This window comes from Fodinicola feengrottensis (assembly GCF_039530045.1).
GTDB classification, from domain to species: domain Bacteria; phylum Actinomycetota; class Actinomycetes; order Mycobacteriales; family HKI-0501; genus Fodinicola; species Fodinicola feengrottensis.
In genome coordinates, this window is sequence record NZ_BAAANY010000021.1 from 54,405 (window position 1) to 112,075 (window position 57,671).

50 protein-coding genes (2 of these 50 cut by a window edge) are annotated in these 57,671 nt (G+C 66.5%); 30 read left to right on the forward strand and 20 right to left on the reverse strand.

Going from position 1 to position 57,671, the window contains the following annotated elements; all coding sequences use genetic code 11:
• Positions 1-160, reverse strand: the 5' portion of a protein-coding gene (locus ABD301_RS27405) for a hypothetical protein (protein WP_344313294.1). The gene continues 1,310 nt to the left of window position 1, outside the view; only the first 160 of its 1,470 coding nucleotides appear in the window; its start codon is at positions 158-160; the stop codon falls past the left edge of the window.
• 271 nt (positions 161-431) lie between these two features.
• Here ABD301_RS27405 and ABD301_RS27410 point away from each other — a divergent pair, with 271 nt between their 5' ends.
• The 7 genes from ABD301_RS27410 to ABD301_RS27440 all read left to right on the forward strand — a co-directional run bounded on the left by ABD301_RS27410 (position 432) and on the right by ABD301_RS27440 (position 7,371).
• Complete coding sequence (locus ABD301_RS27410) at positions 432-1,142, forward strand: winged helix-turn-helix transcriptional regulator (protein ID WP_344313295.1); 711 nt, start codon at positions 432-434, stop codon at positions 1,140-1,142.
• Between the two features lie 34 nt (positions 1,143-1,176).
• The gene (gene mshD, locus ABD301_RS27415) at positions 1,177-2,034 is read left to right on the forward strand and encodes a mycothiol synthase (RefSeq protein ID WP_163571472.1); all 858 of its coding nucleotides are present in this window, start codon (positions 1,177-1,179) and stop codon (positions 2,032-2,034) included.
• Positions 2,035-2,463: 429 nt separating this feature from the next.
• Entirely contained in the window at positions 2,464-3,531 is a 1,068-nt protein-coding gene (gene pstS / locus ABD301_RS27420; RefSeq protein WP_344313297.1) for a phosphate ABC transporter substrate-binding protein PstS, read from the forward strand.
• 108 nt (positions 3,532-3,639) lie between these two features.
• Positions 3,640-4,791 carry a phosphate ABC transporter permease subunit PstC gene (pstC, locus tag ABD301_RS27425; protein ID WP_344313298.1) on the forward strand — a complete coding sequence of 384 codons (1,152 nt, stop codon included), beginning with the start codon at positions 3,640-3,642 and terminating at the stop codon, positions 4,789-4,791.
• Positions 4,792-4,795: 4 nt separating this feature from the next.
• Positions 4,796-5,875, forward strand: coding sequence for a phosphate ABC transporter permease PstA (pstA, locus tag ABD301_RS27430; protein WP_344313299.1), 1,080 nt, complete (start codon positions 4,796-4,798; stop codon positions 5,873-5,875).
• Positions 5,876-5,898: 23 nt separating this feature from the next.
• Positions 5,899-6,675, forward strand: a complete 777-nt coding sequence (gene pstB / locus ABD301_RS27435; protein WP_163571470.1) for a phosphate ABC transporter ATP-binding protein PstB — start codon at positions 5,899-5,901, stop codon at positions 6,673-6,675.
• Between the two features lie 9 nt (positions 6,676-6,684).
• Positions 6,685-7,371, forward strand: coding sequence for a phosphate signaling complex PhoU family protein (locus tag ABD301_RS27440; RefSeq protein ID WP_279581931.1), 687 nt, complete (start codon positions 6,685-6,687; stop codon positions 7,369-7,371).
• A gap of 716 nt (positions 7,372-8,087) precedes the next feature.
• Here the strand turns inward: ABD301_RS27440 and ABD301_RS27445 are convergent.
• Positions 8,088-8,306 (reverse strand): hypothetical protein, encoded by a 219-nt coding sequence (locus ABD301_RS27445; RefSeq protein WP_163571466.1) that lies wholly within the window; start codon positions 8,304-8,306, stop codon positions 8,088-8,090.
• A gap of 4 nt (positions 8,307-8,310) precedes the next feature.
• Positions 8,311-8,907 carry a TetR/AcrR family transcriptional regulator gene (locus tag ABD301_RS27450; RefSeq protein ID WP_163571464.1) on the reverse strand — a complete coding sequence of 199 codons (597 nt, stop codon included), beginning with the start codon at positions 8,905-8,907 and terminating at the stop codon, positions 8,311-8,313.
• An 83-nt stretch (positions 8,908-8,990) separates the two neighbouring features.
• Between ABD301_RS27450 and ABD301_RS27455 the strand changes: the two genes are divergently transcribed.
• The 3 genes from ABD301_RS27455 to ABD301_RS27465 all read left to right on the forward strand — a co-directional run bounded on the left by ABD301_RS27455 (position 8,991) and on the right by ABD301_RS27465 (position 12,312).
• Positions 8,991-10,238 (forward strand): MDR family MFS transporter, encoded by a 1,248-nt coding sequence (locus ABD301_RS27455; RefSeq protein ID WP_344313300.1) that lies wholly within the window; start codon positions 8,991-8,993, stop codon positions 10,236-10,238.
• A 795-nt stretch (positions 10,239-11,033) separates the two neighbouring features.
• On the forward strand, positions 11,034-11,402 hold the full coding sequence (locus ABD301_RS27460; RefSeq protein WP_344313301.1) for a hypothetical protein: 369 nt from the start codon (positions 11,034-11,036) through the stop codon (positions 11,400-11,402).
• Between the two features lie 97 nt (positions 11,403-11,499).
• Complete coding sequence (locus ABD301_RS27465) at positions 11,500-12,312, forward strand: alpha/beta fold hydrolase (RefSeq protein ID WP_344313302.1); 813 nt, start codon at positions 11,500-11,502, stop codon at positions 12,310-12,312.
• Here the strand turns inward: ABD301_RS27465 and ABD301_RS27470 are convergent.
• Together ABD301_RS27470 and ABD301_RS27475 are read right to left on the reverse strand one after the other, a co-directional pair.
• Positions 12,285-13,274 (reverse strand): inorganic phosphate transporter, encoded by a 990-nt coding sequence (locus tag ABD301_RS27470; RefSeq protein ID WP_425551988.1) that lies wholly within the window; start codon positions 13,272-13,274, stop codon positions 12,285-12,287. The two genes, ABD301_RS27465 and ABD301_RS27470, sit on opposite strands and share 28 nt — an antisense overlap.
• A gap of 4 nt (positions 13,275-13,278) precedes the next feature.
• Positions 13,279-13,905 carry a DUF47 domain-containing protein gene (locus tag ABD301_RS27475; protein ID WP_344313303.1) on the reverse strand — a complete coding sequence of 209 codons (627 nt, stop codon included), beginning with the start codon at positions 13,903-13,905 and terminating at the stop codon, positions 13,279-13,281.
• A 66-nt stretch (positions 13,906-13,971) separates the two neighbouring features.
• On the opposite strand from ABD301_RS27475, the gene ABD301_RS27480 reads away from it, so the two are divergent.
• The 4 genes from ABD301_RS27480 (at position 13,972) to ABD301_RS27495 (ending at position 18,916) form a co-directional block, all read left to right on the forward strand.
• Positions 13,972-14,361: a VanZ family protein gene (locus tag ABD301_RS27480; protein ID WP_163571456.1), complete on the forward strand. Its 390-nt coding sequence runs from the start codon at positions 13,972-13,974 to the stop codon at positions 14,359-14,361.
• A gap of 245 nt (positions 14,362-14,606) precedes the next feature.
• The gene (locus tag ABD301_RS27485) at positions 14,607-15,524 is read left to right on the forward strand and encodes a sigma-70 family RNA polymerase sigma factor (RefSeq protein WP_344313304.1); all 918 of its coding nucleotides are present in this window, start codon (positions 14,607-14,609) and stop codon (positions 15,522-15,524) included.
• Between the two features lie 236 nt (positions 15,525-15,760).
• Complete coding sequence (locus ABD301_RS27490) at positions 15,761-16,768, forward strand: sodium:calcium antiporter (protein ID WP_344313305.1); 1,008 nt, start codon at positions 15,761-15,763, stop codon at positions 16,766-16,768.
• 90 nt (positions 16,769-16,858) lie between these two features.
• Positions 16,859-18,916: an ATP-dependent DNA helicase gene (locus ABD301_RS27495; RefSeq protein ID WP_344313306.1), complete on the forward strand. Its 2,058-nt coding sequence runs from the start codon at positions 16,859-16,861 to the stop codon at positions 18,914-18,916.
• Between the two features lie 15 nt (positions 18,917-18,931).
• Here ABD301_RS27495 and ABD301_RS27500 read toward each other — a convergent pair whose 3' ends face one another.
• Positions 18,932-20,161: an AI-2E family transporter gene (locus tag ABD301_RS27500; protein WP_344313307.1), complete on the reverse strand. Its 1,230-nt coding sequence runs from the start codon at positions 20,159-20,161 to the stop codon at positions 18,932-18,934.
• A gap of 95 nt (positions 20,162-20,256) precedes the next feature.
• Between ABD301_RS27500 and ABD301_RS27505 the strand changes: the two genes are divergently transcribed.
• On the forward strand, positions 20,257-20,598 hold the full coding sequence (locus ABD301_RS27505) for a GroES family chaperonin (RefSeq protein WP_279581918.1): 342 nt from the start codon (positions 20,257-20,259) through the stop codon (positions 20,596-20,598).
• Between the two features lie 387 nt (positions 20,599-20,985).
• Here ABD301_RS27505 and ABD301_RS27510 read toward each other — a convergent pair whose 3' ends face one another.
• From ABD301_RS27510 to ligD (ABD301_RS27520), 3 genes are all read right to left on the reverse strand, one after another.
• Positions 20,986-22,791, reverse strand: a complete 1,806-nt coding sequence (locus ABD301_RS27510; protein WP_344313308.1) for a PrsW family intramembrane metalloprotease — start codon at positions 22,789-22,791, stop codon at positions 20,986-20,988.
• Between the two features lie 88 nt (positions 22,792-22,879).
• Complete coding sequence (gene ligD, locus ABD301_RS27515) at positions 22,880-23,785, reverse strand: non-homologous end-joining DNA ligase (protein WP_344313309.1); 906 nt, start codon at positions 23,783-23,785, stop codon at positions 22,880-22,882.
• A complete protein-coding gene (gene ligD, locus ABD301_RS27520; RefSeq protein WP_163571509.1) occupies positions 23,778-24,698 on the reverse strand; it encodes a non-homologous end-joining DNA ligase in 921 nt (306 codons plus the stop codon). The genes ligD (ABD301_RS27515) and ligD (ABD301_RS27520) overlap by 8 nt, the downstream gene beginning before the upstream one ends.
• Before the next feature lie 148 nt (positions 24,699-24,846).
• On the opposite strand from ligD (ABD301_RS27520), the gene ku reads away from it, so the two are divergent.
• The 5 genes from ku to ABD301_RS27545 all read left to right on the forward strand — a co-directional run bounded on the left by ku (position 24,847) and on the right by ABD301_RS27545 (position 30,414).
• A complete protein-coding gene (ku, locus tag ABD301_RS27525; protein ID WP_344313310.1) occupies positions 24,847-25,755 on the forward strand; it encodes a non-homologous end joining protein Ku in 909 nt (302 codons plus the stop codon).
• A 104-nt stretch (positions 25,756-25,859) separates the two neighbouring features.
• Positions 25,860-26,714 carry a serine hydrolase gene (locus ABD301_RS27530; RefSeq protein WP_344313311.1) on the forward strand — a complete coding sequence of 285 codons (855 nt, stop codon included), beginning with the start codon at positions 25,860-25,862 and terminating at the stop codon, positions 26,712-26,714.
• A gap of 14 nt (positions 26,715-26,728) precedes the next feature.
• Positions 26,729-27,472: a C40 family peptidase gene (locus ABD301_RS27535; protein ID WP_344313313.1), complete on the forward strand. Its 744-nt coding sequence runs from the start codon at positions 26,729-26,731 to the stop codon at positions 27,470-27,472.
• Positions 27,473-27,769: 297 nt separating this feature from the next.
• Positions 27,770-29,152 (forward strand): FAD-binding oxidoreductase, encoded by a 1,383-nt coding sequence (locus ABD301_RS27540; protein ID WP_344313314.1) that lies wholly within the window; start codon positions 27,770-27,772, stop codon positions 29,150-29,152.
• The gene (locus tag ABD301_RS27545; RefSeq protein ID WP_163571507.1) at positions 29,152-30,414 is read left to right on the forward strand and encodes a class I SAM-dependent methyltransferase; all 1,263 of its coding nucleotides are present in this window, start codon (positions 29,152-29,154) and stop codon (positions 30,412-30,414) included. The genes ABD301_RS27540 and ABD301_RS27545 overlap by 1 nt, the downstream gene beginning before the upstream one ends.
• A 280-nt stretch (positions 30,415-30,694) precedes the next feature.
• Here ABD301_RS27545 and ABD301_RS27550 read toward each other — a convergent pair whose 3' ends face one another.
• The 4 genes from ABD301_RS27550 to ABD301_RS27565 all read right to left on the reverse strand — a co-directional run bounded on the left by ABD301_RS27550 (position 30,695) and on the right by ABD301_RS27565 (position 35,720).
• Positions 30,695-31,309: a class II aldolase/adducin family protein gene (locus tag ABD301_RS27550; RefSeq protein WP_163571440.1), complete on the reverse strand. Its 615-nt coding sequence runs from the start codon at positions 31,307-31,309 to the stop codon at positions 30,695-30,697.
• Positions 31,306-31,878 carry a hypothetical protein gene (locus ABD301_RS27555; protein WP_344313316.1) on the reverse strand — a complete coding sequence of 191 codons (573 nt, stop codon included), beginning with the start codon at positions 31,876-31,878 and terminating at the stop codon, positions 31,306-31,308. Before ABD301_RS27555 ends, ABD301_RS27550 begins: the two co-directional genes overlap by 4 nt.
• Positions 31,879-32,084: 206 nt before the next feature.
• Positions 32,085-33,797, reverse strand: coding sequence for an ABC transporter substrate-binding protein (locus ABD301_RS27560; protein WP_344313318.1), 1,713 nt, complete (start codon positions 33,795-33,797; stop codon positions 32,085-32,087).
• A gap of 237 nt (positions 33,798-34,034) precedes the next feature.
• Positions 34,035-35,720 carry an ABC transporter substrate-binding protein gene (locus ABD301_RS27565; protein WP_163571432.1) on the reverse strand — a complete coding sequence of 562 codons (1,686 nt, stop codon included), beginning with the start codon at positions 35,718-35,720 and terminating at the stop codon, positions 34,035-34,037.
• 362 nt (positions 35,721-36,082) lie between these two features.
• Here ABD301_RS27565 and ABD301_RS27570 point away from each other — a divergent pair, with 362 nt between their 5' ends.
• Positions 36,083-38,137 carry a TIM-barrel domain-containing protein gene (locus ABD301_RS27570; protein WP_344313319.1) on the forward strand — a complete coding sequence of 685 codons (2,055 nt, stop codon included), beginning with the start codon at positions 36,083-36,085 and terminating at the stop codon, positions 38,135-38,137.
• A 283-nt stretch (positions 38,138-38,420) separates the two neighbouring features.
• Here ABD301_RS27570 and ABD301_RS27575 read toward each other — a convergent pair whose 3' ends face one another.
• The 3 genes from ABD301_RS27575 to ABD301_RS27585 form a co-directional block, all read right to left on the reverse strand.
• Positions 38,421-39,206, reverse strand: a complete 786-nt coding sequence (locus ABD301_RS27575; protein WP_344313320.1) for a DeoR/GlpR family DNA-binding transcription regulator — start codon at positions 39,204-39,206, stop codon at positions 38,421-38,423.
• A gap of 139 nt (positions 39,207-39,345) precedes the next feature.
• On the reverse strand, positions 39,346-40,704 hold the full coding sequence (locus ABD301_RS27580) for an MFS transporter (RefSeq protein ID WP_344313321.1): 1,359 nt from the start codon (positions 40,702-40,704) through the stop codon (positions 39,346-39,348).
• A 231-nt stretch (positions 40,705-40,935) separates the two neighbouring features.
• Complete coding sequence (locus ABD301_RS27585) at positions 40,936-41,376, reverse strand: RbsD/FucU family protein (protein ID WP_344313322.1); 441 nt, start codon at positions 41,374-41,376, stop codon at positions 40,936-40,938.
• Between the two features lie 209 nt (positions 41,377-41,585).
• On the opposite strand from ABD301_RS27585, the gene ABD301_RS27590 reads away from it, so the two are divergent.
• The 5 genes from ABD301_RS27590 (at position 41,586) to ABD301_RS27610 (ending at position 48,331) form a co-directional block, all read left to right on the forward strand.
• Positions 41,586-44,462, forward strand: a complete 2,877-nt coding sequence (locus tag ABD301_RS27590; RefSeq protein WP_344313323.1) for a beta-N-acetylglucosaminidase domain-containing protein — start codon at positions 41,586-41,588, stop codon at positions 44,460-44,462.
• An 85-nt stretch (positions 44,463-44,547) separates the two neighbouring features.
• Positions 44,548-45,525 (forward strand): helix-turn-helix transcriptional regulator, encoded by a 978-nt coding sequence (locus tag ABD301_RS27595; RefSeq protein WP_344313324.1) that lies wholly within the window; start codon positions 44,548-44,550, stop codon positions 45,523-45,525.
• 19 nt (positions 45,526-45,544) lie between these two features.
• On the forward strand, positions 45,545-45,946 hold the full coding sequence (locus tag ABD301_RS27600) for a RidA family protein (RefSeq protein WP_163571419.1): 402 nt from the start codon (positions 45,545-45,547) through the stop codon (positions 45,944-45,946).
• A gap of 43 nt (positions 45,947-45,989) precedes the next feature.
• Positions 45,990-47,696 carry an arginine--tRNA ligase gene (gene argS, locus ABD301_RS27605; protein ID WP_344313325.1) on the forward strand — a complete coding sequence of 569 codons (1,707 nt, stop codon included), beginning with the start codon at positions 45,990-45,992 and terminating at the stop codon, positions 47,694-47,696.
• A gap of 65 nt (positions 47,697-47,761) precedes the next feature.
• Positions 47,762-48,331: a hypothetical protein gene (locus ABD301_RS27610; protein ID WP_344313326.1), complete on the forward strand. Its 570-nt coding sequence runs from the start codon at positions 47,762-47,764 to the stop codon at positions 48,329-48,331.
• Between the two features lie 87 nt (positions 48,332-48,418).
• Here the strand turns inward: ABD301_RS27610 and ABD301_RS27615 are convergent, their stop codons facing one another.
• The 3 genes from ABD301_RS27615 to ABD301_RS27625 form a co-directional block, all read right to left on the reverse strand.
• The gene (locus ABD301_RS27615) at positions 48,419-49,693 is read right to left on the reverse strand and encodes an alpha/beta hydrolase family protein (protein WP_344313327.1); all 1,275 of its coding nucleotides are present in this window, start codon (positions 49,691-49,693) and stop codon (positions 48,419-48,421) included.
• Positions 49,694-49,749: 56 nt separating this feature from the next.
• Entirely contained in the window at positions 49,750-50,067 is a 318-nt protein-coding gene (locus ABD301_RS27620; protein ID WP_344313328.1) for a cupin domain-containing protein, read from the reverse strand.
• 127 nt (positions 50,068-50,194) lie between these two features.
• On the reverse strand, positions 50,195-51,343 hold the full coding sequence (locus ABD301_RS27625) for an FAD-dependent monooxygenase (protein ID WP_344313329.1): 1,149 nt from the start codon (positions 51,341-51,343) through the stop codon (positions 50,195-50,197).
• Between the two features lie 75 nt (positions 51,344-51,418).
• Here ABD301_RS27625 and ABD301_RS27630 point away from each other — a divergent pair, with 75 nt between their 5' ends.
• Complete coding sequence (locus ABD301_RS27630; protein ID WP_344313330.1) at positions 51,419-52,045, forward strand: TetR/AcrR family transcriptional regulator; 627 nt, start codon at positions 51,419-51,421, stop codon at positions 52,043-52,045.
• 359 nt (positions 52,046-52,404) lie between these two features.
• Positions 52,405-54,858, forward strand: coding sequence for a M15 family metallopeptidase domain-containing protein (locus tag ABD301_RS27635; RefSeq protein ID WP_344313331.1), 2,454 nt, complete (start codon positions 52,405-52,407; stop codon positions 54,856-54,858).
• On the opposite strand, the gene ABD301_RS27640 is transcribed toward ABD301_RS27635, so the two are convergent.
• On the reverse strand, positions 54,848-56,263 hold the full coding sequence (locus tag ABD301_RS27640) for a S28 family serine protease (RefSeq protein ID WP_344313332.1): 1,416 nt from the start codon (positions 56,261-56,263) through the stop codon (positions 54,848-54,850). The genes ABD301_RS27635 and ABD301_RS27640 overlap by 11 nt on opposite strands.
• A gap of 240 nt (positions 56,264-56,503) precedes the next feature.
• Between ABD301_RS27640 and ABD301_RS27645 the strand changes: the two genes are divergently transcribed.
• Entirely contained in the window at positions 56,504-56,713 is a 210-nt protein-coding gene (locus ABD301_RS27645) for a DDE-type integrase/transposase/recombinase (RefSeq protein WP_163571407.1), read from the forward strand.
• Positions 56,714-57,022: 309 nt separating this feature from the next.
• Positions 57,023-57,671, forward strand: partial view of an HNH endonuclease gene (locus tag ABD301_RS27650; protein WP_344313333.1) — the 5' portion only. 593 nt of this gene lie beyond the right edge of the window; only the first 649 of its 1,242 coding nucleotides appear in the window; its start codon is at positions 57,023-57,025; its stop codon lies beyond the right edge, outside the window.

The following is a 57,671-nucleotide window of genomic DNA, read 5'->3' on the forward strand; positions in this document are numbered from 1 at the left end:
CCGCCGCGGCGGCGGAGACCGCTGGAGCCGCCGACACGCTGGCCGTCTCGATCCCGCCGTCCATCCCGGCACCGACGCCGTCGGCACTGGCACCACCAGCGGGCCCGCCAGCAGACACTGCCTGGCCGGCCGGTGGGTAGGTCCCCGGGTCCGTACTCATCCCCACGATCGTGCCATGCCAACGGCCCCTCTCCGCCCCCGAGACTTGCCCTTGATGGCCCATCACGGGCAAACCCGGTGGCCTGGATGTCTCATTAAGGACATTGGATGCCTTAACGGACCATCGGTGCCAGAGCTGACGGCAGCACAGGTACCCGGCTACCAGCGGAGAAAACCCTCCGTGATCAACCTCTCGACCACTCGCACGGCCCCATTCGGCCAGATCTCCGATATTCTGCATCGCTACAGGAGAATGTAGGGAGGGGCGAAAAATGGACATTCTCGTCATGTCCGACGACGCACCCGCTGCCGTACTGCCGGCACTGGACCTGCTTGGACACACCACTCGATCGGCTCCGCGTGACGTTCGGTCACTCCTCCACACCACCAGTCCGGACGTGGTCATGGTGGACGCCCGTACGGACATTGCCGGCGCCCGCGCCACCTGTCGGGTGCTCCGGGCCACCGGTCTCAACGTGCCGCTGCTCGCCGTGCTCACCGAAGGCGGCCTGGTCGCGCTCACCGCGGAATGGGGCATCGACGACCTGATCCTGGCCACCACCGGCCCAGCCGAGGTCGAGGCGCGGCTACGGATGGTGACCGGCCGACAGGCCGAGGACACCACCGGCGACAAGGTGGGCGTCATCCGAGCCGGTGACCTGGTGATCGACACCGCCACCTACGCCGCCAAGATCAAGGGCCGACCGCTCGACCTCACTTACAAGGAGTTCGAGCTGCTCCGCTTCCTGGCCCAGCACCCCGGCCGGGTCTTCACCCGGGACCAGCTGTTGCGCGAGGTCTGGGGTTACGACTACTTCGGCGGCACCCGTACGGTCGACGTGCACGTCCGGCGGCTGCGGGCCAAGCTCGGCCTGGAGTTCGAGACGATGATCGGCACGGTCCGCCAGGTCGGCTACAAGTTCGTCGGCCCGTCCGCACGCGCGCTCCCCGAAGAAGCACCCGCACCGGTCGTTCGTCTCTAGGAATGCAGACCCGCCCGCGATCATTGCAACGGATATGACAACCGTCGAACGCCCGCCAGCGCTGACCGAAAGCGATGCGTCGGCCGTACTGAACCTGATCGCGGCGGCCACCGAGACGGACCGGTCCGGTCCGCTGTCCGAGGCCGGTCGACTGCGGTTGACCAGTGTCGACGTGGTGCATTTGGTGGTACGCGGCGAGCCCGGCGGCATCGTCGGCTATGCGCAGGTCGACGCGGACGAGTCGGCTGAGCTGGTCGTGCATCCGTCCGTACGACGTGCGGGCATCGGGCGGCGGCTGCTGGTCGCGGCGATCCAAGCCGGAGCGCGGCGGGTATGGGCGCACAACGAGCATCCCGGTGCGCTCGCGTTGGCGGCTTCGCTCGGGATGGAGCGCGCGCGGGTGCTGTGGCAACTGCGCCGGCCGTTGTCTTTGCCATTGCCGGAGCCAAAACTGCCGGCGGACGTACGCGTACGCACCTTCGCCGTCGGCGACGACGACAGTGCCTGGCTGAAACTCAACGCGGCCGCTTTCTCCCATCACCCCGAGCAGGGCGGCTGGACTGAGCAGGATCTGACCGCCAGGTTCGCCGAGCCGTGGTTCGACCCGGCCGGTTTCTTTCTGGCCGAGTCAGCCGCCGGACTCCTGGGTTTCCATTGGACGAAGGCACATTCGCGTACGCTGGGCGAGATCTATGTCCTCGGCGTCAGCCCGCAGGCGCAGGGCATCGGGCTCGCGAAGGCGTTGTCGATCATCGGGCTGGCCTATCTGCGGGACACCGGTCACACCGACGCGATGCTTTACGTCGAAGAGGACAACGAACCGGCCGTTGGTCTTTATCGTCGGCTGGGCTTCGAAAACGCCACCAGCGACGTGATGTTCCAGGTCCGCTGAGCGACTGGATGAACATCGTTGTAAAAGCAGGAGAACTGCTGTCCACTGATTCGTGAATTCCGGCCCAAGATCGTTTTCGAGCGTATTTTTTTCCTCAAACCCACCCCCCACCCGAGCAAAGGGTGGGGGCCCATTATTACCCGATCGGACGGGCTAATTCCGTCGAAAGGCCGGTTATCCACAGGGGCATTTTTCGGTGGGGCCGGTTCACCCAGGCGCAATGTCCCGTTTTCCGTGATGACCTTCAACACATCGGGTGAAGTTCACTCTCCGTTTACCCTCAGCCGCACCTCGCGCAACCTGGCCTCCCTAACTTTGCGACGACCGGCGGATTCCGCCGGTTCCCGGCAACGCTGCCGGGAACAGCTGCTCTCGGAGGACAAGAACGTGAAGTTGCAGCGGCACGGCGTCTCAGCCTGCCTTCTGGCAGTGACCGCAGCGAGCGCCGTTGCGCTCGCCGGTTGTGGATCGGACAACACCCCCACCGCCAACGCGTCCGGCAGCGCCAGCGCCGGCAGCTCCGACTGCGCCACCGGCCAGATCAGCGCGGAGGGCTCGACGGCCCAGGGCAACGCGATGGACGCCTGGACGCAGGGGTACGGCAAGAAGTGCGGCGCGAGCGTCACCTACAACAAGACCGGCTCGGGCGCCGGCGTCACCTCGTTCACCGCCGGGAAGGTCGCCTTCGCCGGCTCCGACTCGTCCCTGAAGGACACCAACCAGCCGGCCGCCGACAAGCGCTGCGGGGCCGGCAACAAGGCGGTCGACCTGCCGATGGTCGTCAGCCCGATCGCGGTGGCCTTCAACCTGAAGAACGTCAGCAAGCTGACGCTGACGCCGGATGCGGTCGCCAGCATCTTCGCCGGCAAGATCACCAAGTGGAACGACCCGGCCATCGCCAAGTCGAACCCGGGCGTGACGCTGCCGGCGACCACCATCACCACGGTGCACCGGTCGAAGGACTCCGGCACCACCGACAACTTCGCCAAGTTCCTGGACGCGCAGTCCAAGAGCATCTGGACGTTCGGCACCGGCCAGGCCTGGAAGGCCCCGGGCGGCAAGGGCGTACCCGGCTCGGCCGACGTGGTCTCCGCGATCAAGTCCACTGACGCTTCCATCGCGTACGTGGATGGCGCCGACGCCAAGAAGAACAGCCTCGTCATCGCCGCGCTGGACTTCGGCCAGGGCGCGGTGGAGCTGTCCACCGACACCATCGGCACCGCGGTCGCGGCCGCCAAGGTGACGCAGACCGGCAGCGACATCAAACTCACCCTGAACTACGGCCTGAAGCAGGCCGGCGCGTACCCGCTGGGCCTCGTGACGTACGAGATCACCTGCCAGAAGGGTCTGCCGGCGGCGCAGTCGAAGCTGGTCAAGTCGTTCCTGACCTACACCTCCAGCGACGAGGGCCAGGACGCGGCGGCCGCGGCCGGTCACGCCAAGCTCCCCAAGGATCTGCAGACCAAGGTCCAGGCCGCGGTGGCGACGATCAGCTAGTGGTCACAAATCCGACAAACAGCACCGAGTGGTCGTCGCTGACGCGGCGGCCACTCGGTCGTACGAGCTCCAGTCATGGAGCCCCCGGAGCCCAAGGCAGGTACGGCAATGCCGGATGACAGTCAGCAACCCGGGCGCGCGCCGCTGTCGGTACGGGTCGAGGTGACCGAGTCGGCGGCCGAACGCCGAGAGGTGGCCCGCGACATCGCCGGCGAGAGCGGCGTCCTGCCGGTGACCGAGCACGCGCCCGCCGACGCCGCCGAGCTGGCGCCGGCCTCCGCCGTCAAAGTCGCCGATGAGCCCGTACGCACCAGGCTTTCGGACGCCAGGTCGACCAAGCTCGGCGACTCGGTCTTCCGCGGCGTTTCCACCGGTGCCGGCACGCTGATCCTGATCATCATGGCCGCGATCGCGGCTTTCCTGGTCTACAAGGCGATCCCAGCGCTGGGCAAGGACACCGCCAACTTCTTCACCTCGACCGACTGGTTCCCAGACGCGAACGGCCCGACCTCAAAGCCGGCCTTCGGCATCGCCGCGCTGACTTTCCACACGGTTCTCACGTCGATCATCGCGATGGTGGTGGCCGTGCCGATCGCGATCGGTATCGCGCTTTTCATCACCTTCTACGCACCCCGCCGGATCGCCTCGGCGCTGGGCTACCTGGTCGACCTGCTGGCCGCCGTACCGTCGGTCGTCTTTGGCCTGTGGGGCCTGTTCTTCCTGGCACCGAACCTGGTCGAGGTCAACCAGTTCCTGTCCCACTGGCTCGGCTGGACGGTGATTTTCAACTATCGCCAGGACAGCATTCCGGCGAACCGGTCGGACTTCACCGCCGGACTGGTGCTGGCGATCATGATCCTGCCGATCGTCTCAGCCATCGCCCGGGAGATTTTCCGCCAAGTGCCCACCACGCACATCGAGGGCGCGCTGGCGCTGGGCGCCACCCGCTGGGAAATGATCCGGCTCTCGGTGCTGCCCTTCGGCCGCGCCGGCCTGGTTTCGGCCGCGATGCTGGGTCTGGGCCGTGCGCTCGGCGAGACGCTCGCGGTCGCGACGATCCTTTCCGCCGCGTACAACCTGAACATCCACATCCTGGAGGACGGCGGCATCACGTTCGCGTCGAACATCGCCTTGAAATACAACGAAGCCGGCGACGTGGGCACCGGTGCGTTGATCGCGTCCGGCCTCTGCCTGTTCGTGATCACCCTGCTGGTCAACTCGGTGTCGCAGCTGATCCTGCGCCGGCAGCAGAAGGGCTGAACCCGTGACCACTGTTCCCTCTGAGCTCCGGGATTCATTGCGTGGCAACAAATTGCCACGCTGGTCGCCGTGGGCGATCGCCGGCGGCGCGATCGTGTTGGTGGCGATCCTGTTCGCCCTCACCGGCAACCGCAGCGCACTCGGTTTCAGCGTACTGGCCGGCGTGATCTTCGCGCTCGCGCTGACCGTCGCGAGCTTCGCGGTGGAAGGCTCCCGGCAGGCTCGGGACCGGCTTTGTACGACCGCCGTCTACACCGCTTTCGTGTTGGCCGTCGCGCCGCTGCTGTCGATCGCGGTTTTCACCGTCCTACGCGGATACCGTGAGTTGACGCCGACCTTCCTGACCCACTCGATGTTTCTCATCGACCCGGCCAAAGACGGCGGCGGCATTTACCACGCGATCATCGGGACGCTGCTGATCAGCCTGATCACCGCGGTGATCGCGGTGCCCATTGGCATTCTGACCGCGGTCTATTTGGTCGAATACGGGCAGGGCAAACGGCTGGCCCGGGCGATCAGCTTCTTCGTCGACCTGATGATGGGCGTACCGTCCATTGTGGCCGGTCTGTTCATCTACGCTTTCTGGTTGCTGGCACTGGGATTCCAGTTCTCCGGTTTCGCCGGCGCGCTGGCGCTGGTAATCCTGATGTTGCCGGTGGTCGTACGCAACAGCGAGGAAATGCTGAAGCTGGTCCCGTCCGAGCTGCGCGAGGCCTCGTACGCGCTCGGCGTACCGAAATGGCGGACTATTACCAAGGTGGTGCTGCCGACCGCCTTCTCCGGCATCGTCACCGGCATTGTGCTGGGCATCGCCCGCGCGATGGGCGAAACCGCCCCGCTGCTGTTGCTGGTCGGGACAAACCCGAAGATCAACTTCGATCCGTTCAGTCTTTCGCTGACCGACCCGAACCCGATGACGACGTTGCCGACGTACATTTTCGAGCAGCTGACCACGGCGGCCGGCAGCACCACCGCGCCGGCGTTCTACCGGGCGTGGGCGGCGGCTCTCGTACTGATCATCATCATCATGTTGTTGAACGCGCTGGCGCGGTTCGCCGCCCGGTTCACCAAGGCCCGCGGCTAGCTACCAGAAGGACAAGAATCGCGATGGCAAAAAGCATCGACGTATCCGATCTGAACGTCTACTACGGCAAGTTCCTTGCCGTTGAAGGCGTTTCGATGACCGTGGAACCGCGGAGCGTGACCGCGTTCATCGGCCCGTCCGGCTGCGGGAAGTCGACTTTCCTGCGGACGCTGAACCGGATGCACGAGGTGATTCCGGGTGCCAGGGTCGAGGGCAAGGTGCTGCTGGACGGCGAGGACATCTATCACAGCTCGGTCGACCCGGTGAACGTACGCCGGACAATCGGGATGGTTTTCCAGCGTCCCAACCCTTTCCCCACCATGTCGATCTATGACAACGTGGTCGCGGGGTTGAAACTTCAGGGCCGGCAACCAAAAAAGAAGCTCGACGAGATCGTGGAGAAAGCGCTCAAGGGTGCCAACCTCTGGAACGAGGTCTCGGACCGGCTGAGCAAGCCCGGCGCTGGCCTGTCCGGCGGCCAGCAACAGCGGCTGTGCATCGCCCGCGCGATCGCGGTCGAGCCGCAGGTGCTGCTGATGGACGAGCCGTGCTCGGCGCTGGACCCGATCTCCACGCTCGCGATCGAGGACCTGATCAGCGAGCTGAAAGAGCGCTACACGATCGTCATCGTCACACACAACATGCAGCAGGCGGCGCGGGTCAGCGATCGTACGGCGTTTTTCAACCTCGCCGCGGTCGGCAAGCCCGGCAAGCTGATCGAGATGGCCGACACCCAGAAGATCTTCACCAACCCTTCCCAAAAAGGCACTGAGGACTACATCACCGGGCGCTTCGGATAAAGTGCGCAGGTGGTCCAGCGCAGTGAGTTTCTGGTTCAGATCGCGGACGTCCGGTCCACTCTCGTACGCATGACGGGACTGACCCGGGACGCGATCTCGGACGCCAGTGCCGCGCTGCTGACCGTGTCGATCGACCCGGTCCCGCGAGTGCGCGACCTCCGCACGGAGATCAGCGCGCTCGCGGCCGCGGTCGAGCACGACGTTTATGTCGTGTTGGCCATGCAGCAGCCGGTCGCGAGCGACTTGCGTACGGTGCTGGCGGCTCTGCGGTCGGCCGCGAATCTGCATCGGATGGGCGTGCTGTCGTCGCACCTCGCCACCATTGCCGAGCGCCGATATCCGGCGCCGGCCGTCCCGGCCGAACTGCTCTCGGTCATCACCGACATGGCCGACGTGGCCGAGCGGCTCATCCTCAAGGCCGGCTCGGTGGTCGCCCGACTGGACGCCACCCTGGCCGCCGAACTCGTCGCGGACGACGACGCGATGGACGCGTTGCACCGCAAACTTTTCCTGATACTGCTCAACAACTGGTCCCATGGCGTGGCGGCGGCCATCGACACGACCCTGATCAGCCGCTATTACGAACGCTTCGCCGACCACGCCGCCTCCATCGGCGAGGAGGTCCGCTACCTGGTCAGCGGCGAACGCCCGCCGCTGGATTCCGGCGACGACCCGTGGTTCGACACCGTCAGCTAGTGTCGTGCGCCCCGACACGCTGGCTCAGGCGCCCCCGGCAAAGTCGGATGTTCGGTGGTGGGTGCTCGGCCGAGGACTTGTCCACCTTTTGGCGGTGGGAGACGGGTTTCTCCGTCCCCCGCGCGGGCGGCCCCTGCGAACCGCGGTGGCGGCTCGCCGAGTGACACAACATTGGTGGCGCTCGGCGAGTGACGCAGTGATGCGCCACTGGGCACCGAACGCTTTGGGGTGGCGTTCGGCGAATGCCACACTTTTCGTGCCGCTGGACGGCCACCAGCTCATCGACCGCAGCACAATGTCCCGCACTCGACGTCGACTGCGGGATATTGTGCCGCACTCGACACCGAGCGCCGCGAACTTGACGCTGCTGTCGTCGTCTTAGCAGCGAAACGCCGAGACCGGCCACGACCGTGTCGGAGCCCAACACGCCGAGTGGGGCGCGAAATTGTCGTACGTGTCTGTTTTTCTTTCCCCCTCCCTTTGAACGGGCGGGGGGGTGGGTCGAGAGGTGGACCTTAATTTTTCGTTGAACATTGGTCCTCGAACCCGCCCCCCACCCGTCACTGGGTGGGGGCAAATCTGTCGGAGGGGTACGACAGTTTTAAGCCGCACCCTATGTAAAGGAGTCGGGTGGTAGGTGGTGGCTGCTCGAGCGGGGGTCGCCTCCCGTACGCCGCCCTGGGGGAACTCGACGTTGTCGTGCGAGTTCGCCAGGGTCAGTCAGGGTGCAGGGGATCGTCGGGAGTCCGCATCGGCACCATGCGTTCCTCGTAGGCCTCGGTCTCGAACCGGAACTCCCGGATGGCCGGGTGCCAGATTTCCTCGATCGGGCTGAGCACGCTGCTGCCGACGCCGCGTCGCCGGACGCGGCGGGCCAGCCAGACGAGGCCTCCCATCATGACCGCGAGGAAAACACTCCAGACCGCGATCGCCACCACGTCACCCATCAGTGCCGGCCGGCGGGAAAATCGCCCGTACGACACCGGCCGTGATAGCGGCCGCGTCGACGGACGGGTCGATCGCCCGCCGCAGGGCGAGGCTGCCGGCGAGGCCGGCCAGCATGGCGACTACCTGCGGCAACGGCATGACCGGGCGTACGTCCAGACGTACGCACAACTGGGTCAACGACTCGACGATCAGTGCTTCGCGTTCGCGTTGCGCGCCGACGATCGCGGCGGCGATTTCCGGCCGGCCGGCGGCCGCGGCCAGGAACTCGGCGGACACCTGGATCCACTGCACCGCCACCCCGTCGAGCGGACTCAGCGCCGCGACCAGTTCCTCGCGGCTGGACACTCCGTCGAGCAGCTCCCGCAGGCCGGCGAGCTGCGCGTCGGCCTGACCGTCGACGATCGCCTGCCACAAGCCCTCCTTACCGCCGAAATGCTTGTAGACAGCGCCACGCGTGTAGCCGGCCTCAGCGGCGATCTCCTCGACAGTGGTGGCCAGGAACCCGCACCGCAGGAAAACGGCCAGACCGACGTCCAGCAGGGCCTGATGGGTCCGCCGCTGTTGCTCAACACGGGTTAGTCTGGACACTCAGTAACACTCCGTTTCTAGAAACAAGACGTTACCAGGAAATCGGGTTGGTGGATGCGACCAGGTCCGGAAGGCTCGTACGGGTGACCGACCTCCGCCCGCCGCCAGGACGCTTTCGCCAGGTCCTTGCCGGCGCGTACGGCGGACTGCCGCGGGCGTTCTGGGTGCAGTGGACCGGCATGCTGGCCAACCGGCTCGGCACCTTCGTACAACCGTTTCTGGCTCTCTACCTGACGGTCGCGCGCGGCCTGACCATTGCGCAGGCCGGCGTCATCCTGGTGATTTATGGCGTCGGCAGCTTGATTGGGCCGCTGTTGGGCGGGCTGCTCGCCGACCACCTGAACCGCCGGGTCGCTCTCGGCGGCTCCATGGTCGTCTCCGCGGCCACACTTATGGCACTGGGAGCGGCCTCGACGACGCCCACCATCGCGATCACCGCCTTCGCCGCCGGGATGGCCGCCGATCTCTATCGGCCGGCTTCGGGCGCGCTGATCGCCGACATCGTGCCCGTCAGCCAGCGCGCGCGGGCGTACGGGCTGCTGTTCTGGGCCAACAACCTCGGTTTCGCGGTCGGCGCGATGGCTGGCGGGTGGCTCGCCGAGCGCGGCTACGGCCTGCTCTTCGTTCTCGACGCGGCCACCTGCCTGGTCTTCGGAGCATTGATTTTCTTCGCTACCAAGACAAACACCCGCCCGAAGCCGGCGGCACACGAGCCTGCGGTCGGCTATCGGACAGCCCTGCGTGATCCACTTCTGCTCGGCATGCTCGGGTTGACGGCCCTGTACGCGACCATCTACACGCAGGCGGACGTGACGCTGCCGCTGACCATGCACGGCGCTGGACTCTCGGCGGCCTCGTACGGCATCGCCCTCGCCGTCAACGGCGTGCTGATCGTCGTGCTGCAGCCGTTCGCGACGGCGTGGCTGAGCCGCTTCAACCAGATGCGCGTGCAGGCCGCGTCCGGCGCGCTGCTGGGCGTTGGCTTCGGGCTGACCGCGCTCGCGCACTCCCAATGGGCCTTCGTCGGCTCGGTGGTGGTGTGGACGATCGGCGAGCTGGGTACCGCCGGCTTCGCGCAGTCCCTGATAGCCGATCTCGCCCCGACCACCGCGCAAGGCCGCTACCAGGCGCTTTTCAACCTCAGCCGAAGCTCGGCGTACATTCTCGCGCCGGCCGCCGGCACCACTGCTTTGAGCGTCTTCGGGCCGGCCGGCCCGTGGATTGGCTGCCTGGTCAGTGGCCTGGTGCTGGCCGCCGGCTACCTCGTACTGGCCCGCCCAGTCCTGCACCGGCGAGCAGCCGCCACCCGGACGACCGCGGCCATCGCCTGACCACAGATCTATCCGCTACGGCGCGAAACTGTCGTACCCACACTGTTTTCTTGCCCCCACCCAGTGATCGGGTTGTTATCTCGCAGGACATCGGTGACAGTTCTGCATCAGGACATCGGTGACAGTTTCGTGGTGGTTGGTGGTGACACTTGGCCCCGGTTGAACGGCCCCAAAGTCGATCCCCGACGGCCCAAACCCGACCGTCCCAGACCCCACGACCAGCCCGCCTACAAGCTCGCAGCCCCGGCCTACGACGCCCGAGGACACCCGCGTGATGCGGGCTGTGTAGAACGGGCAGCGTCCGGCTGCGCAAGGTCACCTACCTGGTCGACGGCCGCCGCGCCGGCCGGGACGTCATCGTCGTCCAGGACGCCACCGCCATCACCGACATGCAGGGCACCACCCGCATCCAACACAGCCCAGCAGCACCCGGTCGCACCTACGTCGGCAACGGACAACTCCACGACCGACGCCCAAAACGATCGAACCGTCACCAATGTCCTGACACACCGATCGTCACCGATGTCCTGATGCAAAACCGTCACCGATGTCCTGAGACATCACACCCAGTGATCGGGTGGGGGGTGGGTTTGAGGACGCGCGCGAGACATTTTTTCGCGAGTGAGGCCGAGTGCCGTTCGCCGCTCCCCAGCCCCGCTGGCAACAGGCCCCACTCACCTGACCGAGGCTGCGGCGTACGCAAATCTACGTACGAACAGTGTCGCCGCTGCTCGGATGGCGCGGCCCGGTCTCGCGTCGAGTATGGAGGGCACCTCGACCCAAGGAGTCACGATCGTGCCCGCTTACCTGTCCCCCACTCGCATCACCCTCATCACCGCCCTGGTCGCCATGGCGATCGCCGTCCCGCTCGAAGTCGCCGGCGGCGTGCCGGGCTTCCCGACGATCCCGCCGGCCATCCCGATCTCGCTGGTCGCAGCGCTTCTGATCGGAGTCCTGCGATGGAAGTGGGCGCCAATTCTGGGCCTCTTCGTTGGCCTTTTCATGTTGGTTGGTTTCACCCTCAGCGGCGGCTACGTCCGACTGCCGACCGCCGGAACCCTGCTGGGGACCAGCGGAGTGTGGCTTTACGTCCTTGGTTTCGTGGTGACGATCCTGGCCTCCATCGCCGCCCTCAACCAGGCTTTTCGTCGGAAGACCACCTGACGGCGTACGAGAGGTCGTCCGCGAGCCGGACGATTCCTCCCGATGCCCAGGAGCAGCATGAACCTGAAGGCCAAGCCATCTCCGGAGAGGGCATCTCATGTCGACGTTGGACGTTCCCGGTGCGCGCCTGCACTACGAGATCCGCGGGTCGGGTCCGCTGCTGGTGATGATCGGGGCGCCGATGGACAGCAGCGGCTTCGCGGCGCTGGCGCCGCTGATGTCCGGTGACCACACGGTCGTCACGTACGATCCGCGCGGCACCGGCCGGAGCGCCCGCGAAGACCCGACCTCGGACGTCACCGCCGACCTGCTGGCCGATGACGTACACCGGCTGCTGACGGCGCTCGGCGACGAACCCGTCGACGTACTGGGCAGCAGCGGCGGAGCGGTCACCGGGCTGGCGCTGGCGACGCGGCACCCGGACCAGGTGCGTACGCTCGTCGCGCACGAGCCGCCGGTGGTGGACGTGCTGCCCGACCGCAAGGAGGTGCGGGCGGCGATCTTCGACCTGGTCGAGCTTTACCACCACAAGGGACCGGCGGCGGCGACGCGCGAATTCATGGCGCTGACCGGCATAGACATGGGCCCGGCGGGCGACGTCACCGCGGACGCGCCAGATGACGGCGAGGATCTCTTCTTCGCGCACATGCTTCGTACGATCACTGGCTACGCTGTCGATATCGCCGCTCTGAAGGCGATCCCGACGCAGGTCGTCGTGGGTGTTGGGGCAACGTCGAAAGGACAGCTCGCCAACCGTACGGGCGCGGCCCTTGCCGCGGCGCTGGGCAACGCGCCGGTGGAGTTCGCGGGTGACCACGTCGGTTTCGCGCTGGAGGCGGAGGAATTCGTCCGTACGCTCCGGGGCCTGCTCGCCGCTCGCACTCAGACGAAGAGGGCCGACACCCCGTAAGCGGCAGCAGCTACCGCGCCGGCGGCGGGAAACGTGAGCACCCAGGCGGTGATGATGTTGCCGGCGACGCCCCAGCGGACAGCCGAGATCCGCTTGGTGGCGCCGACGCCCATGATCGCGGAGGTGATGGTGTGGGTGGTGGAGATCGGCGCGCCGAAGCCGATCGCGGCCACGTAGAGGATCACCGAAGCGGTCACCTCGGCGGCGAAACCCTGCGGCGGACCGAGCTCGATCACCTTGCGACCAAGCGTACGCATGATCCGCCAGCCACCGGCGTACGTACCGGCCGACAACACCGCGGCGCAGACGAAGAAGACCCACAGCGGAATCGAGCTCCCAGTCTGCAGGCCACCGACCTGCAGGGCGAGCACGACGATGCCCATGGTCTTCGCGGCGTCCTGCATGCCGTGCCCGAAAGCCATCCCGGCCGCCGAGCAGGTCTGTGCCCAGCGGAAGCCGCGGTTGAGTTTGCCGGGGTTCTTATGGCGGAAGATCCAGTAGATCGCCAGCATCACGAAGTAGCCGGCGATCACCCCGACGATCGGCGAGATGACCATCGGTATGACGACCTTGTCGATCACGCCGGCCCACAACACCGTTGAGCTGGCCGCGATCGCGGCGCCGACCATGCCGCCGATAAGCGCATGCGATGAGGATGACGGCAGACCGAAATACCAGGTGATCAGGTTCCAGGCGATCGCGCCGATCAGCGCCGCGAAGACCACCAACAGACCGGCACCGCCGGTGTGCAGGCCGATGATGCCGCTGCCGACGGTCGCGGCCACCTTTGCTCCGAGGAATGACCCGAGCAGATTGCCCACCGCGGCCAGCACCAGGGCGGCTCGCGGGGTAAGCGCCCGGGTGGACACCGAGGTGGCGATCGCGTTCGCCGCATCGTGGAACCCGTTCGTGTAGTTGAACGCCATCGCGACCAGGATCACGCCTATCACCGGGATGACCACCGGTTCAGGACTCCTTGACAGCGATGGTTTCGACCGTGTTCGCCACGTGCTCGAAAGCGTCCGCGGCGGCCTCCAGCTCGTCGGCGACTTCCTTGAGCTTCATGACCGTCAGCGCGTCGTACTCGCCGGAGAAGAGGCGTACCAGCAGCATCCGGTATGCCCGGTCGCCCTCGTTTTCCAGCCGGTTGACCTCGATCCAGTACGGCTCGAGGTCACGCATGCTCTTGAGCCGGCTCATCGCCTGCAGCGTCTGGTCCGCGCTGGCGATGAGCACCTCGATCAGCTCGTGCATCTCCCGCGGCAGAGACGGCAGTTTGGACAGGCCGTAGAGGTAGATCAGGTTGCCGACCGCCTCCATGTGGTCCATCACGTCGTCCAGCTGCGACCCGAGCTGGTAGATGTCCTCGCGATCGAAGGGCGTCACGAAAGTCGAGTTGAGCGTCCGCAACATCCGGTGCGTGACGTCGTCGTTGGCGTGCTCGGTGTCGACCAGCCGGTCCGAGATCGACTGGTGGTCGGCGTCCGGCAGGCTCAGCTCGGACAGGATCGCCGCGCCTTTGACCAGGTTGTCGGCGGCCTCCTTGAAGAAGTCGTAGAACTCGTCCGCTCTGGGCCGCAGGTTGAAGCGCACGCAATTCCCCTCGCCGACGTCTGTTCGTAACCGATCATTAGTCCGTTTGGCATAGTAGGAACAACTATGAGACCCGACGCCACCGGCACCCCAACCCGTCCCGCCACGTCGCGTTGGCGTCCTGGTTCGTCCCTATCTCGGGCCACTTTCGCGCTGGCGGTCCTGATCACGATGGTGATGCTCTTCTCGCCGGCCTCGGATGTGCCGAGCGGCCCGGCCGGCAGCGACAAGGTCGTGCACATCATGATGTTCGTCGTCCTGCTGTTGGTCGGCGCGTACGCCCGCATCCCGCTGCGCTTCCTGGCGCCGATCCTGGTCGCGTACGGCGGCATCGCCGAGGTCATCCAGGGCCAGATCGGCCGCGACGAGGACTTCTGGGACTGGTTCTGCGACTCGGTGGGCGTCGTGCTCGCGGTGCTCGTCGTTCTCTACGCCCGTACACGCCGCCGTCCCTGAGAACACCCGGTGCGGCGCGAAATTGTCGTACGTGTCTGTTTTTCTTTCCCCCTCCCTTTGAACGGGCGGGGGGTGGGTCGAGAGGTGGACTCTAATTTTTAGTTGAACATTGGTCCTCAAACCCACCCCCCACCCGTCACTGGGTGGGGGCGATTTTTCGGGGTGGGTACGACAGTTTCGCGCCGCACCTGGTTTTAGTGGACACAGAGGGCGATTCGACCGGTGGGGTGGGGGACGATGAGGGTGTGCCGGTCATCGCAGCGACGGAGTTCGAGTCCCACCGCCGACACCTGTTCGGGGTCGCCTACCGGATGCTGGGCAGCGCCGCGGACGCCGAGGATGCCGTGCAGGAGACCTGGCTGCGGCTGCGGCGTGGCGACCAGGCCGAGATCCTCGACCTGCGGGCCTGGCTCACCACCGTCGTCAGCCGGATCTGCCTCGACCAGCTGCGGTCGGCGCGGGTACGGCGAGAGGCCTATGTCGGGCCGTGGCTGCCTGAGCCGATTGTCACCGCGGCGCCGGACGACGGCCTGCACCCGGTGGGCGGGCCGGATCCGGCGTCCGCGATCGAGCTGACCGAGTCCGTACGGATGGCCCTGCTGGTCGTGCTCGAAGAGCTGTCCCCAGAGCAGCGGGTCGCTTTCGTGCTGCACGACATCTTCACGGTGCCCTACGACAACGTTGCCGAAACGCTCGGTTGCAGCGTGCCGGCGGCCCGCCAGCTGGCGTCCCGGGCGCGCCGGATCGTGGCCGACGCCAAGCCGCCCGAACGGGCCCCGCAGCACCAGCAGCGGCGGGTGGCGGAGGAGTTCCTTCGCGCGTGCGCGACTGGTGATCTGCGTACGCTCACCGAGCTGCTGCATCCGGACGTGATCGCGCACGGCGACGGCGGCGGTCTCGCGCCGGCCGGCCGGCGGCCGGTGGTGGGGGCGGAGAAGGTGGCGCGGCTGCTGGTAGGGCTTTTCAAGAAATACACCGAGGGGGCGACCATCAAACCCATCGGCGTCAACGGCGACCTCGGCATGCTGGTCTTCGGCCCGTCCGTACCCACCGATGTGACCACCTTCGCACTCGACGAGTCCGGCCGGATCATCGGGATTTTCAACCAGGTGAACCCAAACAAGCTGCGAGGCGCCGGAGTGGTCGAGCAGCTGCGCGGCTGAGTGGGCGACCACACATGCTCGTCTTCGCATCCAGGCGCTATAGTTGACAGCCGAAGGGGAGTAGTCCCCCGTCGGTCGTCGACATGATCCGGACCCCGCGGTCCGGCGGTGGCCGGGCCCCGTGATCGGGGTGGACGAGACCTTCGACCACAGGTGAAGTGCATCGCCTGGTCGGTCGAGGTCTCGATGTCGCGGACCTTGGGCGCGGCCGCCGCGATGCGGGGAGGACACCCTGCGTGTTGCATCTCGTCGCGCTCGCCGCCTGCGCGGTGGCGGTCTATCTGGCGTGCGAATGGTTCGTCAACGCAGTCGAATGGCTCGGCCCGCGGCTGCGACTGGGCCCGCTGGCAGTCGGCACCGTACTAGCCGCTTTCGGTACGGCCCTGCCAGAAAGCGCGGTCACGTTCGTGGCCGCGGTGCTGGGCGGATCACCCGCCCAGAAGGACATCGGCGTCGGAGCCGCGATGGGCGGCCCACTGGCGCTCGCGACGGTCGCCTACGCGGTCACCGGGTGGATGCTTTTCACCAAGCCGCGCAATGCCAGCCAAGTCGATGCCGGCCACATCGACACCGTCAAGCTGGCCCGGGACCAGACCTGGTTTCTCGTTATCTTCGTGGTAAAAGTCGTCCTCGGACTGGTGACTTTCGCTTTCAAGCCGTGGCTCGGCATCGCGATGTTCGCCGCTTATGCGGTCTATTTCATTTCCGAGATCCGTTCCTCACGCGACGACAAGAGCGTCGTACAAGAGGACCCCTCGCCCCTGCTGCTGCAGCGTCGGCGCGCCCGACCGGCCACGTGGGCGATCCTCGTACAAGCCATCGGTACGCTCGTGATCATCCTGGTCGCGTCACAGTTTTTCGTACGCCAGCTGGAATCCGCCGCCACCCTGCTGGGCCTGCCAGCCGCGGTCACCGCGCTGCTGCTGTCCCCGGTCGCCACCGAACTGCCGGAGATCATGAACGCGATCATCTGGGTACGGGCCGGGAAATCGCAGCTCGCGCTGGCGAACATCTCGGGCGCGATGATGATCCAGGCGACCGTCCCGAGCGGCATCGGCCTGCTCTTCACCCCTTGGCGACTGGACGCGCCGCTGCTGGTGTCAGGACTGATGACGATGGCCGCGATTGGCTATCTGTTGGTGGTGCTGCGGCGCGGCCGCCTCTCTCCAGCCACCCTGTCCGTCGCTGGCGTCTTCTACCTCGCCTTCGCCGCGCTGCTCATCCCCGCGTTGGCGGCTTCCTGAGCGACTCAGAGAACGGACAAAATGGCGAATGAGGGTCACCAGTGGATAACTGTCGAGGACCGTCGGGCGGCAGCGGTAGCGTCTGTTGTCGTGTCCAAGGCCGCTGAGTCCCAGTCCACCCCGCTCCGAGCCGACGTTCCCGATCCGGATGTCGCCCGGGTGCTCGATGCCGCCGTCTCGGCGGTGCCGGGCGGGGTCGCCCGGCCGGGGCAGCAACGGATGGCCGCGGCGATCGCGACGGCCATCGAATCGGGCGAGCACCTGCTGATCCAGGCCGGCACCGGGACCGGGAAGTCGCTCGGATACCTCGCGCCGGCGCTGGCCTCCCACCGGCGGACGGTCGTGTCGACGGCGACCTTGGCATTGCAGGCCCAACTGGTCAGCGAGGACCTGCCCAGGCTCGCCGACGCGGTCGCGCCAGTGCTCGGCCGGCGCCCCAGCTACGCGGTGCTGAAGGGCCGGCATCATTACCTGTGCCTTGCCCGGCTGGAGGCGTCCCGGGTCGAAGAGCAACAGGAACAGGACGGGCTGTTCGACGACGGCCCGAAGTGGGTGGCCGCGGCGGGCCGGCTGGCGGCGCAGATCACTCGGGTACGGGACTGGGCCGACCAGACCGAGACCGGTGACCGGTCGGAGCTGGATCCAGGCGTGGACGACATGGTCTGGCGGACCGTCTCCACCCCGGCCCGGGAGTGCGTCGGCGCGATGCGCTGCCCGTTCGGCGCCGAATGCCACGCCGAGGCGGCCCGCCAGCGGGCCCGCGACTCGGACATCGTGGTCACCAACCACGCGCTGCTGGCGGTGGACATGGCGATGACCTTCGACGGCGAGCGGCGCATCCTGCCCGAGCACGAGCTGCTGATCATTGACGAGGCGCACGATTTGACCGACCGGGTCACCTCCGCGGCGCAAGCCGAGTTCTCCGCGGACGCGCTGGCCCGGGCCGCCAAGCGGGCTGGCCACTACTTTGGGTCCCGCGAGGTGGAGCGGCTGGACGACGCCGCCGAGGCGCTGCGTACGTCTCTGGACGCCCATCTGCCCGGCCGGATGCCAGCGGTCCCCGAGGGCGTCAGAGCGGCCGTGCTGCTCGCCGAGGAAGCCTGCCAGTCCGGGCTCCGCGGCATTGGCAAGGTCGGCGCCGATGACGCCGACCTGGCCGGCAAGCACCAGGCCAAAGCGAGCCTGCAAGTGCTGGTGGAGACCGCCCAGCGGCTGCTGCTGGAGTCCGATCAGGACGTGATCTGGCTGTCGACCGACGACCGCGGCAAGCGGTCCCTGGTGGTGGCTCCGCTGAGCGTGGCCGGACTGCTCGGCCGCGAGCTGTTCCGGGACCGGGTGGTGGTGGCCACCTCGGCCACCCTCGCGCTGGGCGGCCAGTTCGAGACGGTCGGCCGGTCGCTTGGGCTGCCCCGACAGCAGGACGCGCCAGCCGCGCCAACCAAGGACGACAACGAGGACGGGCCGCCGCGCTGGCACGGCGAGGACGTTGGTTCCCCGTTCGACTACCCACGGCAGGGCATCCTCTACGTCGCCGCGCACCTGCCGCGGCCCGGCATGTCCGGGCTGTCCGACGGCGCGGCCGAAGAGCTGGTGAAGCTGGTCCAAGCCGCCGGCGGTCGTACGCTCGGGCTGTTCTCGTCCCGCAAGGCGGCCGCGGCCGCCGCCGAGATCCTGTCCGACCGGACCGATCTGCCGATCCTGCTGCAGGGCGAGGATTCATTGCCGTTGCTGGTCCGCAAGTTCAAGGAGGACCCGGCCACCTGCCTGCTCGGCGTGATGTCGCTCTGGCAGGGCGTCGACGTGCCCGGCCCGGCCTGCCAGCTGGTGGTCATCGACCGGCTGCCCTTCCCGCGCCCGGACGACCCGCTCACGTCCGCCCGAGCGGCCGCGGTGGACTCCGCCGGCGGCTCCGGCTTCTCGGCTGTGTCGGTGCCGATCGCGGCGATCCGGCTCGCCCAGGGCGCCGGCCGGCTGGTGCGTACGAGCGACGACCGCGGCGTGGTCGCCGTGCTGGACCCGCGGCTCGCGACCCAGCGTTACGGGACGTATTTGCGCCGCTCGGTCCCACCGTTTTGGTATACGACGAAACAGGAGACCGTGCTCGCCGCCCTCCAGCGGCTGAGCGTCGACGCGGCCGCCTCCTCCTGACGTAAGGGGGACGGGCTACGCGGCGCTCTCGCCGATCGCGAGGTCTTTGGTGCCTGGCGGCGGCTGGGCTTTACGCGCCTTCCTGGACGCCAGGCTTCGTACGGCCGTGTTGGCCACCGCGAGCAGCGGCACCGCGACCAGGGCACCGATGATGCCGGAGATCACCAGGCCGGCGGCGATCGCCAGGATGACCGCGAGCGGATGCAGTGAGACCGCCCGGCCGAGCAGGAACGGCTGCAGGATGTGGCTTTCCAGCTGTTGCACGCCGACCAGGATCGCCAGCACGATGAGCGCCGCGATCGGGCCCTTCGCGACCAGTGCGACGACCACGGCGACCGAACCAGAGATGAAGGCGCCGACCACCGGCACGAACGCGCCAATGAAGATCACCGCGGCCAGCGGCAGGGCCAACGGCACGCCAAGAATGCCGACACCAACACCGATAAAGAACGCGTCGACGAAGGCCACCAGAACAGTCGCTCTTACGTACGCGTGCAAGGTCTTCCAGGACTGCACACCGGCTTCGCGGACCGGCTCGATCGCCTTGCGAGGCAGCAAGTGAGTCAGGAATCGCCAGATGTCGGCGCCGTCGCGGAGCAGGAAGAAGGTCGTGAACAGCACGATGAACAGGCCGCTGACCAGCTCGGTGACCGTCGTGGTGGCGGTCAGCGCGCCGCTGGCGATGGTGGCCTGGTTCTCGGTGAGGGTCTTGCCGATGTTGTTCACGACCGCGTTGATCTGCGACTGCGACATGTTCAGCGGCGGGCTGACCAGCCAGTGCTTGGCCTCGCTGATGCCGGTAGTCACGTTTTCGGTGAGGCCTGGAAGGCCATTCAGGAAGGCCTGCACCACCCCGTAGATCACCGCCGAGACTCCAGCCACCCCACCGACCATGACCACGGCGGTAGCCAGCGACTTGGGCAGGCCGTGCCGGCGGAGCCAGGCCACCGGGCCGTGCAACAACGCGGCCAGCAACAGCGAGATCGCGAACGGGATGACAACGACCGACAGGATGCCGATCAACTGGAGCAGCACGAAGATGGCCGCTCCGATGACCAGCAGCCGCCAAGACCAGGCCCCGGCGATCCGTACGCCCAACGGCAGCTCGAGCTCAGCAGGCGGCGCCGTGTCGGTGATCTCGTGGTCGATGGTCTCCGGCGACGCGGAGACCGAGTGCTCGGCCGGGTCCGCGGCCGGCGCCGGCCGCGGGTTGCTGCGCCGCAAACGCTCCCACCAGTTCGGCACCGTTGCCCACCATCCCCTTCGTTGGATCCCCACCGTATCGGGTGACGATCCCCGCCGGCCGTAGGTGCCGGTCAGGCAGGCTAACGTGTGCAGCCGTGGACGCTGGGAGTACGGACATCGACGGAGCGCTTCCGATCCGGCTGCTGCACGACCGGGTGCTGGTACGCCGCGACGGCGGCGAAGGCGAGCGCCGTTCGACGGCCGGCATCGTGATCCCGGCGACCGCCTCGGTCGGCCGCCGGCTCTCGTGGGCGACCGCGGTCGCGGTCGGCCCGGCCGTACGGAACATCGAAGACGGCGACCGGGTGCTCTTCGACCCGGACGAGCGCGCCGAGGTTGAGCTGCACGGCAAGGAGTTCGTGCTGCTCCGCGAGCGCGACGTGCACGCCGTCGCGGCCAGCCGGGTCGAACCCGGGTCTACCGGCCTCTACCTGTAGAAACTCCCCTTCCCAGCGAACCGCTGCCGGGTGGTTCGGTGCCCTGTGGACCAGCCAGCCGTGGGGGATGGCCTACGGCTTTACCCAGGGTGCGGCGTGAAACTGTCGTACCCACCCCGAAAAATCGCCCCCACCCAGTGACGGGTGGGGGGCGGGTTCGAGGACCAATGTTCAACTAAAAATAGGACGTCTACCTCTTACCCACCCCCCGCCCAAACAAGGGAGGGGGCTAAGGAAAGCACGCGGCTCAGACAGAACGCGCTGGGCTCGCCAGGTTGTCAGACCCAGGTGAGACGCTGGAAGAGGCACCTCTGGGCCGCGCCGAGGGCGGAGAATGCGGCGCGGCTGGGCAATGGATCAGCTTGCCCGGGAGACCTGGGCAAGTGCTCAGGTGGGCGGGTGCTGCCAGGTCTGGGTTTCGCCGCCCGGGGCGTTGGGATCCGGCTTTTGCAGCGAGGCCGGCTGGCCCTGCGGGGCGGAGTCGGCAGGGCGACTCTCGCCGGGGCGGCTGTCGGCGGGCCGGCCATAAGACTGGGCCGCCCAGGACTGGGTAGCCGAGGACTGAGTCGCCGAGGACTGGGTCGCCGAAGGCGGGCCATAGCCGGACTGGCCGTGGCCTGTCGGGTCTGCGGGCGGGCCGGAAGGCTGACCATAAGGCGACGGGCCGGAAGACGGCGGGCCGGAAGGCTGGCCGTACGACTGCGCCCCATACGACGGCGGAGCAGAAGCCTGACCGTAAGAAGGCGGGCCGGAGGACTGCCCATAAGGAGGCTGCCCATACGCGGCCGGAGCGGCCTGGGTCGGGTAGGACGCGGCCTGCTGTGCGAACGACGGCGGTTGGCCGTAGCCGGGGGCCGAACCGCCGGGCACCGGGCCGTCCGGCGAGTGCGGGCTGAAGAACAGGCGCTGCTGGCCGAGCGCGGACAGCAGTTCCTGCTCGGTCTGGGTGAACGTCGGGCCGACCTGACCGTGGTTCGCGCCGTCCCGCAGGATGGCGAGCCGGGAAGCGGCGAACTGGTATTCCTTCATCGCGGTCAGCCCGGGCGGGCCGGCGACCTGCTTGGCCCACTTGCGCGCCTGGCTGCGACCGCGCAGCGACGACAGCCACTCGACCTCGGGCTGGCCGATCCAGCCCGCCGCCGCGTATTGCGGCAGCCCGCGCTTGACCACCCGGAACTGCGACTGCCGGACGTAGATCGCGACCCCGACACCGATCGCGAAGAGCGGGAACAGCGCGACGATGAACGAACCGTTCGCGACGATCGCGGCGCCCAACCCGCCGTTGTCGCCGAACATCTGGGCGACCCAGGACGGCAGGAATGACGCCACCAGGTTGAAGGTGCCGTGCAGCAGCATCGCGACCAGCCAGCCGCAGATCGGCGCCAGCACCCGGATCGCCATGTGGTGGTTGCTCCGGGCCGCCACGCCCAGCCCGACGCCGGTCGCCGAGGTGAACAGCGGATGCCCGAACGGGGTGCCGATGCCACGGATGATGAAGGTGAAGACCAGCAGCGTGACCGCGGCCGCGGTCATCCCGTTCGAGGCCTGCAGGCCGGTCGTGTACGAGCGGGCCAAATACGCGATGTTCTCGGTGAACGCGAAGCCGGCGCCGACGAACAGCGCGTACGTGATGCCGTCGACCGGGCCAGTGAAATATCGCCCGTTCCGGCCGAACCGGCTGAACAGGAAGATCGCCAGCAAGGCGAGGCCTTTGCAGGTCTCCTCGACCGGCGGGGCGACCAACACGGCGGTCAGGATGTCGCCGTTGTCCTTGCCGGCCACCTGAGTGATCGCGAGACCGGTGATGGTGTTGGTGAGCGCGGCGAACAGGGTCGCCACCGCGGCACCCCAGCAGAGCGCGAAAATCCGGGCGCCCCACGGCTGCGGCTGCGACCACGAGAGCCAGACGGCGGTCATCACGATCACCGGCACCGGCAGGATCGAGAGCATGATGCCCAGGATCACGCCGACGATGTCCGAGCCGAGGCCGGTGATCAGGATCGACAGGCCGCCGCAGACCAGGAAGACCAGGCTCGCGACGATCCAGAAGACGATCTTCCAGACGTTCGTCTGGCGCATCGGGCGGTAGACCGGCTGATACGGCGCCGGCATGGGATAGGCCTGGGCCGGCGCGGTCGGCACCGGGCCGACCGGGCCGTACCCGCCGGGCGCGGCGCTGTACGGGTAGCTCATGTCGGGAGAGTAACGCGTGTGCGCATCGTGGTGATCGAACGTCTGTGCGTCATTCTTAAACCCCCGTGAGACCGCTGGACGCCCGATGTTACGCGGGTACGCGGGGGCCCGCGTTGGTTAAGTCGGCAAGCAGATCGCCATACTCCTCGACCCGATCGAGCACCTCCACCGGCTCGAACATGACCGGCTCGGCCGCTTCGACCTCGTCCCAGGTGAGCGGGGTGGACACCGTCGGACGCTCGCGGCCACGCAGCGAGTAAGCGGCGACCGTCGTTTTGGCGGCGTTGTTCTGGCTCCAGTCGATGAAAATCTTGCCGCGTCTTAATGCTTTGGTCATCTGGGAGAGAATTTTTCTCGGGTGTTTCTCAGCCAACTCGTCGGCGATCGCGTGCGCGTACGCCGAAACGACCGACGAGTCCTGCTTCGCCGAGACCGGCGCGTAGAGCTGCATACCCTTGTTGCCGGAAGTCTTCGGGTACGTCGTGAGGCCGTCCTGCGCCATCCGGTCGCGTACCAGCACGGCGACCTCCATGCAGTCCGCGAGGCCGGCGCCGTCGCCCGGATCCAGGTCGACCACCAGCAGGTCGGGATGCTTGGCCGCGCCCCGCGGCCCGACCTTCCACTGCGGGACGTGCAGTTCCAGTGCGGCGAGGTTCGCCGACCACACCAGCCCGGCCAGGTCGGCCAGCACGACGAAGTCGATCGTCTCCCGGTCCATCGTGCTGCCAGGCACCGGCAGGTTGACCGTACGAATCCAGGACGGCGTCCCGCGCGGCATGTTCTTCTCGAAGAACGGCTGCTTGGCGACCCCGTCCGGCCAGCGCTTTCGAGTGACCGGACGGCCGGCCAGGTGCGGCAGCATGACCGGCGCGATCCGGCTGTAGTAGTCGATCACCTCGCCCTTGGTGGTCCGGCTCTTCGGATAGAGCACCTTGTCCAAATTGGACAGCCGGAGCTTGCGGCCCTCGATCTCGACCGTCACGGTGTCACTCAACGCTTACCTCGCTAGGCGTCTTGTCGTACCGAATGCCGCGCAGCCGCGGATGCCACAGGACTCCGGAAGTCGTCCAGTTCGCGTACGCGACCTCGACCACCACCTCCGGCGCGCACCAGACGAGCGTGCGCGCGTCCCGGCGCGGCGGCGACTCATGGAACGGACTGGCGTCGGTCACCAACGGCGTCAGCAACGCGGTGAGCTTGTCCAGGGTGGCACCGGCGACGCCGCTGCCGACCCGGCCGACATACCGCAGCTGCCCGTTTTCCGGGATTCCCAACAACAACGACCCGATCTGGCCGGTACGGGTCTTCTCCCCCGACGCCCAGCCGCCGACCACACATTCCTGCGTACGCAGCGACTTGACCTTGATCCAGTCCCGGCTGCGCGCCGCCGGCACGTACGGCGACCGCAGCCGCTTGGCCAGTACGCCTTCCAGCCCGAGCTCCCGGCTGGCCGCGAGCGTCGCCGCACCGTCGTCGAAGGCCGGCGCGGTGATCCAGCGCGGGCCGTTCAGGTCCAGCTGCTCAAGGGTCTCCCGGCGGTCGGCGTACGGCAGCGGGGTCAGGTCGAGGCGGTCAAGCCGGAGCAGGTCGAAAATCACCAGCGTGACCGGGGTGAGCTCGACCAGCCGGGCCACTCGGCGCGGGTCGTCGACGTTCATCCTGTCCTGCAGCGCCGGAAAGGACGGCCGGCCCTTGTCGAAGGCGACAATCTCGCCGTCCAGGGTGCCTTCCGGGAACATCTCGGCCAGCCCGGCGAGCTCCGGATAAATGGCGGTCACGTCCTTGTCGGATCGGCTGTGCAGCCGCAACCGGCCGCCGGCGGCGCTGGCGATGGCCCGGATTCCGTCCCACTTGACCTCGTACGCCCATTCCGGACCCACCGGAAGATCGCCTGGACTCGCAAGCATGGGACGCACAGTGTCATCCTGCCTTGAGAGCGGGTTGAGCTGCGAGTTCACGGTAGGACTTTGATCACCGATGAGTTTGCGGGATTGAGCTGGTCTGAGAGATTGGAAGCCGTACCCCGACCGGGAACGCAGTGAGGAGCTGGGACATATGCCACGGGCCATCTGGAAAGGTGCCGTCTCGTTTGGCCTGGTGAGCATCCCGGTCAAGCTGTACGGCGCGACCGAGGAAAAGGACGTGCGGTTTCATCAGGTGCACGCCAAGGACGGCGGCCGGGTCCGTTACAAGCGGGTCTGCCAGATCGACGGTGAGGAGGTCAGCTACTCCGACATCGCGAAGGGTTATGAGCTGGAGACCGGCGAGACGGTCATCCTGACCGACGCCGACCTCGCCGAGCTGCCGATGTCGAGCAGCCGCGAGATCGAGGTGCTGGAGTTCGTACCGGCCGACCAGCTGGACCCGATCCGGTTCGCCAAGACGTACTACCTGGAGCCCGAAGGCACCGCGGTCAAGCCGTATGTGCTGCTCAGGGAGGCGCTGGAGTCGACAGAGCGGATGGCCTTGGTGAAGGTCGCGCTGCGTCAGCGGGAGGCGATGGCGTCGCTGCGCGTACGCGACGGGGTCATCGTGCTGCAGACGATGCTGTGGCCGGACGAGATCCGTACGCCCGAATTCGGCTTCCTCGACTCCGACGTGGAGCTGCGGCCGCAGGAGAAGCAGATGGCTGCGTCGCTGGTCGAGTCGATGGCCGCGGACTACGACCCGGACGAGTATCAGGACTCGTACCGCGAGGCCGTCCTGGAGCTGATCGACGCCAAGACCGAGGGCGTCGTGGTCGAGAAGACCGAGGACGACCAGGAGGGCGGCGGCGAGGTCGTCGACCTGATGACCGCACTGAAGGCCAGCGTCGACCGGGCCCGCTCGCGGCGCTCGGAGTCGGATTCGGATTCGGCGAAACCGGCGGCGAAGAAAACGGCCGCCAAGAAGGCCGCACCAGCTGCCAAGAAAGCCGCTCCCGCGAAGAAGACAGCCGCTCCGCGCAAACGTAAGAGCGCCTGACGGAACGGGTCGCATCGTACGCTCAGAGATCGTTTTCTTCCGAGTTTTGGCGACAGCGGAAAGTTGCCGACAAGGTGGTTTGAGCTGCTCTAGGCTCCGGGCTTATGGCCTCCACACCACCGGCATTACCACCGGACCTTCTCACTGACCTGCTCACCGCCGCCGACTACCGGGTGGGGGTCGCCTGGCTGAAGCTGGACGGCACCCCGATCCTGGTCCACGACCAGGACGAGCAGTTCTACGCCGCGAGCACCATGAAGGTGTCGGTGATGGTGGCCGTCTACCGAGCCGTGGAGGCGGGCCGGCTGGCGTTGTCCGACAAGGTGGCGCTGACCGACCAGTTCCGGTCGGTGGACGGCGGCACGTACGAGCTGGACCCGGACGACATCGACGAGGACAGCGCCTACGCCGCCGGCACCGCGACCGTCGAACACCTGCTGGAGCAGATGATCACCATCTCCAGCAACGAGGCCACCAACCTGCTGATCGCCACCCTCGGTGGCGGCGACCCGAAGGCCGGCGTGGCGCAGGCGGCGCAGGCGCAGCGGCTGCTGTCGGCCACCAGGAGTCAACTGCAGCGTCCGATTGGGGACATGAGCGCGAACGCCGCCGGCCGTACGAACCTGGTCACCGCGTACGACCTCGCGGCCGGTTTGGGACGCCTCGCGAGTGGTCAGGTGGCTGGTCCGCAGGCCACTGAGGCGATGATCGACACCCTTGCCCGCCAGCAGAAAGGCGAGGGCATCGGGGCCGGACTGCCGGCCGGCACCCGGTGGGGCGGCAAGAACGGCTGGGTCGGTGCGATCCGGCACGACAGCGCGGTGGTGTGGCCACACGACAGCCCGCCTTACACCCTTGCCGTCTGCACTGGGGACTTCGAGGCCGACGACGATGCCATTACGTTGATACGTACCGTGTCATCGCGGGTTTACTCGGCCCGGCAGGCACTCGACTCTTAGTTAGGGAGGCGCCCGTGAGCAGCGTCAGTATCGGCCCGGCGACCGTGGCGGTCGCGCTGACGACGCTGTGGCGGGCCCCCGAGGCAGTCCGGCCGATCGACGCGCCGGCGGTGGACGACAAGCCGGACGTGACCGGCTGGGTGGCCGCGATGGACCACGACGCGCGGCTCGACCTGCTGCAGCGAGTGGACAGCCAGGCCGAGGCCGGCGAGCCCGTACTGGTCCAGGAGCTGTCCGGCGCGTGGGCCCGGGTGGTGCTGCCCTGGCAGCCCTCTCGCCGCGACCCGGACGGCTACCCGGGCTGGATCCCACTCGCCCACCTGCGCCCGGCCGAGCCGGCCGACGACGAGCTGCCGTCGCCGCGTACGACCGGGGACGACGTGCTCGCCACCGGGCAGGAACTGTTGGGCACCGAGTACGTGTGGGGCGGCCTCAGCGGCACCGGCATCGACTGTTCCGGGTTCGCCCACCTGAGCCATCGCAAGCACGGCCTGGTGATCCCGCGGGACGCCTCCGACCAGGCGCGGGCCGGCCAGCCGGTGCCACTGGACGCGCTGCAACCCGGCGACCTGATTTTCTTCGCTTTCGACAATGGCGCCGGCGCGGTGCACCATGTCGGCTTCTACGCCGGCGAGGTGAATGGGACGCCGACGATGCTGCACGCACCTCGTACCGGCCGCCGGGTCGAATACTTCGACCTCTCCGACCCGTCGTACGCCACTGAGCTCTGCGCCGCCCGCCGCTACCTCCCCGCCTAACTCTCCGTAGTAGGCCCTTTGTCCGCATCGACGCGATGCGTGCGCTGGACGCACGTATCGCGTCGATGCGGACGTCTGGGCTGGGCGGGCGGCGACTGAGAGTGAATGCCAGGGCTTCCAGTGCCGGGCGGCGCGTACGAACAGTGATCGCGAGAGCGCCGAAGTTAGGCGGGCCTTGTGGAGTTATGTGCGCTACATCGCGCCAATGTTAAGCGGTATCACACTGGCGAGGAGCTGGTCATCGTGATGGGATCGGACGGTTGGCCGGAGCAGTGAGGGAGCGCCGTGGTGGGGACGATGAGTGGTGGGTTGAATGCTGCGCTAGCCGACTACCGGGTGACCGCGAACCGACTGGCCGGTGAGCTGGCGGCGATCGACCCGAACGAGCCGGTACGGCTGGGCAAGCGAACGTCGAACTTGTTCCGGCTGCGCGACAACAAACCCGTGCATCGGCTGGATGTCACCGGACTGGACCAGGTTTTCCATGTCGACCCGGACGCGATGACCGCGGACGTCGGCGGCATGACGACGTACGAAGACCTGGTCGACGCGACGCTGCCCTACGGGCTGGTGCCGCTGGTCGTGCCACAACTGCGAACGATCACCCTGGGCGGGGCGGTGACCGGCCTCGGCATCGAGTCGCCGAGCTTTCGGAACGGCCTGCCGCACGAGTCGGTGATCGAGGAGGACATTCTCACCGGCGACGGGCAGCTGATCACCGCGCGCCCCGAAGGCGACCATGCGGACCTCTACACCGGCTTCCCGAACTCGTACGGCAGCCTCGGTTATTCGTTGCGCCTGAAGATCCAGCTGGAGCGCGTCACTCCGTACGTCCACCTGCGGCATCTGCGGTTCGACGACGCCGGCGAGTACGCGCAGGCCATCCAGGACATCTGCGCGGCCGGCGAATACCTGGGCGAGCGGGTGGATTTCGTCGACGGGACGGTGTTCACCGCCCGCCGGCATGTGCTGACGCTGGGCAGCTACACCAAATCCGCGCCTTACACCTCGGACTACACCGGCCAGCAGATCTACTACCAGTCGGTTGGCCGGCGGCGCGAGGACTACCTGACGATTGACGACTACCTGTGGCGTTGGGACACCGACTGGTTCTGGTGTTCGCGCGCTTTCGGGGTGCAGGACCCGCGCTTTCGCCGCCTCATCCCGCGCCGGTTCCTGCGCAGTGAGGTCTACTGGAAAGTGGCGAACTTCGAACGCCGGAACCACGTCGTACGCCGGCTGGACCGGGCTCGCGGCAAACCGGAGATCGAGGAGGTCGTGCAGGACATCGAGGTCCCGGTGGACAAGCTGCCGGCCTTCCTGGACTTCTTCCATCGCGAGATCGGCATCTCGCCGGTGTGGGTGTGTCCGCTGCGGCAGGCCCGCAAGGACCTCACCTGGGATCTTTACAAACTCAATCCGGAAATTCTTTATGTGAACGTGGGGTTCTGGTCCAGTGTGGACTTGGCTCCTGGCCAGCCGGATGACACGCACAACCGGCTGATCGAAGCCGAGGTGGAGCGGTTGGGTGGGCGAAAGTCGCTCTATTCCACCGCTTTCTATTCGGAAGAGGAATTCTGGCGGCTGTACAACGGCGAGGCGTACGCGATGCTCAAGAAGCGCTACGACCCCAACGGACGATTCGCCGATTTGTACGCCAAAACAGTCGGGAGGTCATGATGAGTCGCAAGCGCCGCACAATCGCCGACATCATCGCGACAGCGGTCGGGGCCGGTGCGCCGATCGAGTTCGTCGCGTACGACGGCAGCCGCTACGGACCGACCGACGCGCCGGTCAAGGTACGGGTCGTCAACGAGCAAGCGCTGTCGTATCTGGCCACCTCCGCGTCGATGGAGCTGGGCCTGGCGCGCGCGTACGTCAGTGGGGCACTGGAGGTCGAAGGCAAGATCTACGACGCCTTCAAGGTGCTCGGCAGTGTGGACTTCGAGCCGATCGGGGTGGCCGAGAAGGTCCGGGTGTTGCGTGACCTCGGGCTCAAGATCCTGAAGTGGAACCCGCCGCTGCCGGAGGAGATTGGCGCCAGCCGGTTGGCTCACGGCCTGCGGCACGCCAAGAACCGGGACGCGGCGGCGATCAAGCACCACTACGACGTGTCCAACACGTTCTACGAGTGGGTGCTCGGCCCGTCGATGGCGTACACCTGCGCGGTCTATCCGACGGCGGAGTCGACGCTGGAAGAGGCGCAGTACGAGAAGCACGACCTGGTGTGCCGCAAGCTCGGCCTGCAGCCCGGCCAGCGGCTGCTGGACATCGGCTGCGGCTGGGGCGGGATGGTCCGGCACGCGGCCAAGCACTACGGCGTGACCGTGGTCGGCGTGACGCTTTCGCGGCAGCAGGCCGAATGGGGCCAGAAGGCGGTCGCCGAGCAGGGACTGTCCGATGTGGCCGAGATCCGGCACGGCGACTACCGCGACGTGGTGGACGGGCCGTTCGACGCGATCAGCTCGATCGGGCTGACCGAGCACATCGGCGTGAAGAACTACTCGGCGTATTTCCAGAAACTGCATGGCCTGCTAAGGCCGCAGGGCCGGCTGTTGAACCACTCGATCATGCGCCCGACCAACACCGAACGGGTCGCGTACGGACGTGGTTTCATCAACCGTTTCGTGTTCCCGGACGGCGAGATCACCGCTCTTGGGCGTACGGTCACCGCCCTGCAGGACAACGGTTTTGAGCCGCGGCACGCGGAGAACCTGCGTGAGCACTACGCGATGACGCTCAAGGGCTGGTGCGACAACCTCGACGAGCACTGGGACGAGGCGGTCCAGGAGGTCGGGCTCGGGACGGCCCGGGTGTGGGCGCTTTACATGGCGGCCTCACGGCTGTCGTTCGAGAAGAACAAGATCCAGCTGCACCAGGTGCTCGGCGTCAAGGTCGACTCGACCGGCAACGCCAACGTCCCGCTGCGCCCTTGGTTCTAGGTCGATCTGGCGTTTGGCCGCGATGAGTCATCGCGGCCAAACGCCAAGAGGGGTACGGCGCGAAACTGTCGTACCCCTCCGGCAGATTTGCCCCCACCCAGTGACGGGTGGGGGGCGGGTTCGAGGACCAATGTTCAACTAAAAATTAAGGTCCACCTCTCGACCCACCCCCCGCCCGTTCAAAGGGAGGGGGAAAGAAAAACAGACACCTACGACAATTTCGCGCCGCACCTGGTCGGCGGCAGGCACCGAATCGACAATGCTCGTCCGGCAGGGGCCATTAGTCAGTCAGCTTTACGCCGGGCGGGAAGCGCAGATCCGGGCGGCCGGCGAGGACAGCGTGGTAGGTCAGCGTGGCTGCGTCCTCGAGGATGAGCGTACGGCGGTGGGCCATCTCGACGGTGTCGCCGACGCACGAGCTGCCGTGGTAGCCGAGCACCACCGCGTCGCAGTCCGCGCAGGCCGCGGCGGCGTGGTCGGCAAGGTCCCAGGAACCGTTCGGGTAGAAGTCGATGCGGCCGATCCGGGGCAGGTAGTAGGCCTGGTCCAGGGTCAGCGGTTTGATCTCGTGGCCAAGCGCGTCCACCAGTACGGACATCCGCGGGTGGGCGTGGATGACGCTGTTGGCGTCCGGCCTGGCCTGGTACGTACGCAGGTGCAGCCGGTATTCGGTGGACGGCACCGCGGGGCCGCCGACGACCGTGTCATCCAGCCGTACGACCGCGAAGTCGGCTGGCCGGAGCCGGTTCAGCCAGGTCCCCCTGCCGGTGATCACGAAGGTGTCCGAGCCGGCCAACCGGGCCGACAGGTTGCCGGAAGATGCCCTGGTCAGGCCAGTCGCGACCAGGTCACGGCCGACCTCGATAAGCTCCTCGACGAGAGCATCGACGGTCAACGGTCGGCGACCGAGCGCTGCCGGTGGATCCGCGGCGGCTCGCCGCGCTGCGCCTGCTCCTCTTCGGCCCGCTCGGCCTCGGTCAGCGGCAGCACGTCCAGCACGTTGGCGACCTCTCCCAGCCCCACCGTCCGCCGGCTGAGCAGGCCGGTGTCGGTCAGTACGCCGAAGCGGACCAGCGCGCGATGCAGGTCCGAGAGCACCTGCTGGTCGCCGGCGCCAGCCGTCCGGCACACCCGTGACCAGCGCTGCATGTGCCGGGCAAGCCGGCTCACCGAGGCCCCGCCACCGGCCGGTTTCCGGCCGGCCAGCAGCAGCCGCAGCGCCGTACGGTCGGCGTCGTCCTCGGGCAGCGCCCACGGGGACGACTTCCAACCGGCCCTGCTGGTCACCTCTTCGTCATAGCCGGACCACGGTAATCGCGATGACTCGGCGAAAACCGACACCAGCAAGGTCGTCGCGTCCGGTGCCCAGCGCAGCCATCCACCGTCGGTGAGCTGCCGGCGTACGGTCCACAACCGCAACCGGGTCGACCCGTCACCGCCGTCATCCACCGGCTCGACACTCACGAGCCTGTCGCCTTCGGTCCCACGTCGTACCGTCCCCCCACAGGATCACTACGAACCAGATGAACGAAGCAGGTCCCCCGCTGCCTGGATCCATCCATCGTGCACGGTAGCCGGTCGCTACCCAGCAGCGTCATACTGCCCGCGTTAACACGCCGCTAAACGCCAAACGCCCTCACAGGTTCTGTGAGGGCGTTTGGCTGGAGCGCTTAGACGCTGGTGTCGGTGACACCGATCGTGCAGATGTTGATCTCTGAGTAGTTGCTGTCCAGGAACACGTTCCCGCCGATCTTGGAGCCGTGCATCAGGACGGTCTTCAGGTAACGCATCGGGATGGTCGCGGCCTGCTCCTGGACCTGCTGGTCCAGGTTGCCCCATGCCTGCTGGGCCTGCGTCGGGTCGGCGATCTTCGCGGCCGCGTCCATGCCGTTGTTGATGGCCGGGACGTTGAGCTGCGCGAAGTTCTGGTTGCCGGCGGCCGGGATCTGCCGGCCGTCGAACAACGGCGGGATGACCGAGCCACCCGACGGCCAGTCAGCCGCCCACGAGCCAAACGAGATCTCGTTCTGCACAACCGGCTTGCCGATGGTCGCGTAGTACTCGCTGCGCTTGATCGGGTTCGGCGTCACGTTGATACCGGCACGGGCGAACGCGGCCTTGACCGCGGCGGCCGCTTTGTCGTCACCGGAGTTGTTCGTACGGTAGTCGAACTTGATGTTGCGCGAGCAGGTCGGCGACTGGGCCAGCAGCGCCTTGGCCTTGGCCGGGTCACCGGTCGGCGAGGTCTTCGTGCCGTAGAGGTCGAAGTCCTTATGAGCCTTCAGCAACGGGTTGATGATCGAGGTGGCCGGCTCACCGTAGTTCGGGCCGCCGAAAGCGGTCAGGTAAGTGGTCTTATCGATCGCGTACTCGTACGCCTGCCGGCACTTGAGGTCCGGCACCTTCTTGGTGTTGATGGCGATGTAGTACGTGTACGGGGTGAGGCCGGTGACGGTCCGCGCCTTCTCGTTCGGGTCGGCGAGGATGCCGGGCGCCTCGGACGCCGAGACGAACAGGCCGGAGGTGACCGCCGCCTGGTCGTTGCCGCGGTCCTGCTTCAGCCGGTCGGTGACCACGCTCTCGTCCAGGCCGAACGTGAACTGCCACTTGTCCGGGTAGTTCTGGCGCAGGGTGTCCTTGCTCTGGTCCCAGTACTTGTTGCGAACCAGGATCAGCTGCTGGTCACGGGTGTACTTCTGGATCTGGTACGGCCCGTACGAGAAGAACGTGGTGTCGTACTGCGCCTTGGTGTCCTTGTCCTTGCGGACCGCCGAGAAGATCGGCAGGGTCACCGTGTTGTTGAAGTCGGTCACCGGGCTGCTCAGCTTGTACGTGATGGTGTTGCCGTTGCAGATCACCGACGGCAGGCCCTGGGGCGCCTGGTAGATGCCCGGGTAGTCCTTGCCACCGACCAGATACTGCTTCTGGTATTCGGGACCGTCCGGCAGCAGGCTGGAGAACGAGCGCTCCACGCCGTACTTGAAGTCCGCGCAGGTGACGGCCTTGCCGTCCTGCCACTTCAGACCGTCCCGGACGGTGAAGGTCCACTCGGTGGAGTCGGCGTTGTGCTTGCCGATGTCCGTCGCGGAGTCGGCCTGGATCTCGGTGCCGGTCTGCCCAGCGGCCGCCTTGAAGGCGGTCAGGGTGGGCGCGAACAGCCGGTTGAGGCTGAGCTGCTGACCGACGTAGCTGCGCGCCGGATCGAGGTGCTCGAAGTCCTGCTGCATGAGGACGTAGACGGTCCCGCCACGTTTGACGGCGGTGCCACCTCCGCCCCCGCTCGGCGTGTCAGGCGTGCCACATGCGCTCGCCACCAGGGTCACCAGTGACAGAGCCACACCGGCCACGGCTAGTCGTGAGCCGCGGATGCCCTTTAGAGACATTCGATTTCCTTCCCTTTTCCGGACACATCGCCCGCTGTCGCGCGACCCGGTCGTGCCGCACGATATGCCGGTCAAACTCCGGCGCCCAAGAGTGGTCGCCGAAACGTCACCGCATCGTAATCGCGGGACGATCGCCGCCGTACGAGGTTCCACAGAATTTGCCCAGGAACGCACGGAGCCCAGCCACCATCGCGGCGACCAGGCTCCGTGTTTTGGTGCATTCCGGTGCAATGCGGTTCAGCTCACGCCCACATTGCAAAGATCGGCATCGGAATAGACCGGATCAAGGAAAGCACCGGTCACCTTCGAACCGTACAAAACGTATGCCTTGGTGAAACGCAGCGGAATGACGGCCGCGTCCTGCTGCACTTTTTCGTCCAGATCGCCCCACATCATCTGGGCTTTGGCGTTATCGGGTTCTTTGTACGCGGCGTCAATTCCGGCGTTGATGGCCGAGTCGTTCAGCTGCGAACGGTTCGGGTTTCCACTCGCGCTGATAATCCGGCCGTCGAACAGCTGCGAGATGACCGCCGAACCGGACGGCCAGTCGGCGATCCAGCTGTTGATCGCCATGTCGTGCTGGGCCGCCGGCTTGCCGACGGTGGCGATGTAGACGTTGCGGGCGATCGGGTTCAGCTTGACGGTGATGCCGGCCCGGGCCATGCCGGCCACGATCGCGGCCGCGGCCTTGTCGTCGGCGGTGTTGCCGGTCCGGTAGTCGAACGTGATGGTGCGCGGGCAGGTCGGCGACTGGGCCAACAGCTGCTTGGCCTTGTTCGGGTCACCCTGCGGCATCTTCTGCAGGCCGTACACGTCGATGCTGTCCCGGTGGGCCGGCAGATTCGGCGCGATGATCGAGGTGGCGAGCTCACCGACCGCCGGTCCGCCCAGCGCGGTCAGGTAGGTCGTCTTGTCGATCGCGTACGTGTACGCCCGACGGCAGTTCACGTCCTTGATCTTGCTGTTGTTGATCGACAGGTAGTACGTGAAGCCGTCCGGGCCGCTCAACAGCCGGGACTTCAACTTCGGGTCGGCCTGCACCTGCGCCACCTGTTGCGGCGAGATGTTGGCGCCGAGGGTGATCGTGCTCTGGTCCGGGCCCTGGTCGTGCAGCATCCGGTCGGTGATGACGGTCTCGTCGGCACCGATCGCGAAAGCCCACTTGTCCGGCAGGTTCTTGCGAACCGGATCCTTTGCCTGATCCCAGAACTTGTTACGGCTGAGGTCAATCGACTTGGATCGCACGTAGCTGTCGATCTGGTACGGCCCGTACGAGAACACGTTGTTGTCGTACTTTTCCTTGGTGTCCTTGTCCTTACGCACCGCGCTGAACGTCGGCAACGTCACCGTGTAGTTGAAGTCGTTGATCGACTTGTTCAGGTGGAAGGCGATTTTGTTGCCACTGCAGATAATCGAGGGCAGTCCGGCCGGGTCGAGGTAGATGCCCTTGTACGAGTCGCCGCCGACCAGATACTGCTTCTGGTAGTCGGCGCCGTCGGTGATCAGGTCGGAGAACGAGCGCTCGACGCCGTACTTGAAGTCGTCACAGGTGACGGCCTTTCCGTCCTGCCACTTCAACCCGTCCCGGAGGGTGAAGGTCCACACGGTGTTGTCGGCGTTGTGACTGCCGGTGTCGGTGGCCGAGTCGCCGGTGATCTCCGCGCCCGCCTTGCCTGGCGCGTTCTTGTACGCGGTCAGCGCCGGCGCGATCAGCCGGTCGAAGCTCTCGCCGGCCGCGGTGTAGGTCCGCTGCGGGTCGATGTGCTCGAAATCCGACTGTATGAGCACGTTGAGCGTGCCGCCTCGGTGCTCCTTGCCATTGCCCGCGTCGCCACCGGAGTCCGGCGTGCCACACGCGCTAAGCGCGAGCGCGGCGGCTGACGCCAAGGCGACCCCCCGCAAGACCCGCTTTCGATCAGACATGTCCCATTCCTTCCGCGCCCGTCTCCGCCGGCCACGGCCCGTCGGGATGTGAATCACAGCGAACCGACACTGGCAGACAATTTTTTACTGCAGCGCAGCATAGGACGGTTTCCACCATCGCCGCACCGGTTCGCGGCCCGACAGTTCCGATTCCCGCATCGGCGAAAATGTGCATTTAACCCCACATATACTGACGGTCGCTCGGTCGGCTCGCGAACTTTAGCGCACCATCGCCCAGATCGCCGCGCGGAGCGACTCACGCGTCTTGACATTGCGATCGAGAGCGGGTGAGCTATGCATGTTAGTGGCACAAAATCCCAACTTTCACGCAGGAACAGTCATTCGAGTTGCTGGGAGTGCTGATGGCTCGTACCCGTACCCTCCTCACCGCCGGAGCGTTTGCCCTGGTCACCGCCCTACTGCCGACCATCACCACGGTCGGCGCGGCGGCTGCCGATCGAGATGGCCCAGGCCCGGTCGCCGTGAGCGAATCCCGCGGTCAACTGACAGTCACCGTGCCGCCGGGGCATGGCGGCCCGGGCTATCGGCTGCTGATCGACGAGAAGACCCTCGGCGTGCGCACCGTGCGCGCCGGCAGGACGGTTCTGGCCACCAACCCGGCCGGCGGGTTCGCGTTCGGCGACCAACACGCCACCAGCGTCACGACGTGGAGTTATGCGGCCGGCACGCTGCGAATAGCGGCCGCCTCGACCGCGCCCGCAGACACCGTCGCGGTGGCGATCACGCCGACCGCGGACCGGTACGACCTGACGTGGTCGGTCGCCGGCGCGCCGGCCGGCGCCCGTACGGTGAGCTACCAACTGTCCTCCGCCGGTCACTGGTACGGCGGCGGCGAGACCAGTGAGGGCGCGGCCCAGCCGTACCCGCTGGACGCCGGGCAGGTGTCGGAGCCGGACTTCTCGCCGGCCAGCTACCTGATGATGGAGCCCTACTGGTACACGTCGTCGTCGGTCGGCAACTACGTCCGGACGGCCTCGCCGATGGACGTACAGATCAACAAATCCGCCTCCGGGCTCGGCGATTTCACCATCAAGAGCACGGATTCGTACGCCTCGACGGTGTTCGTGGAGTCGACACCGTCCGCCGTCTACCAAGATTATGTCGAGGTCGTAGGAAAACCGTCGAAGAGCGACGCGACTCCAGCCGAGATCGCGCAACCGTTGTGGAATTCATGGGCACAGTTCTACACCGCCATCGACCAGAACAAAGTCCTTGACTGGGCCGGAAAACTGCACGCGGCCGGGCTCGGTGGGCACACCATCCAGCTGGACGACAAATGGGAGTCGAATTACGGCAACCTGACCTTCGATCCGAAGACTTTCCCCAACCCCAAGGCAATGTCCGACCAGATTCACTCGATGGGCTATCATTTCGGGCTCTGGACGACGCTCTGGATCAACCTCGACTCGGCGAATTACGCGTACGCGAAGGACCACGGCTATCTGCTGGCCGCAGCCGCCGATTCGACCAAGCCATGCACTGTCACCTGGTGGAACGGCACCGCCGGGATCATCGACCTCGGCAAGCCCGCGGCTCGCGACTGGTACACCGGCAACCTGCACCAACTGATGTCCACGTACGGCGTGGACGGCTTCAAGTTCGACACCCGTTTCTTTGACGACAGCTGCGCTCCGGCCGCCGGCGTACAGGCCGGCGACTACCAGCGGCTCGGCGCCGAAATGGCCGACGGTTTCGACCTGCAGGGTGCCGGCGTACGAGTGCACTGGGGCAACCAGAAATATGGTTTCGTGATCCGCGCGGTCGACGCCGGCACGAGTTTTCCCGAACTGCGAACGACTTTGCGCCGCTCGATGGCGATTTCCACCGACGGCTATCCCTTCGTGGAAACCGACATGATCGGCGGCTCGCTCGGCGAACCGGCGCCCACCAAGCAGGTCCTGGTCCGCTGGGCACAGGCAGCGTCGCTGATGCCGCTGATGTATTCGTCGACCTCCCCACTCGGCGTCGTCGACCACACCACCGGCAAACCCGTCACGTACGACCCGGAAACCGTGCAGCTCTACAAGAACGCCATCGCGCGACACGGTCGGCTCTCCGACTATTTGCAAGCCCAGGCCCGGAAATCCGTCGCCGACGGCACACCGATCATCCGGCCGGTATTCTTCGACTTCGCTGCCGACCAACGCTTCTACACGACCGACGATGAGTGGATGCTCGGCCCCTCGGTGCTCGCCGCTCCGGTGTTGAGCGACTCCCCCACCCGCACGATCGACCTGCCGGCCGGCGCGTGGTTCGACACCGTCACCCACCGAGTGATCACCGGCCCACGCACGTTGTCCGCGTACCCGGCCCCTCTCGGCGTCACCCCCGCCTTCGTCCGCCTGGGCGCCCCGGGCGCCGCCACCGCGATCGCCGCCCTCTCCCACCAGTCGTAAACCCACCCCTTCACCGCCGTCGTGACAATCGGACACCGGCCCACTCTGTCCGATTGCCGCCCCATTTCGCGGAATCCGAGTAGGTGGGGCGCGAAATTGTCGTAGGTGTCTGTTTTTCTTTCCCCCTCCCTTTGAACGGGCGGGGGGTGGGTCGAGAGGTAGACCTTAATTTTTCGTTGAACATTGGTCCTCAAACCCGCCCCCCACCCGTCACTGGGTGGGGGCGATTTTTCGGGTCGGGTACGACAGTTTCGCGCCGCACCCTATGTAGACCGGGAGAGGATCAGACGCGCTGGACTTCGACGCCGGCGTCGGTGAAGCGGGCGCACATGTCGAGGTCGGCGGCTTCGTCGGTGATCAGTACGTCGACCTTGTCGATGCTGCAGATCCGGGCGAAGGTGCCGACGCCGAGTTTGGAGCTGTCGGCGACCACGATGACCCGGCGGGCGCGGCCGACCATTTGGGTGTTGACGCCGGCTTCGCTCTCGTTGTGCGCGGTCGCGCCGTGCCGTACGTCGATGCCGTCGACGCCGATGACGGCGGCGTCCAGGGTGATCAGGTCGAGGATGCCGGAGGAGAGTGGGCCGACCAGCTCGTACGACTGCGGCCGGGCCACTCCGCCGGTGACGACGATCTTGATGTGTGGGCGGACGGCCAGCTCGTTGGCGATGTTGAGGGCGTTCGTGACGATGGTCAGTGCCGGGTTGACCGAGCTGGCGGCCAGCTCGTCGCTCTCGGCCAGCGACCGGGCCACCTCGGTGGACGTGGTGCCTCCGTTCAGCGCGACCACCCAGCCGACCTCGACCAGGCTCGCGGCGGCCCGGGCGATCCGGAGCTTCTCCTGGGCGTGCCGGGCGGTCTTGTAGCGCAGCGGCAGGTCGTACGAGACGCTGGTGAGCACCGCGCCGCCGCGGGTACGGGTCAGCATCCGCTGCTCGGCGAGCTCGTCCAGATCGCGGCGGATGGTCGCGGTGGACACGCCGAGCTCGCTGGCGGCCTGCTCGACGCCCAGCTGGCCGTCCCGGGCGAGCGCCTCCAGCAGCGCGTTCCAGCGTTCGTGGCGGGGCACCCGCCTCAGCCGCCCAGGCGGCGGGTCGACCAGCTGCTCTCAGACCGCATCGGAGCAGAATAGCCGCAGACGGCCCCGCTCAGGGTGCCGGCGGGCCGGCCAGTGCCGGCGATCTTTCGGTACGCCCTCTACAGAGACCTCACACCGGCTCGGCAGCCAGCGCGGTCTGCTTGCGGTCGGCGCTGATCTTGGACATCGGCACCCGTGCGGTCTCCGGGATCAACAGGATCGGCAGCAGGCCGATGAGCCCGGCGGCGATCAGATAGTACGCCGGGATGTCCTTGTCGCCGGTGGCATTGATCAGCGCCACCACCACCACGCCGGTGGTGCCGCCAAAGAGCGAGGTGGAGATGTTGTAACCAATCGCGAACGAGCCATATCGCACCCTGGTCGGGAACATCGCCGGGAAGGTCGACCCGATGACCGCGAGGATCAACAACAAAAGGAAGGCGACGATCGCGAATCCGAGGATCAGCGTGAAAATATTGCCCATCTGCATGAGTTTGATCGCTGGATAGCTCAGCACGACAAAACCAATCGCCGAAGCCAGCAGCAGTGGTTTTCGGCCGATCCGGTCGGAAAGTGCGCCCAGTGGCGCGATCAACGCCATCTGCGCGAGCTCCACGCCGATGATGATCAGCCCGGACTCGGTGTCGCTGACATGGAGATACTGGGTGAAGTACGACGGCATGGTGGTCAGCAGCATGTAGTCGGCGACGTTGAGCAGAATGACGATGCCGATCAGGTTCAGGATCATCTTCCAGTTGCCGAACAGGGTCTCCCGCAGCGGCGCGTGGTCCGGCCGCTGCCCGTTTCGCTCCTGCAGCTTGAAAGTCGGCGTCTCCTCGAGCCGGGTCCGCAGGTACAGCCCGACCAGACCCAACGGCAGCGCGATCAGGAACGGGATCCGCCAACCCCAGGCGCTCAGCTGCGCACTCGTACAGGTGGCGACCACGGCCAGCACCACGACCTGGCCGAGCACATAGCCGCTCAGCGTGCCGAATTCCAGGAAACTGCCGAAGAAACCTCGTCTTTTGGTGGGCGCGAACTCGGCTATACAGGTGGCCGCGCCACCATACTCACCGCCGGTGGAGAATCCCTGAATCACCCGCAACAGCAACAAAAGAACCGGTGCGGCGATCCCAATCGCGGCGTAGGTGGGCAGCACACCGACCAGAAAGGTGCAGCCAGACATGATCAGGATAGTCGCGGCCAGCACCACGCGGCGGCCCACTTTGTCGCCTAGCGGACCCCAAAAAGCGCCACCGAACGGTCGTACGATAAAACCGACGGCCACCAGCGCCAGGGATTTCAGCACCGCGGTGCCGCCCTGGTCGCCGGGGAAGAAAATCGTGCCCACCACTCCGGTGATGGCTCCAGCGGTGAAAACTCCGTAGTCGTACCACTCCACCGCGTTGCCGATCGCGGAGGCAAACACCGCCCTGCGGACCATTGCCGCATCCGGCTCGTGCAATTCCGGCTCCGCTGCCTGCGTCATCGCGACCGGCCTCCCTTACCGTACGCCCGTTTTACCGTTATTCCGAACGCAGGATAATGGCCGGCGATGGGTGTCGCATCGCGACAAAGCGGAAACCGCTCACGTTTACCGTGTGACAAAGAGCCAAATAAATGTCCGGTCGGATAGGTTTAAACTCGTCCACCAGGTTTGACCGGGACAAAGAGGCGATCGGGCCCGGGAATTGGCCAGGTCCCCTACCGGCCAAAAAATTTATGAAGTGGGCTCCGGCAGCACGCCTTTGCCGAGCAGAAGGCAGCCATAGAGCCGGTGCTCACTGGTCACCAGCACGGCGAATGCGGCCCGCGCCCGGTCGTAGAACTCGAACCGGGAGACCGCGCCGACCGGTACGTTCCAACCGGAGACCCGACGGATGCCGGCGACCGCGTCGACCTGCACCGGCGGCAGCGTTTCCGGGTCGTCCACCACGGCCATCCGGACGATCGGCGCGTCCACGAACCGGTCCAGCGGCAGGACCGTACACACCGCCTCAGCGGCGGTCGGCACGTCCACACCGTCCAGCCGTACGACCCGACGCCCCATCGTGACCGCCGGAAAGTTCGCGTCCACCACCGCGATCTCGTCCCCGTGCCCCATCGCGGCCAGTACGTGCAGCAGGTCGGCGTGCAGGAGTGGATCCATCCCCTTGAGCATCGAGCTCCTTTCGTCGACGGTCACCCTACCCGCCAAAAGATCGTTTTCTCACCGCCCGGGAACCGCGATCGTCGGCCTCTTTCGTGAGTTTTTCCGGCCACCCCCTTGACAGCAGAGCCTTCAGATACTGGTATGTACCAGATGCTTGTCAGGCTCTCCGACCGGAGGCTCATATGAACCTGCTGTCTTCCCGGCGCAGACGAGGTGCCTTGACCACCGCGCTGATGGTCGCCCTCGGCGTGTTGGCAGCGCCGACCGCGAGCCATGCGGACGTGGCGATCCCGGCGGTGTCACCGACCCCGCAGTCGATAACCGCGTTTTCCACCGGTTTCGCACTGCCGTCCAGCGCCACTCTGGTGGTCGGTACGACCACCGACGCATCCGCCATAAGTGCGGTGACCACGACCCTCCACACCGCTGGAGTCGCCTCGGTGACTACCGGCTCGGCCGCTGGCAGCGGCCTGGCGGTCTACGTCGGCGGGCCGGCCGAGAGCGGCGCGACCGCGTCCGTCCTGAGCGACCTCGGCGTCGCCGGCCCCGCCGGGCTGCCGTCCGGTGGGTACGTGCTGGCCGCCGGCGAGCGCTCCGGTACGCCGGTGGTCGCCCTCTCCGGCGTCGATCCCACCGGCACGTTCTACGCGGCCCAGACGCTGCGACAACTGATCGTGCCGGGCAGTCCGGCCCGGCTGCCGGGCGTACAGGTACGCGACTGGCCCGGTTTTTCCATGCGTGGCGGCGAAGAGTCGTTCTACGGTCAGCCGTGGGCGCAGGCCGACCTGCTGCACCAGATGGACTTTCTGGGCCAGCACAAGATGAACTCGTTCCTCTACACGGTCAGCGGCGACGATCACACGGCCGGCGCGAACTGGCGAGTGCCCTACCCGGCCGCCGCCCTGAGCGCGCTGGCCGAAGCGGTCGCGCGGGCGAATGCGAACCACGTCGACTTCCTCTACCGGATCGACCCGGAAGCGCCGGAGGCGCCCAACAGCGGGATCTGCCACTCCAGCCAGAGCGATTTGGACGCGCTTATCGCGCGCTACCAACAACTTTGGGACATCGGTATCCACACCATCTCGATCGGTTGGGACGACACGTCCGGCCATTTTCTCTGTGCCGCGGACACCTCCGCGTTCGGGTCGGACGCCAGTCCCACCGCCGCCGCGCAGGCGTACGACACGGCATATGTCCAAAACCATTTCGTCGCGACCCACAGTGGCGGCAAGCTCATCGCGGTGCCGCAAGAATACGCTGGCACCGGATCCTCCACCTACCGGACCCGATTCGCCGCACTCACCCCACCAGCGGTGACCTTCTTCTGGACTGGCCCACAGGTCGTCTCGCCAACGATCAGTGGCACCGACTTTTCCCAGGCACAGAGCGCTTTCGGCGGCCGTCCGCTACTGATTTTCGACAACTATCCGGTGAACGACTACGAGTCGAACCAGCAGCACCTTGGCCCGCTGGTGGGCCGCGACCCGGCGCTGGCGCAGTCCGCGGTCGGCCTGATGGCCAATGAAATGCAGGAAGAAGAGCCGTCGCTGATCTCGCTCTTCACGATTGGCGACTTCGACTGGAATCCGGGTGCGTACAACGCACAGAATTCCTGGAGCCGGTCACTGGCCGAGCTCGGTGGCCCCGCGGCGGACGCTTTGCGCAAGTACGCCGAAAGTTCGGTCAACTCACCGCTGACCACCGAGGTCGCTCCGGTCGTACAACCGCTGATCTCCGCTTTCGTGACGGCTTTCCGGTCGCACACCGACCTCACCGCTTCCAGCACGGCTTTGCTGGCCGAGTTGGAAAAAATCCACGCAGCACCGGCCACTTTGCGAAGCACCCTCAACAACCCGTCATTCCTGGCCGACAGCGAGCCGTATTTCAGGACCCTGGAAGCCGAAACCGCGGCTGCCGAGTCGGCGGTCGCGGCGGTCGAAGCGGTGAACGCCGGCGATGAGGCCGCCGCGAGCCAGGCTCGCGCCCAGATGTCGGCGGCTTTGGTTGGGTTGACTGGAAAGAACATCGGTGCCGGCGTCTATGACCAATTGGTGGCTTTCGCTCGCGGGTCGCGCCCCTCCACCGCACTGAAGGCCGACAACGGTGACCAGTCGATCTTCGCCCGCGGCGCCGACGGGCAGCTGTACACCAGCTGGCAGACCTCGCTGGGCAGCGGCTGGCAGCCGCCGGCCGCCATCGCGGGCATCACCATGCAGGGCACCCCGGACGTGATCGTCACCCGCGGCGGCGCGATGGCCGCGGTCGTACGAGCCAGCGACAACACCCTGCGCGTCAGCCTGCAGAGCGGCCCGGGCGGCGGCTGGGGATCGTGGACCAACCTCGGGGCACCGGCCGGCGCGGCGACCGGCAGTCCGCGGGTGGTGCTCAGCGACAACGGGCTGCTGTCGGTGTTCGTCCGCGGTGCCGACGGCAAGCTCTACACCAGCTGGCAGAACGGCGAAAACAGCACGTCCTGGCACGCGTACGCGCTGGTCGCCAACGGCGTCGCGATGGTCGGCGACCCGGACGCGATCATGGCCGCCAACGGCACGTTGTCCGCGTACGTACGAGATGGCAACGGCCACCTCTGGACCAGCTGGCAGCCGGCGGTCGGCAGCGCCTGGCACGACTGGACGGACCTGGGCGCCGGCGCCGGCGGCGACCCGCGGGTGCTGATTGGCCCGAACAACGCGATGTCGCTCTACTTCCGCGGCGGCAACGGACAGTTGTTCACCACCTGGCAGAGCGGTTTTGGCGGTAGCTGGTCGAAACCGTTCACTCAGATCGGCTCGGCCGCGATGGTGGGTACGCCGGACGTGGCGGTCAGCCCGAACGGCGCCCTCTCCGCGTACGTCCACGGCGCCGACGACAATCTCTGGACCACCTGGCAGAGCGCGCCGGGCTCCGGCTGGACCGCCTCGGCCGCCGTCGGGCTCAGCCGGCTGGCCGGCAACCCGCGGATGGTCGAGTGGGTCAACGGCGCCTTGTCCGCCTTCGGCGTCAACCGCGATGGCCAGTTCGTCACCAGCTGGCAGTCCTGGCCCGGCTCCGGCTGGTCCGGCGCGGTCGCCCTCGGCGGTCCCGTCACCCCCTGACCTTCGCGACTGACCGAGCAAACTGGGTTCTGTCGCCCCTGGGTAGAGGTCAGAAGCTGGCCGCTATGTGTGCGAGTCTGGGAGCATGCTCGAAACCTCGGCGCGGCTGCTGGCGCTGCTGTCACTGTTGCAGGCCCGCCGCGACTGGCCCGGCGGCGCGCTCGCCGAGCGGCTGGAGGTGAGCCCACGGACGGTACGACGCGATGTCGACCGGCTCCGGGACCTCGGTTATCCAGTGCTGGCCACCAAAGGGCCGGACGGCGGCTACCGGCTGGACGCGGGCGTTGACCTGCCGCCGCTGCTGTTCGACGACGACCAGGCGGTCGCCGTCGCGGTCGCGTTGCAGACTGCCACCACCACGGTGACTGGCATCGAGGAGCCGGCGCTGCGGGCGCTCGCGACCGTACGGCAGGTGATGGCGGCCCGGCTGCGACACCGGGTCGACGCGTTGCGGATCACCCCGGTCGCCAGATCCGCCAGCTGGGACGCGAAAAAAGTCAACGCCGACCATTTGCTGGCGATTGGCGCGGCGGTACGAGCGCGTGCGGTGCTGCGCTTCGACTACCAGCCGGTGAGCGGGGCCGACGACACCGCGTTCGTACCGCCGCGCCGGGTGGAGCCACACCACGTGATCACCTGGAGCGGCCGCTGGTATCTCGTCGCGTGGGACCTGGACCGGGCCGACTGGCGGACCTTCCGGGTCGACCGGATGACGCCTCGTACGCCCACCGGCCCGCGGTTCACCCCGCGCGAACTGCCAGCGCCGGACGTTGCCACGTACGCGGCGGAGAAATTCCGCGATCCCGGTATGCCCTGCGAGGGCACCGCGATTTTGCACACTTCAGCCAGAAACGCCGCCGAGCGGGCTCGCGGCCAGGGCGTGGTCGAGGAACTGGGGCCGAACCGCTGCAAAGTCACCCTCGGCTCGTGGTCGTGGACCGGCCTCGCGGCCACTTTTGCCATGTACGAGACGGATCTGGATATCGTCGGCCCAGCCGAGCTGCGGTCGGCGGCCGCGGACCTCGGCCAGCGCCTGACAAAATCGAGTCGCGCCGACGAGTGACCGCTATTAGGTTCGGTGGATGCCCGTACGCCTGATCCGCAGTCCCACCCTGTCCACGGTGGCCGAGTATGCGTATTCGTCCAGTGTCGAACCGCCGGCCCGGCTGATCTACGCGGCCGGCGCCTGCCCACTCGATGCTGACGGGGTAACCGTCGGCGTTAGCGACTATGCCGCCCAGGCCCGGCAATGCATGCTGAATCTGCAGGTCGCTCTCGCCGACGCTGGCGCGAAACTCACCGATGTAGCCAAAACCACCGTTTATGTGGCCTCTTCACGGCAGCCCGATCTGGTGACTGCCTGGCAGGTCGTACGCGAATTCTTCGGCGACCACGACGTGCCGAGCACACTGCTGGGGGTGGCCTGCCTTGGTTACCACGACCAACTCGTCGAGGTCGAAGCCGTCGCCGCGGTCGCACCGTAATAACTTGGACGGCGAGTCCATCCGTACCGGATAATCAATAGTCATGCACATCCTCGAAAGTCAGCTGCGGGATCGACTCGCGACGGCGTTCTCCGCTGTCGCGGGCGAGTCGGTGGATCCCGTGCTGCGCCGGTCCAAACACGCTGATTTCCAGGCCGACGGCGCATTGGCACTGGCCCGGCGGCTGCACCGCGCGCCGCGGGAGATCGCCGCCGACGTGGTGGAAGCCGCCGATCTCGCGGACCTTTGCGACCACGTCAAGGTGACCGGCCCTGGCTTCGTCAGTTTGACCGTACGAGACGATGCCATCGATCGACTGCTGACCGCGCTGACCACCGATGCGCGACTGGGCGTGCCGCTGACGAGCAAGCCGGAGACCGTGGTGATCGACTACAGTTCTCCCAACGCTGCCAAGGAAATGCACGTCGGCCACATCCGCTCGACCATTCTCGGCGATGCGGTCTCCCGACTGCTGGAATTCCTCGGCCACAAAATCATCAGGCAGAACCATCTCGGTGACTGGGGCACGCCGTTCGGAATGTTGATCGAGCACCTCATCGACCTCAATGAGACTGCTGAGCAGTCGGTGGCGGACCTGAGCGGCTTCTATCGCGCTGCCCGCAACAAATTCGATCGCGACCCCGAATTCCAGCAACGCTCCCGCCAACGAGTGGTGCTTTTGCAGGGCGGTGACGAGGAAACCCTGCGATTGTGGCAGACGTTTGTGGACGCGTCGAAGAAATACTTCCTCACCGAGTACGAAAAACTCGGCGTCCGGCTGACAGCGGCTGATTTCGCTGGCGAGAGCACCTACAACCACCTGCTCCCAGAGGTGGTCGAGGACCTGGACAAGCTCGGGCTGCTGCGCGAGAGCGACGGCGCCCAGTGCACCTTCCCGGCCGGCTTCAGCAATCGCGACGGCGATCCGTTGCCTTTGATCGTACGAAAGAGCGACGGTGGCTACGGTTACGCCGCGACCGACCTCGCGACCCTCCGGCACTGGATCGAACAGCTGCACGGCAGCCGCCTGATGTATGTGGTGGGCACCCCACAGCGACTGCATTTTCAGATGGTGCACCAAACCGCGCGGGAAGCCGGTTGGCTGGCCGAGCCGGTCCGCGCCGAACACATCGGTTTCGGCTCGATCCTGGGTCCGGACGGGAAAATGTTGCGCAGTCGCGAAGGAACGTCGACCAAGCTGGCCGACCTGCTGGACGAGGCCATTTCCCGTGCGGGAGCGGTCATCGCCGAGAAAGACCCCGAGCTGTCCGCCGCGGACAGGCGCGCGCTGGCCAACGTGGTCGGGATTGGCGCGGTCAAATACGCCGACCTCTGCATTGAGCGTACGAACGACTATGTCTTCGACTACGACCGGATGCTCGCGTTGGACGGCAACAGTGCACCCTACCTGCAGTTCGCGCACGCCCGGATCTGTTCCATTCTCCGCAAAGCCGACACCGTGCCGGCCGGTCCGGTGCTGATCACCGAACCGGCCGAACGGAAAGTGGCGTTGGAGCTGCTGGCTTTGCCGGGAATCCTCGAAGAAGTGGCCGAGTCGGCGCACTTTCACAAGCTGACCGGCTATCTTTTCGGGCTGGCCACCACCTTCACCGGTTTCTACGAGAAATGCCCAGTCCTGCGGGCCGAACCTGGCATAAGGGAAAGCCGGCTGGCGCTGTGCGACCTGACGGCTCGTACGCTCGCGCTCGGCCTCGACCTGCTGGGCATCGGCGCGCCGGAGCGGATGTAGCCTGACAGATCGTGGCCAGTGCCGTACGCTCAGCGATCGAGACCGGAGCCGATCGAGGGAGCGAGATGTCTGGATCCGTACGCCCGATTTTGTTGTCAGCGCTGACATTGCTGGCCGTCGGCGGGCTGGCGATGACTCCGACCAGCGGCTCGGCCGCGGTCCAGGACTCGTCCGCTGGCCAGCCGGGCGCGGTGGCGCTGGTGAGCACGGCGACGGCTTTCCACCAGCATTCCCTCGCCCCCGCCGACCCGCCGGCCGGGCAGTGCATGCTCGGTGGCTGGAACGCGAGCTGGCCGTCCGGAACGCGGGTCGCGATCACCTTCACCACCAGCGTCAGCTGCGGCACCGGCCTGACGGTGACCACCTCGGTCACCTCGATCCTGCACGCCGCCGGTGGGGCGGCCGAGTCGACGGCGCCGACCGCGCAGGGCAACACCCCCGGCACCATCGCGAGCTCGGCGACCTCGACCCGTTTCGCCCGCCCCACCACGCATTACGTCGAGCACAAGTCGACCTCGACCCTGCACCCCAGCAGCGCTGGCACGCTGGTTTGGCAGGGTCTGCCGGCGGGTTGCACCGGCGCCGGCACCGCGACCGCCACCTGCGACATCAACGAACCGAGCTTCACGATCTGAGGCCCGCCAGGAGTCGCCAGGTGGTGAGGGCGACCCGCGCCCGAGGGAGGCCGGTCGGCTCTCTACCAAGTGGCGATGTGCTCCTGGCTATGACAGCCAGCCGGCGATGTCGGCGACAACTTCCGGGTCCATGTGTTGTACGGGCTCGTATTCCGCTGGCGTCGACCGGCCGGTCCCGGGAGTGAAAAGGTGATTGTCCGCGTCGTACACCCGAATGGTCACGTCCGGCCGACCGACCAGACCGGCTTTCCAGATCGCCAGGTCGTCGGCGACGGTAACCTGGTAATCGCGACCGCCCTGCACCACGAATATCGGTTTTCCCAACCCAGCGGCCACTTCTGCTGGCCGATAATCGCGTAGGTCCAGCCAATAGGCCGCCGACACGCCAAAAGGCAGGTCACTGGCCGGTGTCTGCGGCGAGAGATCAGGACTGTCGACCCTGCGAGCCTGCGCGGTAATCGCATCAATGGCCGGCTGAGCCGCCGCGGCCGCGGCCGGCTCCAGCGACGCTAGATAGGTGATTTGTCGTACGGTGGCCCAATGCAGCGGTTGCGCACCGCCAGCCAGAATGACCAGCCCAGCGACCGACTTTTCAGCATGGGCGACCCGCGGCGCGACCGTACCGCCGAGGCTGTGACCAAGCACGAACACCCGCGCACTGTCGATCGCGGGATGCTCGCGAAGCAGCTGGATGGCCGCCACCGCGGCCGGCACATATTCGTCGGTCGCCGTGAAACCGCGTACTTTCCCCAGCTTGGCCCCATGTACGTAGGTGACCTTGTCGAAGCGAAGGACGGCCACGCCGCGGCTCGCGAGCCCCCACGCGAGATCTTTGAACGGCTTGTTCCGCCCTATTGTCTCGTCCCGATCCAACGGCCCCGAACCGCACAACAAGACGACCGCGGGCAGCGGCCCCGGCCGATGCGGCAGGCTCAACGTGCCCGGCACCGCGAACTCACCGGCCCCCAACGTCACGTCTTTTTCGTCAAACTCCGCGACATCGACGTACTCCGGCGCCTCCCACGGCGCGGCCGGCTGAGCCGCCTCGGCGGCCGCGAACTGGATCCCCGTCAGCCAGCCCGCATTGTTGACCGAGACAACAACCGCCACCTCCCCGTGCTGGAAACGCACCGGGATCCGGACAACCACCGCCCCCGGGCCGGCCGCCTCGCTCACCGCCATACCAGTCGCCACGACCGGCCCGTACCGATCAACCCCGGCCGCCCACCCGCGCTGGATCGCGTCCGCGGTCACCAACGCCCGCACCTGTGGCGCGAACATATCCCCCATCTCGGCGAACCGCCCGTCCCGCATCAGTTCGACAGCGGCCAAAGCGTTCTGTGTCGGCGTACGCGCCATCATCGGATCCTCCGGAGTGCTGACCGTCTCCCCTAGCGTGACACGGCTTCACCAGAAAGCTACGCAGGCACGGACGGACCGAACAGCAGTAGGCGTACACCCTCATCGGTGGCGGGCTGATGTTTTGTGCCCGGCTCGTAGTAGAGATACATGCCGGCGCGGTAGCGGGTCTCGCCTTCGACCAGTTCGCCGCTGACGATGTAGATCAGCTCGTCCCGGTCGTGGACGTCGACCTGCGGCCACACGGTGCCGGGCGCCATGTCGAACACTCGCACCGGCACCTGTCCACCGCTGGGCAGGGCACGCCTGGTGATACCCGGAAAAATCTCGGTTGATTCCACGTCATCGATCACCATTGCATGCAGTTGAGGAGTCATGACCTCAGAATCACCGCCGAGCCGATTCATCTCGAGTGGATGTTCGGCCACCTTCAGGGCGATTCCCGCCAACCCGGCCAACGGCGAATAACCTTCATTCCCGGGTCAGATACAGCTCTGGGATTTTTCAGCTGCCCGTACGAGATGCGACTTTTCGCCGCGGCACGCGTGGGAGCAGTCCAATGGCCAGGTTTCGGGCTGTGATGCCGAAGTTCGTCGATGGCACGAGCAACGCGCCGGCGAGCTGGAAGCCGCGCTGGCGTGCGGTGACCAGCGGTCGGTGGTGTTTTTCGTACGCACGCAAGGCAATCTCGTGGTCGTCAGGGGTGGCCGCGAGGGCGTCGGCGAGAGCGTGGGCGCCGGTGATAGCCAGGCTGGACCCGTCACCGAACAGGGACACGCTGGTTGCCGAGTCACCGACGAGGCTCACCCGGCCTCGCGACCAGGTGGGCAGCCGGACCTGGCTGATCGCGTCGAAATAGAAGTCGGTCGCCGCGCGGACGCGGCCTGGCAAGTCAGGCAGGTCCGGCAAATCCCAGTCGCCGTCCCGATAAGCGGCGATGACGATCTTTTTGTGCCGTTCGGCGTCCCGGTGGTCGAAACCGGGGATGGCCGGCCCGCGGAACATGAACGCCGCCCCGGCCTCGCCGTGCAGCGGGTGCACAGCCACCGATCGGCCCGGAATGTTGTGCATGACGACCGCGCTGGGGTCGGCTGCGGTGCGGTGCAGCGGCATGGTGGCGATGTAGAGGCCCAGGTGGCGTACGCAGTCGGCTTCCGGGCCGAACACCAGGCCGCGCACCCCCGAATGCAGCCCGTCGGCGCCGATGACGAGGTCGAACCGGCGCGCTGCGGCCCGCTCGAAGGTCACGTCCACGCCATCGGTGTCCTGGCGCAGCGCAGTAATGGTGTCGTCGAACAGAAACTCGGCGTCGTCACGGACTGCCTCGTACAAGATCCTCGCGAGGTCGGCGCGCGGCACCTCAAGCGCGTCGCCACTGGGCCGGCCGAGTCCCAGCGGACCGATCCGGCGGCCGGTGGCGGTGACGAACGTCAAGCCCGGCACCCGCGTCGCAGCGGCCCGCAAGTGCGGCATCACGCCCATCCGCTCCACCACCGGAACGGCGGTTCCGCGTACGTCGACCGGATTGCCGCTGGAGCGCTGCCCCTGCGCCCGCTCCACGACGGTTGGTCGGAATCCGTGGCGTACCAGCCAAAACGCCAGCGTCGAGCCGGCCACGCCGGCACCGGAAATCAGTACGGTGCGTTGTCTCATGTCGTCATCATAACCGCACTCAATGCAAAATTGCAATTGATGCTGATATGCACTCGTTGCGGTACGCTGTGCGGCATGTCCTCCTCGACCGGCAGCGGCCGTACTTTGCGCGACCGCAAGCGGGACCGCACCCGCAGGGCGATCCTCGACGCCGCCGTCGACCTTTTCGAGCGCCACGGCTATCACGGCGCGACCATCGCGGACATCGCCGCGGCCGCCGAGATCGGCACTCGTACGTTCTTCAGCTACTTCGCCAGCAAGGAGGAACTGCTGTTCCCCGATGGCGACGACCGGGTGCGGGCCGCCCTCGCGGCCATCGAGGCGCGTACGCCCGACGACCGCCCTGCCGATCTGTTGCTGCGTGCGCTGCACGAGGTCGGCGCGCCTGACGGCGAGCCGGACGACCTGGTCGATCGAGTCGCTGCCTTGCGACTACGTCTGATCATGAGCGTGCCCGAGGTGCGGGGACGCGGGCTTCAGCTGCAACTCGACGCGCAGCGCGAGATCGCCATCCACTTATGCCAGGCATTTCCCGACGACTTGGATAGCGTCAGCGCCGGCGCGCTGGTGGGCGCCTTCATCGGCGCGGTCACCGGCGCACTCCAGGTGCTCCTCGACGATCCCGCCGCACTCGAGAAACCTGACCTGTTGCGCCAAAAACTGTGGCAGGCGACCGAAGTCGCACTCCGCCCCTGGCGATAACTCCGCCGCGGCCCTTACTACCCGCGGCGTTACCTCGACCAGATCCCCGCGGGTTTTGCGATCACGGTTGCCCATAAGAGCATGTGGCACAGCCACGGCACGCCCCTGGAGTGAGAGCTAACGGGGAGGGCGGCCTTATGCAGCGGCATACAGGTAAGAATGACGATGAGCGGACGAGTGGGCAGGATGACCGTACGAGGTCCGCGAGTTCGGACGGTGTGAGCGACCACCGACGAGTACTTGCCCTGCAGAGGTCCGTGGGCAATACAGCCACCGCGGCATTGATCGGCCGAATGCGCGGGCGTACCGATGCGCCGCTTGCGCAACGACCGCCAGCCGAGCCCAAGCTGGCTGAAAGCGTGCCTCTGCAGCGCGATGTTGGCTGGCCAAAGGCAACCGGCTGGAACAAGACTGCCCGGACCATCGACTCGAAGCACTCCATGGTCCGCATCCCGCTTGCCGGGCTGGCCAAGCAGAACCAGGATCCGTCGCCGAACAAGGAGAAGACCGACGAGGAGGCCGCGGGCGAGGCCATCGTCTGGCTGCGCCCTGATCTGGACGTGTCGAAGGAGGTTCTGGTTCTTGTTCATCTGCACGGGTTGACCGACCGAAGCGCCGATCCGTTCGCGGGCTATCGGGAGAACAACGCCGACCCGAAGACCGAGGAGTCAGCTGAGGCGCGGAAAGTCGCGAAGGAGAAGAAGGGCTTCGTCAACCCGCTCGCCCACAAGGTGCGCGACGTCGAGCGGGACCGCATCGGCCAACAGGTTGAGGCGGTCGAGGACGAGAGCAAGGTTGCGGACCGGCAACTCATCGCAGTGCTGCCGCAGGGCACGGGAAAGAGTCAAAAGAAGGGCGAGCCGCCACAAAAGCCGGGCTTCGGAAAGAACTTCGACGCCAACGCCACGGTAGACGAGGTGCTTGATCGTCTTGTCCAGGAGAAGCTGCTCAAAGGCGCGCCGAAACAGACTTCCATCGTCCTGTCCGCACACAGCGCGGGTGGATCGACCGTGGCCAAGACACTCGAGGCTGGACATACGGACAGGATCGGCGGACTGATCCTCTTCGACGCGCTCTATGGCAAGGCCAACGAGAAGGACCCGACGAAGACCGACTCCCCGCAGCGCGACCAGGTGATCAGCTGGGTCGAGGCGAACTGCCACTCGCTCGGCCGCGTACTTCGGGATTCCACCAAAACCGCCCAGGAGAAGGACACAGCCGTTTATGCACTACCTGGGGTGCGCGGCTACTGGGAATCTGGGTACGCGAACACCTACAGGGACCTGCAGGCGCGGCTCAACGCCGTCGTCACCAAGGAGATCCCAGCCGACTTCCGTGCGGCAGTGAACGCGAAGTTTGTCATCACCCAGGTGAAAACTACCCATGACCAGATTATCGGCGGCAACGCGACGCCCGGCGTGTCATCGGGCCCGATGCAGGACGCGCTGCACAGCCGGAAAGACTTCGTCGCGCCGGCGGTGGCCCGCCAGATTCAGCGAAAGACACCCGGCGGCCCAACTCCCGCGAAGACGGCCGCGACCGTAAAGCTGACCTGGAAGGGCGAGCTGAAGAACGCCGCGCAGCTGCAGCCCGTACTGGACCGGCATCCGGAAGACCTCACCGCGGACATCGTTGAGAAAGGCCATACCGTCGAGACGGCCGACACCACGGCCACCTTCGACGTGCCACCGACACCCGCATCGCACACGTACACGGTCGCGCCGAAGGCCGCCGCGCCGGACGACTACTACCTGCCGCACAGCAGGAAAGTCGCGGTCGAGGCAGGTAAAACCACCGAAGCGGAGGTGACACTTCCGTACAACAGGAGCAACGTCCGGTTCACCGAACGGACCTGGAAAGTCGCCGGGATCGACGTGGCGAAGGGAAACAATGTCAAGGCGGCGACGCTTTTCGGCCGGTCGGTGGGCGGCGGGCTGAACGCTCTGACAAGCCCGCGAGTCGCCGCCGCCAACGCCTGGTTCACCGGCAACGCCAGCCCGGCCGAGCAGGCGGCGGCGACCGGGTCCATCGTCTCGATCACCGGCCAGGTCAAACGTACGCAGTCCCGCGGCACGTACAGCAACCATTCAACGGGGGTCGCCATCGACATCAACCCCCGTGAGGACAGCATGCAGAACTGGCATGTCAAAAAGGACGACAAGCACCACGCCAAGGCGATGAAGCTGTTCAACACCGTCGTCTCCCAGCCGTCGCTCCTCGATACCATCGCGACGGCGCTGGCCCAGATCGTGGTACCGGGTGTGGGCAACCTGTCGGCGTTCAGGAACTTCGACGTGTGGACGGAGCGCGACCGTGACCGGCTGCTGGCGGCCTCGCACCGCTTCACCACGTTCTTTCCGGACTACCTGGCCAAACTCGCGACGCAGGCCGACCCAGCGGCGACTGTCGCCCCGACCGCGAGCACCGTCATGGCCCTTTCCGCCACCGAGCTGAAAGCCCTGGCCGCCAGGGCGAGAGCAGGGAGGAAGGCCGATGTCTCGGCAACGCTGACCGACATCGCCGACGTGTGGTACGAGGTACGCGCCTGGGTCGGCGGCTTTGTGATCACGAACAAGAACGACAGCAACGGCGAGGCGAAGGGCATGCTCCGCGGGGACTTCGACAACGCGAAGACCACGGATCCAACACTGCGCAGCAAGGGCGAGCTGACCGGGATGATCAGCCTGCACCCGGCCGTCGTGAAGGCGCTGACCGAAGGCGGCTGGTCATGGATGGTCGACTACCCGCATGACAACGAGAAGGACTTCATGCATTTCGAGGACCGGACGGCCGAGACGGACCTCAAGACCTGAGCGCCGGTGCGGCGGTGGCCGTCGTCTGGTCGGCCTGTGTGAGGCCGGCCCAGCGCCGCAGCGTGGCTACCGCCTGGTCGTGTTGGGGTGCGGGTAGTACGGATATCAGGGCGGCGATGTGGTCTTGACCCGCGACGTCGTACCAGTACGAGTCGCGGCTGCCCGGCCCGAGGCGGAACGGTTTCGCGCCCCACGGATCGTTCGCGGCGTACAGGAACATCAGGTGACAGCTGCTGGTACGAACCCAGCGGTCGATGTCTGGCATGACGGTCGGGTCGAACGCCGGCACGGGTATGTCGCGCGGAACGAACTCAGGCTGACCGTAGACGCCCGGGTACCGCAGGCCCGTGAGGTAGCTGAACGACGGGTACGGCCCGCCCAGTTGGGTACTCGCCTGATAGTGATAGGGGACGAACTCATTGGTGTCGGTGCTCTCGTCGCTGTTCGAGCTGAAGTCCTCGACCGAATCGATGTAGGCGTAAACAGCCTCGGTCGACGCAGTCCGATCGGGTATGCCGGCGCAGTCGTTCACCGTGTGGGATTGCCAGAACGCCCAGCGGAAATGCAGGATGTTGCGCTCATAAGCGCGGTCCATGGAGCCGAATACGGTGTAGTGCAAATTCCTGGCCGTGGCGGCCGCCGCCATGAGTTTCTCCATGTCGGCGCGGCGATCCAACGCTTCCTGCTGGAGCCCGTTGAGCGCCGCGCGGCACTGCGGAGTTCCCACCGTGGCGAAGAACTCGTCATAGGCGCTGTTGTCGTTGACGTCGGTATTGTCCGGCGCCACATAGGCAACTGTCGCGTCGACGTCGTACGGATAGAACCGGCGATGGTAAACGGCCGTCATGCCGCCCTTGCTTCCGCCGGTCTCGATCCACTTACCGTGATAGATCCGCTTGAAGGCGCTCACGATTGTGTGGTGATCGGTTGCCGCCTGCCAGATGGTGAGTTTCGACCAGTCGGTCGGCACCGGGCGCGAGGGAGAGAAGTACCGCTGCTCGACGGAGAGCTGGTCGGCGTCCAGGATCGTGGTCGGCTCGGACAGGGCAGCTGGCGCCTTGTACAGGTTGTAGCCGGTGGTGAACAGCACCATCGGACGGTCGACGGACTTGTGCAGCAACCACAGCCGTTGCTCGAACGTCCCCTTTTCGGGGTGGTGGTGATCGATTGCCTGCCTGAATTCCAGGTCGTAGTAGCGATAGTTGGGTTGAGTCGGCAAGACCTGGTCACTCACGACGGTCAAGCCCGGGATAGCGCTCAGCTCGGCGGTGATATCACCGGGCGGCCCGTCGAGGTGGCCGGCTGGCGGGGCGCTGGCCGCGGCCGTGGTACCACCCGCCAGACACAAAATCGCGAGTAGCGATATGACCACGCCACTCACCAATCTACGTCCGTTGATTTGCACGTGATCTCCTCCAGAGACCGATCTTCGGTCACTTTGATGCGGCATAGCGGCAACTTGCGCGGCTCGCGTAGATCCTTCGCGCGAGATCCGTCCGTACACGGGAACACACAGATTTCCGACGCGCCTCACCGACGGGAGGATCTAGCACTAAAGGACGTCCCAAAGGGCGGTTCACATTGTCAATCAGCGCGGGAATATGTCCCCATGATGCCGGGCTGTCGGCCGTATCGGCGGACAACCGTGTCGGCAGCCGAGCCGAGCACCCTGCTTGACCTGGTTGGGCGCCAGTTCAGCCCGGCGGCACCGAACATGGTGTGGTACGGGGACATCACCTACGTCAAGACGTGGAACGGACGGGCCTACATCGCCTCGGTGATCGACGGCTACTCCCGCAAGGTGGTCGGCTGGCGATCGAGAACCACATCTACTACTAAGCCGGGCGTGTCGTAGTGGACAACAAACGCCGTGGAGTGGGCAAGGGAGTTTCCTTCGATACCCAGTCATTGGCGAGGGGTGTGACGGATGTGAGTTTTGTCCCACACTCACAGATGCGGCGTTGTGGCGGTCTCTACCGGAGCGGGAAACGCTGGTTTGGATCTCTGTCGTGACTCTCATAGCCGGGTTCCGGCGCCATTCTCACCAACTTGCTTAGGGCTTGAACGCGCGCGCTCCGAGTTTTACTGATGTGATTGAGAAAATGACGACGTTCCGATCGTACGAACTCGATCTTTTTGACGGTGATAGCGGTAGAATGGTGTCATGGCCGCCGGCGATGACGTCACAGATCCAGAGCTCTGGATGTGTAAACCCAGGCAGTTGGCCGATTTGCTGCGTGCAGCCGAGCAGGACATTCGACGGCGACAGGCGCGGGCGTTGGACATTGTCGCGGCAATTCATCGGAACCGGGTCGGCAAAGCACTCGGACATGACAACACCATGAGACTGCTGCAAGACAATCTGCTGTTGTCCCCGACCGAAGCTGGTCGTCGCCTGAAACGGGCATTGAACCTGTGCACCAGCCAAGCCCTCACCGGTGAAACCCTCGCACCCAAACTTGGTCTTGTCAGTGACGCTATGCGCAGAGGTGAACTCGCGGATTCCCAAATCGACACGATCCTGGGGATCGTGAACAGGCTCCCCGCCAGGGTGAACATCGAAGAACGCGAAAACGCCGAAGCTTCCCTGGTGGAACACGCGAAGAGCCACCCCACCCGCCGCCTCGTCGAACTCGGCCAACGCATCCACGACCACCTCGACCCCGACGGCCCAACACCGTCCGAACAGGAAAACGAAAAACCGCGCCGCGAACTGTCCCTACACACCGGGCGTGATGGGCGACTGAATTTCCGGGGCTCCTTCGACGGCGAAACGGGCACCCTGCTCACCGAAATCCTCAGCCCACTGGCCA

Excerpts from the sequence above, each read along its gene's own strand:
- ABD301_RS27560 (WP_344313318.1), bottom strand. The coding sequence starts at position 33,797 with ATGTCTCTAAAGGGCATCCGCGGCTCACGACTAGCCGTGGCCGGTGTG.
- mshD (WP_163571472.1), top strand. The coding sequence starts at position 1,177 with ATGACAACCGTCGAACGCCCGCCAGCGCTGACCGAAAGCGATGCGTCG.
- ABD301_RS27615 (WP_344313327.1), bottom strand. The coding sequence starts at position 49,693 with ATGATGGCGCGTACGCCGACACAGAACGCTTTGGCCGCTGTCGAACTG.
- ABD301_RS27630 (WP_344313330.1), top strand. The coding sequence starts at position 51,419 with ATGTCCTCCTCGACCGGCAGCGGCCGTACTTTGCGCGACCGCAAGCGG.
- pstB (WP_163571470.1), top strand. The coding sequence starts at position 5,899 with ATGGCAAAAAGCATCGACGTATCCGATCTGAACGTCTACTACGGCAAG.
- ABD301_RS27545 (WP_163571507.1), top strand. The coding sequence starts at position 29,152 with ATGAGTCGCAAGCGCCGCACAATCGCCGACATCATCGCGACAGCGGTC.
- ABD301_RS27625 (WP_344313329.1), bottom strand. The coding sequence starts at position 51,343 with ATGAGACAACGCACCGTACTGATTTCCGGTGCCGGCGTGGCCGGCTCG.
- ABD301_RS27510 (WP_344313308.1), bottom strand. The coding sequence starts at position 22,791 with ATGAGCTACCCGTACAGCGCCGCGCCCGGCGGGTACGGCCCGGTCGGC.
- ABD301_RS27610 (WP_344313326.1), top strand. The coding sequence starts at position 47,762 with ATGTCTGGATCCGTACGCCCGATTTTGTTGTCAGCGCTGACATTGCTG.
- ABD301_RS27595 (WP_344313324.1), top strand. The coding sequence starts at position 44,548 with ATGCTCGAAACCTCGGCGCGGCTGCTGGCGCTGCTGTCACTGTTGCAG.
- ABD301_RS27540 (WP_344313314.1), top strand. The coding sequence starts at position 27,770 with ATGAGTGGTGGGTTGAATGCTGCGCTAGCCGACTACCGGGTGACCGCG.
- ABD301_RS27580 (WP_344313321.1), bottom strand. The coding sequence starts at position 40,704 with ATGACGCAGGCAGCGGAGCCGGAATTGCACGAGCCGGATGCGGCAATG.
- ABD301_RS27480 (WP_163571456.1), top strand. The coding sequence starts at position 13,972 with ATGAGACCCGACGCCACCGGCACCCCAACCCGTCCCGCCACGTCGCGT.
- pstC (WP_344313298.1), top strand. The coding sequence starts at position 3,640 with ATGCCGGATGACAGTCAGCAACCCGGGCGCGCGCCGCTGTCGGTACGG.
- ABD301_RS27620 (WP_344313328.1), bottom strand. The coding sequence starts at position 50,067 with ATGACTCCTCAACTGCATGCAATGGTGATCGATGACGTGGAATCAACC.
- ABD301_RS27565 (WP_163571432.1), bottom strand. The coding sequence starts at position 35,720 with ATGTCTGATCGAAAGCGGGTCTTGCGGGGGGTCGCCTTGGCGTCAGCC.
- ABD301_RS27530 (WP_344313311.1), top strand. The coding sequence starts at position 25,860 with ATGGCCTCCACACCACCGGCATTACCACCGGACCTTCTCACTGACCTG.
- ABD301_RS27465 (WP_344313302.1), top strand. The coding sequence starts at position 11,500 with ATGTCGACGTTGGACGTTCCCGGTGCGCGCCTGCACTACGAGATCCGC.
- argS (WP_344313325.1), top strand. The coding sequence starts at position 45,990 with ATGCACATCCTCGAAAGTCAGCTGCGGGATCGACTCGCGACGGCGTTC.
- ligD (WP_163571509.1), bottom strand. The coding sequence starts at position 24,698 with ATGCTTGCGAGTCCAGGCGATCTTCCGGTGGGTCCGGAATGGGCGTAC.
- ABD301_RS27600 (WP_163571419.1), top strand. The coding sequence starts at position 45,545 with ATGCCCGTACGCCTGATCCGCAGTCCCACCCTGTCCACGGTGGCCGAG.
- ABD301_RS27585 (WP_344313322.1), bottom strand. The coding sequence starts at position 41,376 with ATGCTCAAGGGGATGGATCCACTCCTGCACGCCGACCTGCTGCACGTA.
- ku (WP_344313310.1), top strand. The coding sequence starts at position 24,847 with ATGCCACGGGCCATCTGGAAAGGTGCCGTCTCGTTTGGCCTGGTGAGC.
- ABD301_RS27570 (WP_344313319.1), top strand. The coding sequence starts at position 36,083 with ATGGCTCGTACCCGTACCCTCCTCACCGCCGGAGCGTTTGCCCTGGTC.
- ABD301_RS27410 (WP_344313295.1), top strand. The coding sequence starts at position 432 with ATGGACATTCTCGTCATGTCCGACGACGCACCCGCTGCCGTACTGCCG.